The organism is Nocardia aurea, assembly GCF_003123685.1.
Taxonomy (GTDB): Bacteria; Actinomycetota; Actinomycetes; order Mycobacteriales; family Mycobacteriaceae; genus Nocardia; species Nocardia aurea.
In genome coordinates this window covers 227,505-285,175 of sequence record NZ_QCYJ01000172.1, presented here as the reverse complement: position 1 = coordinate 285,175, position 57,671 = coordinate 227,505, and the positions used below count along the sequence as shown (strand labels likewise).

The 57,671-nt window shown below is 68.8% G+C and carries 47 protein-coding genes (1 of these 47 only partly in view); 26 read left to right on the top strand and 21 right to left on the bottom strand.

Going from position 1 to position 57,671, the window contains the following annotated elements; genetic code table 11:
- The first annotated feature begins 109 nt into the window (after positions 1-109).
- Positions 110-817, top strand: a complete 708-nt coding sequence (locus DAT37_RS42480) for a DUF4333 domain-containing protein (protein ID WP_109530601.1) — start codon at positions 110-112, stop codon at positions 815-817.
- 99 nt (positions 818-916) lie between these two features.
- Here the strand turns inward: DAT37_RS42480 and DAT37_RS42475 are convergent, their stop codons facing one another.
- Positions 917-1,888, bottom strand: a complete 972-nt coding sequence (locus DAT37_RS42475; RefSeq protein ID WP_109530600.1) for a 5'-3' exonuclease — start codon at positions 1,886-1,888, stop codon at positions 917-919.
- Positions 1,889-2,021: 133 nt separating this feature from the next.
- Here DAT37_RS42475 and DAT37_RS42470 point away from each other — a divergent pair, with 133 nt between their 5' ends.
- On the top strand, positions 2,022-3,149 hold the full coding sequence (locus DAT37_RS42470) for a M24 family metallopeptidase (RefSeq protein ID WP_109530599.1): 1,128 nt from the start codon (positions 2,022-2,024) through the stop codon (positions 3,147-3,149).
- 15 nt (positions 3,150-3,164) lie between these two features.
- Here the strand turns inward: DAT37_RS42470 and DAT37_RS42465 are convergent, their stop codons facing one another.
- Positions 3,165-3,563: a PPOX class F420-dependent oxidoreductase gene (locus DAT37_RS42465; RefSeq protein WP_109530659.1), complete on the bottom strand. Its 399-nt coding sequence runs from the start codon at positions 3,561-3,563 to the stop codon at positions 3,165-3,167.
- 88 nt (positions 3,564-3,651) lie between these two features.
- Between DAT37_RS42465 and DAT37_RS42460 the strand changes: the two genes are divergently transcribed.
- The 4 genes from DAT37_RS42460 to DAT37_RS42450 all read left to right on the top strand — a co-directional run bounded on the left by DAT37_RS42460 (position 3,652) and on the right by DAT37_RS42450 (position 7,265).
- Positions 3,652-4,416, top strand: a complete 765-nt coding sequence (locus tag DAT37_RS42460; RefSeq protein WP_109530598.1) for an SDR family NAD(P)-dependent oxidoreductase — start codon at positions 3,652-3,654, stop codon at positions 4,414-4,416.
- Between the two features lie 148 nt (positions 4,417-4,564).
- A complete protein-coding gene (gene cbiE, locus DAT37_RS42455) occupies positions 4,565-5,806 on the top strand; it encodes a precorrin-6y C5,15-methyltransferase (decarboxylating) subunit CbiE (RefSeq protein ID WP_198654714.1) in 1,242 nt (413 codons plus the stop codon).
- A 107-nt stretch (positions 5,807-5,913) separates the two neighbouring features.
- Positions 5,914-6,504, top strand: a complete 591-nt coding sequence (locus DAT37_RS45985) for a hypothetical protein (protein ID WP_232840334.1) — start codon at positions 5,914-5,916, stop codon at positions 6,502-6,504.
- Positions 6,501-7,265 carry a cobalt-precorrin-6A reductase gene (locus tag DAT37_RS42450; RefSeq protein ID WP_232840339.1) on the top strand — a complete coding sequence of 255 codons (765 nt, stop codon included), beginning with the start codon at positions 6,501-6,503 and terminating at the stop codon, positions 7,263-7,265. The genes DAT37_RS45985 and DAT37_RS42450 overlap by 4 nt, the downstream gene beginning before the upstream one ends.
- Here the strand turns inward: DAT37_RS42450 and DAT37_RS42445 are convergent.
- The 4 genes from DAT37_RS42445 to DAT37_RS42430 are packed head-to-tail and all read right to left on the bottom strand — an operon-like array spanning position 7,247 to position 10,553.
- A complete protein-coding gene (locus DAT37_RS42445) occupies positions 7,247-7,816 on the bottom strand; it encodes a PadR family transcriptional regulator (protein ID WP_109530596.1) in 570 nt (189 codons plus the stop codon). The two genes, DAT37_RS42450 and DAT37_RS42445, sit on opposite strands and share 19 nt — an antisense overlap.
- 44 nt (positions 7,817-7,860) lie before the next feature.
- Positions 7,861-9,432, bottom strand: coding sequence for a precorrin-2 C(20)-methyltransferase (locus tag DAT37_RS42440; RefSeq protein WP_109530595.1), 1,572 nt, complete (start codon positions 9,430-9,432; stop codon positions 7,861-7,863).
- On the bottom strand, positions 9,429-10,064 hold the full coding sequence (locus tag DAT37_RS42435; protein ID WP_109530594.1) for a precorrin-8X methylmutase: 636 nt from the start codon (positions 10,062-10,064) through the stop codon (positions 9,429-9,431). The genes DAT37_RS42440 and DAT37_RS42435 overlap by 4 nt, the downstream gene beginning before the upstream one ends.
- Positions 10,065-10,115: 51 nt before the next feature.
- Positions 10,116-10,553 (bottom strand): Lrp/AsnC family transcriptional regulator, encoded by a 438-nt coding sequence (locus DAT37_RS42430; protein WP_109530593.1) that lies wholly within the window; start codon positions 10,551-10,553, stop codon positions 10,116-10,118.
- A gap of 154 nt (positions 10,554-10,707) precedes the next feature.
- On the opposite strand from DAT37_RS42430, the gene ddaH reads away from it, so the two are divergent.
- Entirely contained in the window at positions 10,708-11,538 is an 831-nt protein-coding gene (gene ddaH, locus DAT37_RS42425) for a dimethylargininase (RefSeq protein ID WP_198654723.1), read from the top strand.
- Positions 11,539-11,544: 6 nt separating this feature from the next.
- On the opposite strand, the gene cobG is transcribed toward ddaH, so the two are convergent.
- The gene (cobG, locus tag DAT37_RS42420) at positions 11,545-12,726 is read right to left on the bottom strand and encodes a precorrin-3B synthase (protein ID WP_109530592.1); all 1,182 of its coding nucleotides are present in this window, start codon (positions 12,724-12,726) and stop codon (positions 11,545-11,547) included.
- 96 nt (positions 12,727-12,822) lie between these two features.
- Here cobG and DAT37_RS42415 point away from each other — a divergent pair, with 96 nt between their 5' ends.
- Positions 12,823-13,263 (top strand): nuclear transport factor 2 family protein, encoded by a 441-nt coding sequence (locus DAT37_RS42415; RefSeq protein WP_109530591.1) that lies wholly within the window; start codon positions 12,823-12,825, stop codon positions 13,261-13,263.
- An 8-nt stretch (positions 13,264-13,271) separates the two neighbouring features.
- Here the strand turns inward: DAT37_RS42415 and DAT37_RS42410 are convergent, their stop codons facing one another.
- Positions 13,272-14,276, bottom strand: coding sequence for a helix-turn-helix transcriptional regulator (locus DAT37_RS42410; RefSeq protein WP_109530656.1), 1,005 nt, complete (start codon positions 14,274-14,276; stop codon positions 13,272-13,274).
- 63 nt (positions 14,277-14,339) lie between these two features.
- On the opposite strand from DAT37_RS42410, the gene DAT37_RS42405 reads away from it, so the two are divergent.
- On the top strand, positions 14,340-15,482 hold the full coding sequence (locus DAT37_RS42405) for an epoxide hydrolase family protein (protein WP_109530655.1): 1,143 nt from the start codon (positions 14,340-14,342) through the stop codon (positions 15,480-15,482).
- Between the two features lie 154 nt (positions 15,483-15,636).
- On the opposite strand, the gene DAT37_RS42400 is transcribed toward DAT37_RS42405, so the two are convergent.
- A complete protein-coding gene (locus tag DAT37_RS42400; protein WP_109530590.1) occupies positions 15,637-17,229 on the bottom strand; it encodes an MFS transporter in 1,593 nt (530 codons plus the stop codon).
- A gap of 109 nt (positions 17,230-17,338) precedes the next feature.
- Here DAT37_RS42400 and DAT37_RS42395 point away from each other — a divergent pair, with 109 nt between their 5' ends.
- The 3 genes from DAT37_RS42395 (at position 17,339) to DAT37_RS42385 (ending at position 22,638) form a co-directional block, all read left to right on the top strand.
- Entirely contained in the window at positions 17,339-17,947 is a 609-nt protein-coding gene (locus tag DAT37_RS42395) for a TetR/AcrR family transcriptional regulator (protein ID WP_109530589.1), read from the top strand.
- Positions 17,948-18,125: 178 nt separating this feature from the next.
- The gene (gene cobN, locus DAT37_RS42390) at positions 18,126-21,761 is read left to right on the top strand and encodes a cobaltochelatase subunit CobN (protein WP_109530588.1); all 3,636 of its coding nucleotides are present in this window, start codon (positions 18,126-18,128) and stop codon (positions 21,759-21,761) included.
- Positions 21,762-22,119: 358 nt separating this feature from the next.
- Positions 22,120-22,638, top strand: a complete 519-nt coding sequence (locus DAT37_RS42385) for a hypothetical protein (protein WP_109530654.1) — start codon at positions 22,120-22,122, stop codon at positions 22,636-22,638.
- 151 nt (positions 22,639-22,789) lie between these two features.
- Here the strand turns inward: DAT37_RS42385 and DAT37_RS45980 are convergent, their stop codons facing one another.
- Positions 22,790-23,530 (bottom strand): TetR/AcrR family transcriptional regulator, encoded by a 741-nt coding sequence (locus tag DAT37_RS45980; RefSeq protein WP_109530653.1) that lies wholly within the window; start codon positions 23,528-23,530, stop codon positions 22,790-22,792.
- A gap of 55 nt (positions 23,531-23,585) precedes the next feature.
- On the opposite strand from DAT37_RS45980, the gene DAT37_RS42375 reads away from it, so the two are divergent.
- Positions 23,586-25,052 (top strand): MFS transporter, encoded by a 1,467-nt coding sequence (locus DAT37_RS42375; RefSeq protein ID WP_109530587.1) that lies wholly within the window; start codon positions 23,586-23,588, stop codon positions 25,050-25,052.
- Positions 25,053-25,062: 10 nt separating this feature from the next.
- On the opposite strand, the gene DAT37_RS42370 is transcribed toward DAT37_RS42375, so the two are convergent.
- On the bottom strand, positions 25,063-26,049 hold the full coding sequence (locus tag DAT37_RS42370) for an MHYT domain-containing protein (RefSeq protein WP_109530586.1): 987 nt from the start codon (positions 26,047-26,049) through the stop codon (positions 25,063-25,065).
- Positions 26,050-26,917: 868 nt separating this feature from the next.
- Positions 26,918-28,294, bottom strand: coding sequence for an FAD-binding oxidoreductase (locus DAT37_RS42365; RefSeq protein WP_232840331.1), 1,377 nt, complete (start codon positions 28,292-28,294; stop codon positions 26,918-26,920).
- A 137-nt stretch (positions 28,295-28,431) separates the two neighbouring features.
- On the opposite strand from DAT37_RS42365, the gene DAT37_RS42360 reads away from it, so the two are divergent.
- Positions 28,432-29,592 (top strand): helix-turn-helix domain-containing protein, encoded by a 1,161-nt coding sequence (locus DAT37_RS42360; RefSeq protein ID WP_109530585.1) that lies wholly within the window; start codon positions 28,432-28,434, stop codon positions 29,590-29,592.
- A 152-nt stretch (positions 29,593-29,744) separates the two neighbouring features.
- On the opposite strand, the gene DAT37_RS42355 is transcribed toward DAT37_RS42360, so the two are convergent.
- Positions 29,745-30,281 carry a TetR/AcrR family transcriptional regulator gene (locus tag DAT37_RS42355; RefSeq protein ID WP_109530584.1) on the bottom strand — a complete coding sequence of 179 codons (537 nt, stop codon included), beginning with the start codon at positions 30,279-30,281 and terminating at the stop codon, positions 29,745-29,747.
- A 152-nt stretch (positions 30,282-30,433) separates the two neighbouring features.
- Here DAT37_RS42355 and DAT37_RS42350 point away from each other — a divergent pair, with 152 nt between their 5' ends.
- Entirely contained in the window at positions 30,434-31,225 is a 792-nt protein-coding gene (locus DAT37_RS42350) for an SDR family NAD(P)-dependent oxidoreductase (RefSeq protein WP_109530583.1), read from the top strand.
- Here the strand turns inward: DAT37_RS42350 and ileS are convergent.
- Together ileS and DAT37_RS42340 are read right to left on the bottom strand one after the other, a co-directional pair.
- On the bottom strand, positions 31,212-34,382 hold the full coding sequence (gene ileS, locus DAT37_RS42345; protein WP_109530582.1) for an isoleucine--tRNA ligase: 3,171 nt from the start codon (positions 34,380-34,382) through the stop codon (positions 31,212-31,214). The two genes, DAT37_RS42350 and ileS, sit on opposite strands and share 14 nt — an antisense overlap.
- 350 nt (positions 34,383-34,732) lie before the next feature.
- Positions 34,733-34,996, bottom strand: a complete 264-nt coding sequence (locus DAT37_RS42340; protein WP_109530581.1) for a helix-turn-helix transcriptional regulator — start codon at positions 34,994-34,996, stop codon at positions 34,733-34,735.
- A 74-nt stretch (positions 34,997-35,070) separates the two neighbouring features.
- On the opposite strand from DAT37_RS42340, the gene map reads away from it, so the two are divergent.
- Positions 35,071-35,838, top strand: a complete 768-nt coding sequence (map, locus tag DAT37_RS42335) for a type I methionyl aminopeptidase (RefSeq protein WP_109530580.1) — start codon at positions 35,071-35,073, stop codon at positions 35,836-35,838.
- Here the strand turns inward: map and DAT37_RS42330 are convergent.
- On the bottom strand, positions 35,835-36,554 hold the full coding sequence (locus DAT37_RS42330; RefSeq protein WP_109530579.1) for a VOC family protein: 720 nt from the start codon (positions 36,552-36,554) through the stop codon (positions 35,835-35,837). The genes map and DAT37_RS42330 overlap by 4 nt on opposite strands.
- 121 nt (positions 36,555-36,675) lie before the next feature.
- Here DAT37_RS42330 and DAT37_RS42325 point away from each other — a divergent pair, with 121 nt between their 5' ends.
- From DAT37_RS42325 to DAT37_RS42315, 3 genes are all read left to right on the top strand, one after another.
- Positions 36,676-37,248, top strand: a complete 573-nt coding sequence (locus tag DAT37_RS42325) for a PadR family transcriptional regulator (RefSeq protein WP_109530651.1) — start codon at positions 36,676-36,678, stop codon at positions 37,246-37,248.
- Positions 37,249-37,257: 9 nt separating this feature from the next.
- The gene (locus DAT37_RS42320) at positions 37,258-37,653 is read left to right on the top strand and encodes a PPOX class F420-dependent oxidoreductase (protein ID WP_109530578.1); all 396 of its coding nucleotides are present in this window, start codon (positions 37,258-37,260) and stop codon (positions 37,651-37,653) included.
- Positions 37,654-37,805: 152 nt separating this feature from the next.
- Positions 37,806-38,339, top strand: a complete 534-nt coding sequence (locus DAT37_RS42315; RefSeq protein ID WP_109530577.1) for a DUF4333 domain-containing protein — start codon at positions 37,806-37,808, stop codon at positions 38,337-38,339.
- 20 nt (positions 38,340-38,359) lie between these two features.
- Here the strand turns inward: DAT37_RS42315 and DAT37_RS42310 are convergent, their stop codons facing one another.
- On the bottom strand, positions 38,360-39,676 hold the full coding sequence (locus DAT37_RS42310; protein WP_198654722.1) for a metallopeptidase TldD-related protein: 1,317 nt from the start codon (positions 39,674-39,676) through the stop codon (positions 38,360-38,362).
- 65 nt (positions 39,677-39,741) lie between these two features.
- Entirely contained in the window at positions 39,742-41,289 is a 1,548-nt protein-coding gene (locus DAT37_RS42305; RefSeq protein WP_232840330.1) for a TldD/PmbA family protein, read from the bottom strand.
- A 151-nt stretch (positions 41,290-41,440) separates the two neighbouring features.
- Here DAT37_RS42305 and DAT37_RS42300 point away from each other — a divergent pair, with 151 nt between their 5' ends.
- Positions 41,441-42,097, top strand: a complete 657-nt coding sequence (locus DAT37_RS42300) for a TetR/AcrR family transcriptional regulator (protein ID WP_232840329.1) — start codon at positions 41,441-41,443, stop codon at positions 42,095-42,097.
- A 10-nt stretch (positions 42,098-42,107) separates the two neighbouring features.
- On the opposite strand, the gene DAT37_RS42295 is transcribed toward DAT37_RS42300, so the two are convergent.
- Positions 42,108-42,875 (bottom strand): sulfite exporter TauE/SafE family protein, encoded by a 768-nt coding sequence (locus tag DAT37_RS42295; protein ID WP_109530648.1) that lies wholly within the window; start codon positions 42,873-42,875, stop codon positions 42,108-42,110.
- A 111-nt stretch (positions 42,876-42,986) separates the two neighbouring features.
- Between DAT37_RS42295 and DAT37_RS42290 the strand changes: the two genes are divergently transcribed.
- Positions 42,987-44,162 carry a sensor histidine kinase gene (locus DAT37_RS42290; protein WP_109530575.1) on the top strand — a complete coding sequence of 392 codons (1,176 nt, stop codon included), beginning with the start codon at positions 42,987-42,989 and terminating at the stop codon, positions 44,160-44,162.
- Positions 44,163-44,177: 15 nt separating this feature from the next.
- Here DAT37_RS42290 and DAT37_RS42285 read toward each other — a convergent pair whose 3' ends face one another.
- A complete protein-coding gene (locus tag DAT37_RS42285) occupies positions 44,178-46,649 on the bottom strand; it encodes a DUF4132 domain-containing protein (protein WP_109530574.1) in 2,472 nt (823 codons plus the stop codon).
- 250 nt (positions 46,650-46,899) lie between these two features.
- Here DAT37_RS42285 and DAT37_RS42280 point away from each other — a divergent pair, with 250 nt between their 5' ends.
- From DAT37_RS42280 to lnt, 4 genes are all read left to right on the top strand, one after another.
- On the top strand, positions 46,900-47,559 hold the full coding sequence (locus DAT37_RS42280; RefSeq protein WP_109530573.1) for a response regulator: 660 nt from the start codon (positions 46,900-46,902) through the stop codon (positions 47,557-47,559).
- Between the two features lie 94 nt (positions 47,560-47,653).
- Positions 47,654-48,136: an FxsA family protein gene (locus DAT37_RS42275; protein ID WP_109530572.1), complete on the top strand. Its 483-nt coding sequence runs from the start codon at positions 47,654-47,656 to the stop codon at positions 48,134-48,136.
- Between the two features lie 64 nt (positions 48,137-48,200).
- The gene (locus tag DAT37_RS42270; protein ID WP_109530571.1) at positions 48,201-49,799 is read left to right on the top strand and encodes an amidohydrolase; all 1,599 of its coding nucleotides are present in this window, start codon (positions 48,201-48,203) and stop codon (positions 49,797-49,799) included.
- Positions 49,789-51,417, top strand: coding sequence for an apolipoprotein N-acyltransferase (lnt, locus tag DAT37_RS42265; RefSeq protein ID WP_109530570.1), 1,629 nt, complete (start codon positions 49,789-49,791; stop codon positions 51,415-51,417). Before DAT37_RS42270 ends, lnt begins: the two co-directional genes overlap by 11 nt.
- A 128-nt stretch (positions 51,418-51,545) precedes the next feature.
- On the opposite strand, the gene DAT37_RS44680 is transcribed toward lnt, so the two are convergent.
- Positions 51,546-51,797, bottom strand: a complete 252-nt coding sequence (locus tag DAT37_RS44680) for a hypothetical protein (protein WP_157978983.1) — start codon at positions 51,795-51,797, stop codon at positions 51,546-51,548.
- A gap of 238 nt (positions 51,798-52,035) precedes the next feature.
- On the opposite strand from DAT37_RS44680, the gene DAT37_RS42260 reads away from it, so the two are divergent.
- Positions 52,036-57,671, top strand: the 5' end (the start) of a protein-coding gene (locus DAT37_RS42260) for a non-ribosomal peptide synthetase (protein ID WP_232840328.1). Its footprint extends 8,008 nt past the window's final position; 5,636 of the gene's 13,644 nt are visible here — the first part of the coding sequence; the start codon lies at positions 52,036-52,038; its stop codon lies off the right edge, out of view.

Genomic DNA, 57,671 nt, shown 5'->3' with positions numbered 1-57,671 from the left:
TTGTGATTTGATTTCTTCGCGTACCGACCGTGGCCGAGGAGTTGTGCTATGCGACTACTCGCCGTCGGGGGGCTACCGTATGTATACCGATGCGAGTGGAGGCAAGCAGATGAGCGGCCCGTACGGACCGAACGACCCCGGGGAGGGACGTAACGATCCCACCCAAGTGTGGGGTGCACAGCAGCCGCAGGGCGGGGCCGCGCCGACCCAGCACTGGGGTGGTCAGAATCCGGAGCAGGCGCAGCCGACCCAGCAGTGGGGCCAGCAGCAGCCGCCGCAGACCGGTGCTCAGCCGCAGCAGCAGTGGGGGCAGTCGCAACCGCAGTGGGGGCAGCAGCCGCCGCAGACGGGTGCTCAGCCGCAGCAGCAGTGGGGGCAGTCGCAGCCGCAGTGGGGTCAGCAGCAGCCGCCGCAGGACTGGAACCAGCAGCCGCAGCAGCAGTGGGGTCAGCAGCAGCCGCCGCAGCAGCAGTGGCATCCCGGCCCGCCGCCGCCCTCCAGCGGTGGCAAGGGCAAGGGGCTGTTCATCGGCCTCGGCATCCTCGGTGTGCTGGTCGTCGGCGCGATCGTCGCGCTGGTGGTCGTGCTGACCTCGAAGGACAAGTTGGACCAGGCCGCCGTGCAGGAGGGGGTGAAGAAGGTGCTCACCGATTCCTACGGCATCCAGGACGTCGACGGCGTCTCCTGCCCGTCCGGCCAGGAGGTCAAGGTCGACGCCACCTTCGAATGCACCCTCCAGGTGAGCGGTGAGCAGAAGAAGGTCAACGTCAAGATCACCAACGAGAACGGGACCTACGAGGTCGGTCGCCCGAGCTGAGGTAGCCGATCGCCGACAGGCGCGCGGGTTTCCGCCGAGCCCGGCCGTTCGTGGATTCCGCTGGGGGCGGGGGAATCCACTCGGCCGGGCTTCGTCGTGTCAGTGCGATCTCGGTGCGCCGAGCGCGGTGATCAGGCGGGTGACGGGACTTTCCGCGTTGTACTTCGTGGCCAGTTCGCGCAGCCGATCCGGGTCGGCGGGCGCGGCGGGCAGGGTGTCGGCGCGGGAGAGTTCGACCTCGGCGTCGCGCACCACGCGCACGACGGGGGCGGCGGCCTTCAGATAGTCGTCCGCGGCGCGCAGTTTGGCGCGGACACCCGCGGCGAGTTCGGATTCCGGGTCCTCGACCGCGGCGATCAGGGCTTCCAGCGATCCGAAGCGGGTGATCAAGGTCGACGCCGATTTCTCGCCGATTCCGGCGACGCCGGGCAGCCCGTCGGAGGCGTCACCGCGCAGGGTGGCCAGGTCGGCGTAGGCCGGACCCGCGTTCGGCACGGGCACACCGTATTTCGCGGCGACCTCGGCCGGGCCGAACAGTTCGGCCTTGGCCAGGCCGCGACCGGCGTAGAGCACTCGCACCGGCGGCGCCGGATCGTCGCGGACCAGTTGCAACAGGTCGCGATCACCGCTGACGACCACCACCGGATCGGTGCGTTCCCGCGAGGCGAGGGTACCGAGTACGTCGTCGGCCTCCAGTCCCTCCGCGCCACCGGTGGCGATTCCCGCCGCGGCGAGCACCTCCAGGATCATGTCGACCTGCGGGGTCAGTTTGTCGGGCACTTCCTCCGCGCCGTCGGCCGAGCCCGCCGTCGTATCGAGGCGGTGCGCCTTGTAGGAGGGCACCAGATCGACGCGGAAGCCCGGGCGCCAGTCCAGGTCGAGGCACACCACCAACCGGCTCGGCGAGTGTTTGGTGATCAGCGAGGCGACCATATCGGTGAAACCGCGCAGCGCGTTCACCGAACGACCGTCGGGGGCGGTGATCTTGTCCGGGATGGCGTAGAACGCCCGGAACCACAGGCTGGCCCCGTCGAGGAGCAGCAGGGGCGCACCGGAAGTCGCAGAGGTCACGCGCAGAGGCTACCTTTCCGCGCCGACAAGTCGCCGGACTTCGCCGTCGGCGCACCCGCGTCGCCGGGCGGAAACCGCACCTCACCTTTGTTCGGGTTCGCGCGACCGCGGTCGGCGGGTAACGTCGGATGCTATGAGTTCGCACACGGAGTCCAGGTTCGCGGCGGATGTGTACGGGGAGCGGCTGGAGCGGGCGGTGGAGTTGATGCGGGTCGCGCATCTGGACGCCCTGCTCATCACCCCCGGCCCCGATCTGCGGTATCTGATCGGGTCGGCGGCCGAATCCTTCGAACGGCTGACCTGCCTGGTGATCCCGGCCGACGGTGCGACACCGTCGGTGGTGATCCCGAAATTGGAGTTGGCCTCGCTGTCCGGTTCGGCGGCGGGTGAACTCGGCCTACAGATACTCGACTGGGTCGACGGCGTGGACCCCTATCAGCTGGTGAAATCCACCCTGCACGCCGGATCGCGGGTCGCGGTCGCCGACGCGATGCCCGCCCTGCATCTGATCCCGCTGGCCCAGTCCGTCAGCGGCCTGCCCGCATCGGCCACCCCGGTCCTGCGCGAACTGCGCATGATCAAGGGGGCCGCGGAAATCGACGCGCTGCGCCGGGCGGGCGCCGCCATCGACAGGGTGCACGCGCGGATGGGGGAGTTCCTCGCCGCGGGGCGCACCGAAGCCGAGGTCGGCGCCGCGATCGAACGGGCGATCGTCGAGGAAGGCCATCTCGAGGCGGCGTTCGTCATCGTCGGCAGCGGCCCGCACGGAGCCGATCCGCACCACCACGTCTCCGAACGTCGGATCGAACGCGGCGACGTGGTGGTCATCGATATCGGCGGCCCCGTGGAACCGGGCTATTTCTCCGATTCGACCCGGACCTATGTCCTCGGTGAACCCGCGTCCGAGGTGGCCGCGAAATTCGACGTTCTCGAACAGGCCCAGGCCGCCGCCGTCGCCGCGGCACGTCCGGGCGTCACCGCGGCCTCGGTGGACGCGGCGGCACGAGAGGTGCTGACCGAGGCCGGTTTCGGCGCGGCGTTCGTGCACCGCACCGGCCACGGCATCGGGCTGTCGGTGCACGAGGAGCCCTACATCGTCGCGGGTAACGACCTGGTGCTGCGGCCGGGTATGGCCTTCAGTATCGAACCCGGCATCTACTTCCGCGGCGAATGGGGCGCGCGGATCGAGGACATCGTCATCGTCACCGAGGACGGTTGCGAGTCGATGAACCACCGCCCGCACGGACTGACGGTGCTGTAGCGAACCGCGTCGGAATCAGCGCAGGGTGCTGCTGGACAGCACGCGGGCGACCCGGATCGCGAGGACGACGCGGGTCGGGTTCTCCCGGGGAACCCGGTAGCGGCCCGCGTAACGCGCCACCGCGTCGGCGACCTCGGCCGGATCGTCCAGAACGGTGGCGGGCCCTTCCAGGGTGAGCCACCGGATCCCGTCCACCTGGCTCACCGCCGCGTACCCGGAGCGGCGTGTGTTGCGCACTTTCACCGAACCGTCGTTGGTGATCACGCGCGCGATCCCGGCCTCGGGATCCCAGGTGAATCCGACCGCGACGACGTGCGGGGTGCCGTCGGCGCGCAGGGTGGTCAGGGTGGCGAGATGCCGTTCGGTCACGAATTCGAGGGCGGTCGGCGTCAGTCGCGCGGTGGTTGTCGGCATCCCCCGACCGTAGCCGCCGAGGTCCGCGCAGGTCACGAGGGGACCGGTGGCGGGCCGGGCGCGCGGACGGGAATGACAGACTGTCCGCATGGGATTGCGAGGTGGGCGTGGAATCGCCGACGGGCCCGTGCTGGTGCTCGGCGGGCGTAGCGAGATGGGTATCCAGGTGGCGCGGCGGTTGGCGCCCGGCCGGGCGGTGATCCTGGCCGCGCGTCGCCACGGTGATCTCGACGGCGAGATCGCGACACTGCGGGCCGCGGGGGCCACGGATGTGCACACCGTCGAATTCGACGCCGACGACACCGCGAGCCATCCCGCGCTGCTGGAGAAGATCGACGCCGAGCACGGTGGGATCGGCGTCGCGGTGCTCGCCTTCGGCATACTCGGCGATCAGGCACGCGCGGAACAGGATCCGGCGCACGCGCTGGCGGTGGTGCACACCGATTACCTGGCCCAGATCAGCGTGCTGACCACCCTGGCGAACCTCATGCGGGCCCGTGGCTCGGGGCAACTGGTGGTCTTCAGTTCGGTGGCGGGCGCGCGGGTGCGCCGCGCCAACTACGTCTACGGATCGGCCAAGGCCGGACTCGACGGATTCGCGACGGGATTGTCGGATGCCCTGCGCGGCAGCGGCGTTCGGCTGCTGCTGATGCGTCCCGGTTTCGTCATCGGGCGCATGACCGAGGGCATGGACCCCGCCCCGCTGTCGAGTACCGTCGACCAGGTCGCCGACGCGGTGGTTCGTGGTCTGCGCCGGGGTTCCGCTCGGGTGTGGGTGCCTCGGATCTTCCAGCCGATCTACGCCGTCGTCCGTTTCGTCCCGCAATCGGTCTGGCGTCGGATGCCGCGGTGAGCCGGGGATTTCGAGGCGGTCCGGCCGCCTGTGCCCCGTCGATCGGCCAGCGAGATCTCACGGGTGCCATGGTGGACCGCGCCATCCTCGTGACCGTGGCGGTCGCACGGCGCGGACGTACTTCACCGGCGGGGCGGGGTAGACCACTGTGACGAAGGTGTGGCCGGGCCCGCCGATCGCCGTCGTCGGGATCGGCGCCGACGGCTGGGACGGACTCGGGGCGACGGCGCGGCGCGAGGTCGCGGCATGCGAGGTGCTGTTCGGCTCGCCGCGCCAGCTGGCGCTGCTTCCCGATGACATCACCGGCGAGCGGGTGCGGTGGCCCTCGCCGCTGGTACCCGCACTGCCCGGTCTGCTGGAGACCACAGCGGGCGCGCGGATAGGCGTGCTGGCCAGCGGTGATCCGATGTACTACGGCATCGGTGTCACGCTGGCCCGACTCGTCGGCGCGCACGCGCTGCGGGTGTTCCCGCAGCCGTCGTCGGTATCGCTGGCCTGTGCGCGGCTGGGCTGGCCGCTGGCCGATGTCCCGGTGGTGAGCGTGGTCGGCAGACCCCTGGCGACGGTACTGCCCGAACTCGGCGACGGACGCCGGATCCTTGTCCTCAGCGCCGATCAGCACACCCCGGCCGCGCTCGCCGAACTCCTGCGGGACAACGGTTTCGGCGCGTCGAACCTGACGGTGCTGGAACAGCTCGGTGGCCCCGACGAGTGCCTGGTCGCGGGTGTCGCGGCCGAATGGCGGAGGGACGAGGGCGATCCGCTGAATATCGTCGCGATCGAGTGCGTGGGCGACCCGGCCCGCGCGCGGGCCACGCGGATGCCCGGCCTGCCCGACGAGATGTACAGCGGCGACGGACAACTCACCAAATCCGAGGTGCGCGCGCTGACACTGGCCGCGCTCGCGCCCGCGCCCGGCGAACTGCTGTGGGATATCGGCGGCGGGTCAGGGACCATCGCGATCGAATGGTGCCGGACGCATCCGGCGTGCCGGGCGGTGACGTTCGAACAGCACGAGGCGCGGCGGCGGCAGATCGCGGTGAATGCCGCCGCGCTGGGCGTGCCACAGGTCGTCGTCCGCGGCGCGGCCCCCGAGGAATTGGCGGTCGCGACCGCCGAATCCGGATCGCCCGACGTGATTTTCCTCGGCGGCGGGCTCACCCAGGATGGCCTGCTCGAGACATGTTGGTCGCATCTGCGACACGGCGGCAGGTTGGTGGCGAACGCGGTTACCGCCGAATCGGAATCGCTGCTGCTGACCTGGGCCGACAGCCACGGAGGTGAGTTGCGGAAGTTTCAGATCTATCGGGCCGAACCGCTCGGCGGCTTCACGGCGTGGCGCCCACAGTTACCGGTAACTCAGTGGTCGGTACGAAAAATACTGTCGTAGCAGACCGGAAATACCGGAACTGCACGTGAAACAGCGGGAGCCGGGCGGTAGGGTCGGTGGCCGAGATCCGATAGTTATCGGACTTCAGGTTTCTCATGGGGAGATTTATGAAGTACAAGAAGTTCGCCGCCACCGCGATCCTCGCGGTCGCCGCCACCGGTATCGCCTCGGGCACCTCGGGCGCCGCACCCTCCGCACCGGCCCCGGCCGTGCAGAACCAGGCCGCGCCCGGCGTGCAGGGCCAGGATCAGGGCGTCGGCTACACGGTGCAGGCGCTCGACAAGTCGATCGTCGCCGCGGTCACCGGTGGCTCGTTCGCCTTCGACGCCGACAAGAAGTACGTCACGGTCACGAACGCCGACGGTGCGGTCGTCACCTCCATCCCGCTGCAGGCGAAGGTCGGTGAGGAGCTCATCTCCATCGCCGCCACCATCGATCCGACCGCGCAGCAGCTGACGCTGACCCCGGACGCCAAGCCCACCGCCGACGCGGTGGCCAGGCACGCCGAGGCCATCGGTTCGCAGGAATGGTTCTTCAGCGAGTTGCAGCGCGCGTCCCTGGGCGCCGTTATCGGAGGGATCATCGGATTCTTCTTCTTCGGCATCGGCCTGCCGGTGGGTGCGCTGATCGGCCTGCTGATCGCGGGTGGTCCGAACCTGATCAACGCGGGCATCGCCTACTTCAGCGGGCAGCCCTGAGGGTTCTGATTCTGGGCGGTTCCCAGGAAGCCAGGGAACTCGCCGCAGCGACGTCCGGTGAGCGGGGATTGGAGATCGTCTCCTCGCTCGCCGGTCGCGTGCGCGATCCGCATCTGCCCGAGGGGCAGGTGCGGATCGGCGGTTTCGGCGGCACCGAGAAACTTCGCGACTGGCTGGCGGCCGAGGATATCGGCGCCGTCGTCAACGCGACCCATCCCTTCGCCGCGAGAATCGGCGCGAACACCGCGGTGGCCACCGCGGCGCTGGGCATCCCGCTGTTGCGGATACTGCGGCCCGCGTGGAGCGAACAACCGGGTGACCGCTGGACCAGGGTCGCCGACCTCGACGCCGCCGCTCGAGCCCTGACCGAATTCGGCGACCGGGTCTTCCTGACCATCGGCCGCCAGGGCGTCGGCGCGTTCGGGGGTCTGACCCGGCAGTGGTTCTTGATCCGCGCCATCGACCCGCCGGACGGCGCGCTGCCGCCGAAGCACGAATTACTGCTGACCCGTGGACCTTTCGCGGTGGACGACGAGATCGCGCTGCTGTCGGACCGACGGATCGACGTACTGGTGACCAAGGACAGCGGCGGCGATCAGACCGAGGCGAAACTCGTGGCGGCCCGCGCAGCCGGACTGCCCGTCGTCGTCGTCGACCGGCCCGCGCTGCCCGAGGGCGTCACCGCGGTGGAAACCGCCGAGCAGGCGCGGGAATGGTTGCTGCGTACGGCGATTCGGTCCGATCAGGATTCCGCCCGCTGAACGCCGAGCAGGTCGGGAAGTCGCTCGAACCATTCGAGTACGGCGGTCTCGTAACCGATGCCGAATTCCAGGGTGGCCCGCTGGTGCGGGGTGAGGTCGGCGGGTTCTTGGTCCCGGTATCGATCCAGCCGCGTGTGGTGGATGGTGCGATTGGCGGTGATGATCCGGTCGAGATGGTGCGGATTGAGATGTTCGCCGAAGGACAGCGTCAGCAGCAGCGGCACCCGGATGGTCTCGCTGCCGGGGTCGCGGCCGATCCATTCGCGGAAGGCCGCGCGGCCCGCGTCGGTGATCCGGTAGGGCGTTCGGTCACGCGCACCCGCCTGTCCCTTCTCGACCAGGCCCTCGCCGTCCATCGCGGCCAGTTCGCGGTAGACCTGGCTCTGGGTGATGGTCCAGAAATCGCCGATGCGCTCCTGGGCGATCGTCACCAGATCCCAGCCCGACATCGGACCCTCGTGCAGGAACCCGAGCAGCGACGCCGCCGTGGAATTCAGGGATTTGCGGCGCTCGGTCGACCGGGTCTCGTTCGCTACATCCTCACGTTCCATAGTGGAATGTTAGCCGATCGGCCCCGCGAGACGAAGCGAGCCCGTCAGCGCGTGTATCGGCGCGACGTGTAGACCCGCGGCCCGGCGTCGGTGTCGAAGGACGCGGTGGTCGAGGAACCGATGATCAGCAACGTCCGCATGTCCACCTCGGCGGGATCGAGTTCGTCGAGGGTGACGACCCGCACCGATTCGGTCGGTCCGCCGACATCGCGTCCGAGCACCACCGGGGTATCCGGTTTGCGATGTTCGAGCAGCAATTCGCGCATGGCGGCGACCTGCCAGGTGCGCTGCGACGAGGCCGGATTGTAGATCGCGATCGCCATATCCGCCGCGGCGACGGCCGAAAGGCGCTGGGCGACAACCTCCCACGGCTTGAGCCGGTCCGAGAGCGAGATCATGGCGTAGTCGTGTCCCAGCGGCGCGCCGACCCGGCTGGCGACCGCGTTCGCGGCGGTGAGGCCGGGCAGGACGCGCACCGCGACCCCTTCCCACTGCGGGTCGGCCGATTCCTCCAACACGGCGGCGGCCATCGCGAAAACCCCGGGATCGCCCGAGGAGACCACCGCGACGCGCGCACCCTTGCGGGCGAGATCCAGTGCCATGGCGGCTCTTTCGGATTCCACGCGATTGTCGCTGGCGTGCCTGCGCTGGCCGGGGCGCACCGGCACCCGGTCGATATAGGTGGTGTAGCCGACGAGATCGGTGGCCTCGTCGAGCGCGTGCCGCACCTCGGGGGTCGTCCACTCCGCCGAACCCGGACCGAGCCCGACGACGACGACCTCACCCGTGGCGCTCGGCGTCACGGAGTCGTCGGCGGTCGATGGTGACTCGACGACCGCGTGCTGGGTCGCGGCCCGCGCGATCGCGCGCGGCAGCGGGGTGGTGGGCCGGGGGCCGGGGACCAGGGTGATGGAGAAGTACGGGACATCGGCGTCGTCCACGTCGGCGGCACGCAATACGCGCTGACGGGTGCTGCTCGCGCGCTCCACGTAGTAGGCGTCGTCGAGCCGTCCCGAATCCGCGAGCGCCTTGCGCACACCGGGGTAGGTGCGGCCGAGTTTCATGATGGCGGCGGCCTCGGTGTCGCGGAGCCTGCGGGTCAGTTCGTCGGTCGGCATGGTCCCCGGCAGCACCGTGAGCACCTGCTCGCCTTCCACCAGCGGGGTGCCCAGCGCCGCCGACGCCGCGCTCACCGAAGTGATACCGGGGATGATCTCGGCCTCGAAGCGGTCGGCGAGCCTGCGATGCATATGCATGTACGAGCTGTAGAACAGCGGATCACCGGCGGCGAGCAGCGCGACGGAACGACCGGCGGCCAGATGCGCCGCGAGGCGCTCGGCGGCCTGTTCGTAGAACTCGTCGATCGCGCCCTGGTACCCGCCGGGGTGATCGGTGGTCTCGGTGGTCACCGGGTAGACCAGATGTTCCTCGAGCTGGCCCGCGCGCATGTACGGCGCGGCGATACCGCGGGAGATGCTGCGGCCGTGCTTGGCGCTGTGGAAGGCGATCACATCGGCGGATTCGATCACCCTGGCGGCCTTGACGGTCACCAGTTCCGGATCGCCGGGGCCGAGCCCGACACCCCACAGCTTGCCGGGTGCGCTGATCTCGGTCATTCTTGTTCGCTCGCAATCGCATTCAGCGCCGACGCGGTGATGGCGCTGCCGCCACGCCTGCCCCGGACGGTCAGATACTCGATACCGCCGAAATCGATCAGCGCGTCCTTGGATTCGGCCGCGCCGATGAACCCGACCGGGATGCCGAGCACGGCGGCCGGTCGCGGGGCGCCCGCGTCGAGCATGTCGAGCAGGTGGAACAGCGCCGTCGGCGCGTTGCCGATGGCGACGACCGCGCCGCCGAGCCGCTCGCCCCAGAGTTCGAGCGCCGCCGCCGAGCGGGTGTTGGCCATATTCGCGGCGAGTTCGGGCACCCGGGGATCGGCGAGGGTGCAGATGACCTCGTTGTCGGCGGGCAGACGTTTACGGGTGACGCCGGAGGCAACCATATTGGCGTCGCACAGGATCGGCGCCCCGGCGCGCAGCGCGGCCCGCGCCGCGGCGACGACACCGGGGGAGAAGGCGATGTCATCGGCCAGATCGACCTGTCCGCACCCGTGGATCATCCGCACCACGACCTGCGACACATCCGAGGGAAAGCGCGCCAGATCGGCCTCGTCGCGGATCGTCGCGAACGAGCGCCGATAGATCTCGGCCCCGTCGGTGAGGTAATCGGCACGCACGTCGGACATGGGCACCACATTAGGAGGACTGTGCGAGCACGATCACGCCCGGGTACCGCTTCACGTGCGCGGACGTTCCAGGATGCGCGACATCACCAGGGAACTGCGGGTGCGACCGACCCGGGTGTTCTCACGGATCCGCTCGACGGTCGATTCGATTTCGGCCATATCGGTGGCCATCACGTGCACCAGGGCGTCGGCCTCGCCCGCGATCGTCCAGACGCCGACCACCTGCGGGATCGGTTCCAGACTGCGGCGCAGTTCGGCCGGGGTGATGTTGTCGCGGTAGTAGACCTCGACGTAGGCCTCGGTGGTCCAGCCGAGCGCGGCGGGATTGACCAGCGCGGTGAATCCGGTGATCTGCCCGCTCGAGACCATGCGATCCACCCGGCGCTTCACCGCGGGAGCCGACAATCCGACGCCGGAACCGATCTCCTGGTACGAGGCGCGCGCCGAACGCAGCAGGTGACCCAGAATCCGGCGATCGATGTCGTCCATGTCACATTCTCCTCGCGCCACGCAATGATTCGCTGTAATTACCGTCGACTGCGCAATGAATTGCTATTTCTGGCGCAATGATAGGCGAATTATCGTCGTGGCAGTGGAACGATTCGCGACTACCTCGGGAGCCACGTTGACCTCTGTAGCCACCATGCCCACGTCGGAGTCCGATCCGGTCCGGCGGCAGTCGACACCGCGACGGTTCGTGATGTGCCGCCCCGATCATTTCGGGGTTTCGTATTCGATCAACCCCTGGATGGATCCGGCCCGACCGGTCGATCGATCGCTCGCGCTGTCCCAGTGGGAGGCGTTACGCGTGGCATTCGAGCGCCACGGCCACCGCATCGAGGTCGTGCCGGGTGTGCCGGGCCTGCCGGATATGGTCTTCGCCGCCAACAGCGGTGTGGTCATCGGCGGGCGGGCCATGTCGGCGCGCTTCACCCATCCCGAACGCGCGGCGGAGGGCCCCGCCTACCACGAGTGGTTCGCCCGGCGCGGATTCCGCGAGCTCGTCGCGGCCACCGAGGTGAACGAGGGCGAGGGAGATTTCCTCCGAGTCGGCCGTCGCATCCTGGCCGCCACCGGATTCCGCAGTTCGCCCGCCGCCCACCGCGAGGTGGAGCGCTATTTCGGTCGCCCGGTGGTCTCGCTCGAACTGGTCGACCCGCGCTTCTATCATCTCGACACCGCCCTGATGGTGCTGGACGAGGACAATGTCGCCTACTTCCCCGAGGCGTTCAGCGCCGACAGTCGCGACATCCTGGCCGCGCTGTATCCCGATGCCGTCCTCGCCGACGACGATGACGCGATGGTGCTCGGGCTGAACGGGGTGTCGGACGGATTCAACGTGTTCATCGCCGCCCGCGCGCACGGTCTCGGTGAGGCGTTACGCGCGCAGGGCTACAACCCGGTCGGCATCGATATGTCGGAACTGCTCAAAGCGGGCGGCGGCGTGAAATGCTGCACCCTGGAACTGCATTAGCGTCGCTCAGTCGACCCGGTAGCCGTCCGGCATCGCGGTGATCTCGGTGACCGCGCCCGGCGGCCGTCCGCACCGACGTTCGCAGCCCGACCAGTGCTGGCGTCCGCCCGCCACGACCATCGCGGCCTGCACCGGATCGGCCGGTGGCGTGCCCGCGTCGGCGCGGGTGGGCAGTACCCGTCCGGATTCGACGGCCGCGGCCGCGTCGGCGCGCACATCGGTGCGCGATTTCGCGCACCCCGGTTGCCCGGCGCAGGCGCTCACGCGCAGCCAGGGCGAGTCCGCGTCGAAGATCAGCCCCATCGGCGCGAGCACCCGCACGACCTGCTCGGCGGCCCACTCCTCCAGATCGACCACGACCAGACTGCGCCACGGCGTGACGTAGATCGGGCGCTGTACCGCGGCGAGGAATTCAGCGACCCGCGCGGGCAGCGTCCCCAACCGCACACCGGCGCCGAGTGCCACCGCGCCGTCGTCCTGATCCAGCCAGCCGATCGGAATATCCTGGGACGCGACGAATTCCAGGCGTTCGTCGCCGGGTGTGAGGCCCAGGTGCTCGATGACGCGGGCCGCGCCGTCCTCGATGTCGCGCAGCCGCCACTGCCCCGAATCCAGGTCGAGGAATCCCTCGGCCGCCGCGAGCACGAGATCGACGGCATGCGTCGCGCCGACCCGGATACCGCTGTCGGCCCCGGCGAGGACCAGCGCGAATTCCTCGGCGCCCACCGCGTGCACGCCGATATCGCCCGCCAGTCCGCTCACATCGCCGCGTCCGTCGTCGAGGGTGAACAGCACCCGTCCGGGCAGATCGGCCAGCCGCGCCGTCGCGCGCAGACCTTCGTCGAGCGCGATCGCTCGATCGCGCACGTCGGCCAGTCCGCCGAGCCGACCCGACAACGGGGACGCGACGATATTGCGTACCCGCTCGTGGGAGCGGCTCGGCAGCAGTCCGGCGGCGGCGAGCCGATCGGTCAGCGCGACCGCGTCACCCACCTGCCGTAATTGCAGATTGCCGCGCGAGGTCAGTTCGATATTCCCGTCGGCGAGATCGACGCTGATCGCGGCCAGATCGGCCAACTGGTCCGGCTCCAGCCTGCCGCCCGGCAGCCTTATCCGGGCGAGGGGTCCGTCGGCGGCCTGATGTAACCGCAGGACACCGGGGCAGGAATCGGGAGCACGTCGAGTCATAGCACTGCCAGCCTACGACCGGCTCCCGCGCCTCGCCCGGCGCCCAGCGGGAAAAAGCGCGTGCGCGGCGGCGGGAGCGGTGAGTAGGGTCGACGCATGTCCGAAACCTCCTACCTCGCAGATCGTTTCGCGATCATCGAGGTCGTCACCCGTATGTTCGTCTACACCGATCAGAAGCGCTGGGACGAACTCCTCACCGAGGTGTTCACCGCGACCGTGGATTTCGACGGCGGCTTCGGTGGCGATGTCGCCGTCCGCCCCGCCGCCGATATCGTCGGCGACTGGCGCACCGGTTTGAGCGATCTGGACGAAGTCCACCACCAGGCCGGGAACTATCTGGTCGACCTGGACGGCGACACAGCCGCGGTCCACGCCGACGCCATCGCGGTCCACGTCAAGAACGACGCGGCCAACGGTGCGACCCGCACTTTCGTCGGTAGCTACGTCATCGGCGCGGAACGTACCGCCGCCGGTTGGCGCGTCGACCGCTTCCACTACCACCTCAAGATCATCGACGGGAACGCCGATCTGACCTGATTCCACTGTCACGCGGTGGCGCCGTCGGGTCTGTGGGAACGTGCCCGCTGCGTGACCGACGGCCGAGCACCGGCCGCGCGGCGGAACCTCGTGGCGAGGCGATCGAACGCCGCCGCGAGTTCGTCTCCGTCGATCACCTCGATGTCGACGTCGAGTTGTGCCATCCACAGCGCGAGCCGGTCCGGGTCGTCGGACCCCAGCTCGACGCGGCACGTGGCCTCGTCGACCTCCTCGATACGGACCGGGATGTGGATCTTCGCGGCGACCCGGGCGGCGGGAGCGTGGACGAGTACGCGGGCGCGGTACTTCCAGGCCGCCTTGCTGACGCGTCCGACGACGTACCCGACGGCATCGTCCTCCGGGATCGCGCGCGGCGGGAACCGCGCACCCGTCGGTGCGTGCGCGACCATGCGGTCGACACGAAAGATCCGCCAGTCGTCACGGTCGAGATCCCACGCGAGCAGGTACCAGAGCGCCCCCCAGGTGACCAGCCGTTGCGGTTCGGTGTGGCAGGCCCGTTCGGCGCCCCCGTACTTGGTGTAGCCGAACCGCAGCCGTTCGTGGCCGCGGATCGCGGCGGCGACCGCGCCGAGGACCGAGAGATCCAGCGGCGGCTCAGCCCCCGGAACGGCGCTGGTCGCCTCGCGTACCGCCTCGACGCGCCGACGCAGGCGTGAGGGCAGCACCTGCTCCAGTTTCGCGAGCGCGGTGAGCGATGTCTCTTCCACGCCGAGCCTTCGGGTCGCGACCGCGCCCAGTCCGACCGCGACGGCGACCGCCTCGTCGTCATCGAGCAGCAGCGGGGGCATCGCCGCCCCGGCGGCCAGCCGGTACCCGCCGGCGACGCCGGGGCGCGCGTCCACGGGATAGCCGAGCGACCGCAGCTTGCCGATGTCGCTGCGCACGGTCCTCGTGCTCACCTCGAGCCGGTCCGCGAGCTCGGAGCTGGTCCAGTCGCGCCTGAGCTGGAGTAACGACAGCAGTGCGAGCAGGCGGGCCGAGGTCTCCAACATGTTCTCGATCATTTCAGCAATCGCGGAAGCTGATCTGCCGCATTACCCGGGAACGTGGACGCCATGACCGAGAACAACGCGCTCACACCCTTCCGCATCGACATCTCGCAGGCCGACGTCGACGACCTGCGCGCGCGGCTGGTACGCACCCGCTGGCCGATTCTCGTGCCGGGCCGAGACGACCGCACCGACTTCAGCCGGGGCATCCCGCCGGTGTACCTGAAGGAACTCGCCGAATACTGGCGCGACGGCTTCGACTGGCGTGTGCAGGAGGCCAAGCTCAACGAGTACGACCAGTGCACGACGGTCGTCGACGGCCAGACCTTCCACGTCGTGCACGCGCGATCGGCGAATCCGGAAGCGACCCCGCTGATGCTGAACCACGGTTGGCCGGGCTCGTTCGTGGAGTACCAGCGACTCGTCCCGCTACTGAACGACGAGTTCCACGTGGTCATCCCGTCGCTGCCCGGCTTCGGGTTCTCCACCCCACTCTCGGGAACCGGCTGGGAATTGGCGCGGACGACGGAGGCCTACGCCGAGATCATGACGCGTCTGGGCTACGCGCGGTTCGGGGCCCACGGCACCGATATCGGTTCGGGCATCACCGGGCGCCTCGCGGCGCTCTATCCGGAGCGCGTCATCGGCACGCATATCGGCACAGACTCCCGGTGTCTCGGGTTCGTCGGCGACAAGCTCCCCTGCCCCGACGATCTGTCCGATGACGAGATGGCCCAGCTCGCGGCCGCGCGCACCGCGGACGCGGCCGATCGCGGGTATCTCGAGATGCAGAACCACCGTCCCGACACGATCGGCGCGGCGCTCACCGACTCGCCGGTCGGTCAGCTCGCGTGGATCGCAGAGAAGTTCAAGACCAAGACCGGCGGCGACAACCGGACGCCGGACGAGACGGTCGACCGCGACCAACTCCTCACCAACATCAGCCTGTACTGGTTCACCCGCAGCGCCGCGTCGAGCGCGCAGTTCTACTACGAGGGCGAGCACGCCGGACTCGACTGGGTCGTGGCCTCCGACGTGCCGTCGGGGTGGGCCGTGTTCGACACCCATCCGCTCGTGCGCCGCACGATGGACCCGTGGAAGGCGATCGGCCACTGGAGCGAATTCACCGAGGGCGGTCACTTCCCCGCGATGGAGGCGGCGGACCTGCTCGCGGACGATATCCGCGCCTTCTTCCGCGGCATTTCCTGACCCCGCGTCGGGTCGGGAAGGCCACGTAGATCCACTCCAGGCCCGGCCGGTTCGGCGTATCCGGGACCGCGTCGCCCCCCGTGGCGCCACCGGCCGCGGGCGGTCCCGCGCAGCGGTGCGCACACCGAACGGCGGGTGCGTGGTCGGCTCCCGATTACTCCGATGTCGCCGATGTCGCCGCGGTCTGCGTTTCGGTCACCGTCGTCTTCGGTTCGGTGGGTACCACGTCGGCGGGCACGGTGGCGCGTCGTCGGCCGGGGGTCCAGAAGGCGATGAGTACGGCTGCGGCGATGGTGAGGAAGCCCAGGGTCGTGGCGGATTGGTGTAGGCCGTGGATGAAGGCGGATTTGGCGAATTCGGCGAGCGGTTGCGCCGCGGAGCCCGCGCGTTCGGCGACTTGCAGTGCGGCCGCGAGTGAGTCGCCGACGGGTTCGCGGGCGGCTTCGGGCAGGTTGGGTAGGGCTGGTGCGATGCGTTCGCTGTAGCCGGCCGCGAGGACGCTGCCGCCGATCGCGATGCCGATCGCCGCTCCGACTTCGCGTGCGGCGTCGTTGACCGCCGCCGCGACACCGTGCTTCTCCACCGGTGTGCCCTCGATGATCGCGGCCGTAGCGGGTGCGGTGCACAATCCGACGCCCGCGCTCATCAGCAGCAACGGGGTCAGTAGGTCGACGTAGGTCCCGTCGACGTCGATGCGGGCGATCATCAGCAGCGCGCCGCCGATCGCGAGCAGCCCCGCGAAGGTCGGGATGCGAAGGCCGACCCGTTGCGCCAGCCAGGGCGAGATCGCCGAGATCACCACCATGGGCACGATCATCGGCGCGAGCGCCACCGCCGAAATCAGCGGCCGGTATCCGAGGATCAGCTGGAAGTACTGCACGAGCAGCATGAACATGCCGAAGGTGACCAGGAATTGTACGGTGACGATCGCGGTGCCGCTGCCGAAGCCTCGGTCGGCGAAGAGTTTGATATCGATCAGTGGATGCGCGACTCGTTTCTCGACGAGCACGAACGCGACGGCCGCGGTGACGCCGACGGCGGCCGCGAGGAGTACCAGTGGGTCGAGCCAGCCGCGGGCGGGTACCTCGATCGCGGCGATCACGATCGCGCCGACCGCGAGGGCGCCGGTGATCGCGCCGAGCGGGTCCATTTCGGGTCGGGACTTGTCCACCGATTCGGCCACGGTGAACGCCGCGATCGACAGGACGACGCCCGCGACGGTCATACCGACGAAGATGGAGAGCCAGGACCAGTATTCGATGAGGATGCCCGAGCCGAGGATGCCCAGGATCGCGCCCGCGCCCGCGACGCCTGCCCACAGCCCGATCGCGCTGCCGCGTCTTTCTTCGGGGAATCCGGCGGTCAGCAGTGACAGTGTGGAGGGCATGACCAGTGCCGCGCCGACTCCGGCGAGGCCGCGGGCGGCGATCAGCCAGGTGGGGCTGTCCAGTACCAGCGGGATCGCCGAGGCCAGCGAGAAGATGATCAGGCCGACGATGAGGACCGCGCGTCTGCCGTATCGGTCGCCCAACGCGCCCGCGGGCAGCACGAGGCAGGCCAGTGCGAGGGTGTAACCGTCGACGATCCAGGTGAGTTCGGCCTGGCTGGCTCCGGTCGCGGCCGCGATTTCGGGCAACGCTGTATACAAGGCCGCCATCGAGGCGATGACGAGGACCACCGCGAGACACGACAGTGTCAGCAGCCAGCGTTGGGCGGCGGACAGTCCGGCGCGTTCGGTGGATTCCATCGGACCTCCGCAACTATGGGTATCGCTACGCTACTATGAGTAGCATAAGTCGCTCGGTCCCCGGTAGACCGGGTGAGGTAGCCCACGAAGCGAAGGAATACTGGGCGATATGAGCGGAACCGACGACGTCGATATCGACCCGCGCAAGGTGCGTTCTCGTGCCCGCTTGCTCGACGCCGCGACCGCCCTGCTGAAGGACGGCGGGTTGGAGGCGGTGACCGTCGAAGGCGTCACCAAGCTGTCGAAGGTCGCCAAGACCACGCTCTACCGGCATTTCGACAACGCGATGCAGCTGCGGGCCGCCACCATCGAACGCCTGCTGCCGCCCGTGCTGGAGACACCGGCCGAAGGTCCGCTGCGCGAACGCCTGATCACCCTGCTGGAACGGCAGGCCGATGCCATCCGCGACATGCCGTTGCAGGTGGGGACGCTCGCCTGGCTGGCGACCGGATCCGATCGTGTCGCCGAGGACGCGACCATCACCTCGCTCAGCCAGCGCCTCATCGATCAATACCGGGTGCCGTTCGACCGGGTGCTCGACACCCCCGAGGCCCGCGCCCAACTCGGCGAATTCGACACCTTCTTCGTGCTCTCGCAGCTGGTGGGGCCGCTCGTGTTCGCCAAGCTGATCGGATTGCGCGCCTCCACACCGCAGGACTGCGCGCGCATCGTCGACGATTTCCTGGCCGCGCGCGCGGTCGCCCATCCGGTGTCCTGATCGTCGCGCGCCGATGCCGGGTCGGGACGCGATCGGCGGGCAGGTAGCATCCTGCATGCTCGGCGGGCGTCGAGGAAACCGGTGCGATTCCGGTGCGGTCGCGCCACTGTGAACAGCCAGACCCTCCCCGGCGAGCACCGAATATCCCGATGGGCGCGTCACCCGAGGAAGGTCACCCGTGATCCTGCTGCTGTCCACGTCCGACACCGATCTGCTGAGCGCGCGCGCCAGCGGCGCCGACTACCGCTGGGGTAACCCGGCGCGGCTGCTCGTGGACGATCTGCCCGCCCTGCTCGACGGCGCCGACCTGGTGATCGTGCGGATCCTCGGCGGCAAGCGGGCCTGGGAAGAGGGCCTGGACGCGGTACGCGCGAGCGGTGTTCCGATGGTGGCGCTCGGCGGCGAACTCGCGCCCGACGCCGAACTGATGGAATGTTCGACCGTCCCCGGCGGCGTCGCCGCCGACGCCCACAACTACTTGGCCGCGGGCGGTGCGGAGAATCTGCGCCAACTGCACGCCTTCCTCTCCGACACGGTGCTGCTCACCGGTCACGGCTTCGACCCGCCGGTGCAACTACCGAGCTGGGGCGAACTCGAGCGCTCGGCGCGCGAACTCGACGCCGAGGCGCCCACCGTCGCGGTGATCTACTACCGCGCGCAGCATCTCGCGGGTAATACCGGCTATATCGACGCGCTCTGCACCGCCATCGAGGACGCGGGCGCCCGGCCGCTCCCGCTGTACTGCGCGTCGCTGCGTACCGCCGAACCCGAACTGCTCGACACCCTGCGCCGGGCCGACGCGCTGGTCGTCACCGTGCTCGCCGCGGGCGGCTCCAAACCCGCGACCGCCTCGGCGGGCGGCGACGACGAGGCCTGGGACGTGGCGGCGCTCGCCGAACTCGACGTGCCGATCCTGCAGGGCCTGTGCCTGACCAGCGGACGCGCCCAGTGGGAGGCCAACGACGACGGCCTGTCCCCGCTCGATGTCGCCACCCAGGTCGCGGTGCCGGAATTCGACGGTCGCATCATCACGGTGCCGTTCTCGTTCAAGGAATTCGACGCCGACGGCCTGTCCACCTACATGCCCGACGCCGAGCGCGCGGCGCGGGTCGCGGGGATCGCCGTTCGCTACGCCCGGCTGCGTCACATTCCCGCTGCGGACAAGCGGATCGCGATCATGCTGTCGGCCTACCCGACCAAACACGCGCGCATCGGCAACGCGGTCGGTCTCGACACCCCGGCCAGCGCCATCCGCCTGCTCACCGAATTGCGTTCGGCCGGATACGATCTCGGTGCGCCGGGGGAGGTGCCCGGTCTCGAGGAACGCGACGGCGACGCGCTGATCCACGCCCTCATCGCGGCCGGTGGCCAGGACCCGGACTGGCTCACCGCCGAACAGTTGGAGGGCAACCCGATCCGGATCGGCGCCGCCACCTACACCGCCTGGTTCGACACGCTGCCGCAGGATCTGCGCGACGCCGTCGTCGAGGCCTGGGGTCCGCCGCCGGGCGAGCTGTACGTGGACCGCTCCTCCGACCCGAACGGTGAAATCGTCATCGCGGCACTGCGTTTCGGCAATGTCGCGCTCATGGTGCAGCCGCCGCGCGGCTTCGGTGAGAATCCCGTCGCCATATACCACGATCCGGATCTGCCGCCGAGTCACCACTACCTCGCCGCCTACCGCTGGCTGCGCGCCGACGAGGGTTTCGCCGCCGACGCCATGATCCACCTCGGCAAGCACGGCAACCTGGAATGGCTGCCGGGCAAGACGCTCGGCATGTCCGCGTCCTGCGGCACCGACGCCGCGCTCGGCGATCTGCCGCTGATCTACCCGTTCCTCGTCAACGATCCCGGCGAGGGCACCCAGGCCAAGCGCCGGGCGCACGCGACGCTGGTCGATCACCTGATCCCGCCGATGGCGCGCGCCGAGAGTTACGGCGATATCTCGCGTCTGGAGCAGTTGCTCGACGAGCACGCCAACATCTCCACCCTCGACCCGGCCAAACTGCCCGCCATCCGGCAGCAGATCTGGACGCTGATGCGCGCGGCCGAGATGGATCACGATCTCGGACTGGCCGAACGCCCGGACGAGGATTCGTTCGACGATATGCTCCTGCACGTCGACGGCTGGCTGTGCGAGATCAAGGACGTACAGATCAGGGACGGTCTGCACATTCTCGGCCAGGCGCCCGTGGGCGAGATGGAACTCGACCTGGTGCTCGCGATGCTGCGCGCGCGCCAATTGTGGGGCGGCGAGCGCAATGTGCCCGGCCTGCGCGAGGCACTGGGCCTCGACGAATCCGGCACCGAGACCCGCAATCGCGTGGATGTGGTCGAGCGCAAGGCCAGGGAATTGGTCGAGGCGTTGCAGGCCACCGATTGGTCGGTGGACGCGGTGGACGGCATCGTCGCCGAATTCGCGCCCGCTATCGTGGAATCCGCACCGGGCGAGCGGGATTCGACGCAGCGTCTGGACGCGGTGCGCACCGTACTGCGCTTCGCCGCCGCCGAGGTCGCTCCGCGCCTGCGCCAGACCGGCATCGAGATCGAGCGGGTGCTGCACGCGCTCGACGGCGGTTTCATCCCTGCCGGTCCGAGCGGTTCGCCGCTGCGGGGACTGATCAACGTCCTGCCCACCGGTCGCAACTTCTACTCGGTGGACCCGAAGGCCGTCCCGTCGCGCCTGGCCTGGGAAACCGGTCAGGCCATGGCCGAATCGCTGCTGGAGCGATACCGCACCGACCACGGCGAGTACCCGCGCTCGGTCGGCCTGTCGGTATGGGGTACTTCGGCGATGCGCACGTCGGGCGACGATATCGCCGAAGTGCTCGCGCTGCTCGGTGTCCGGCCGGTCTGGGACGAGGCCAGCCGTCGCGTGACCACCCTCGAGGTGATATCGCTCGAGGAACTCGGACGACCCCGCGTCGACGTCACGGTACGAATCAGCGGATTCTTCCGCGACGCCTTCCCGCACGTGCTGGCGCTGCTCGACGACGCGGTACGCCTGGTCGCCGATCTCGATGAACCGGCCGAATCGAATTACGTGCGCGCGCACAGTGAATCGGATCTGGCCCAGCACGGCGACCGGCGTCGCGCCACGACCAGGATCTTCGGGTCCAAGCCCGGCACCTACGGCGCCGGCCTGCTCCAGCTGATCGACTCCAAGAGCTGGCGCACCGACGACGATCTGGCGCAGGTGTACACCGCGTGGGGCGGCTTCGCCTACGGCCGCGACCTGGACGGCGCGCCCGCCGCCGAGGACATGCGCACCGCCTACCGGCGAATCGCGGTGGCGGCCAAGAACACCGACACCCGCGAACACGATATCGCCGATTCCGACGACTACTTCCAGTACCACGGCGGCATGGTCGCCACCGTGCGCGCGCTGACCGGCAAGAATCCGGAAGCCTACATCGGCGACAGCACCCGCCCGGACGCGGTGCGGACCCGGACCCTGTCCGAGGAGACCGCGCGGGTGTTCCGTGCCAGGGTGGTCAACCCGCGCTGGCTCGAGGCGATGCGCAGGCACGGCTACAAGGGCGCGTTCGAAATGGCCGCCACCGTCGACTACCTCTTCGGCTACGACGCCACCACCGATGTGGTCGCCGACTGGATGTACGAGAAGCTCACCGAGAGTTACGTTTTCGACGACGTGAATCGCAAATTCATGGAGCAGTCGAATCCGTGGGCACTGCACGGTATCGCCGAACGGTTGCTCGAGGCGGCCGAGCGCGGCATGTGGTCGGCTCCCGAACAGGAGACGCTCGACCGTCTGCGTCAGGTGTACCTGGAGTCCGAGGGCGAACTCGAGTAGCGCGGTTCGGGCGGCGGGCGAGGTCCGCCGCCCGAGCCGTGGCTCCGACACCTCTCGCGCCCGTGTTCGCCGCTGCCGGAGCGCGTTCCGCGTCCTCGTTGATCAATATGTGATCGAATAGCGACACGTCGGTTTGCTACGTAAGCCGTAGCGAATGTGATCGACAGTCCGTGACGGGCGAAGATTTACCGGAGCGCATGATCGCAAGACCCGAAAAATCGGGCCGATCAGACGTTCCGCCAACCTGATTCGAATTCTCCGATTCGCGCCCGCGAATGATGTCGAACGCGCATCATTATTGGTGTCCCAAGTCCGTTTCTCGGGGAACATCAATCGATTCGGCTGGATTGGAATGCACATGAAGATCAGAAAATTGGTAGCGGCAACGGTTCTGACGGTCGCCGCCACCGGCGTCACCGCGGCCACCGCGTACGGTTCGCCCTCGGTCGCCGCCCCGGTGCTCGCGGGCAACGACCGCGGCGTCGAATACACGGCCGCGGTGGCTCCCGATCACTCCGCGGCCACCGTGACCTTGGCCTCGGGCCGGTTCGTGGTGACCCCGGATGCCGGGATCGCCGTGGTCGCGCCGGACGGCGCCGTGGTGGCCACGGTGCCGACCACCCTGCACACGGTCGCGGGCCAGCAGGTGGAGGTGGCGCCCGAAGTCGACGCCGCCGCAACCACATTGACACTCACCCCGGTCGGCGGAGTCCCGGCGCAGGCGGATTTCATCGGTGACGCGGGAACAACGGTCGCGGGGGCGTTGATCGGATGCGTGATCGGCGCGTTGATCGGGTTCTTGTTCTTCGTCGCCGGATTCCTGCCAGGCTGCCTCATCGGCGGTCTCATCGGCGGCGTGATCGGCGCCAACCAGTAACCATGCCGGAGTAGGGCATTCGGAAAGATCGAATATTCCCCGGTCGCTCTCGCCAGACAATTGCCGAGGGCGGCCGGGTAATTCGCGTGCCCGAATTATTGCACCGGATATACCATTTCCGACGGCGCGGAATACGTTCGGCGCGGTCGGATCAGGGGAGCGCGGACTCCGTCGGACTGTCGTGCGTCCGGTCCCGCTGACGCAGCCGTGCGTGCAGGCCGTCGAGTACGCAGCACAATCCGAAATCGAAGGCCATCGCGCGAGCCGCGGCGGGCGTGATCCGCGTCGTGGTCCGGAACTCCTCGATCATCTCCGGATAGTCCGCGGCCACCGCGACGATGTCGTCGATCATCGCCTCCCGGTCGGGTTCGGCATCGCCGAAAGCGTTGGTCCAGGCCAGTTCCGGGATGACCTGGCCGAGGACGAAGGAGATCACCGAGCCGCTGGCCAGGTAGATGTCGGTGCCGGTGAATCCGGCCTCGATGAATGCGCGGCGCAGTCGATCGGTCAGTCGCAGGGCATTCGGGCCGATGCTGGGCAGCTGGCCCACCAGGGACGCGGCCCACGGGTGCGCCCGCAGGGTCTCGCGGAAACTGTAGGCGAAGGTGGTGATCACCTCGCGCCACGGCGCCTGCCCGGGTTCGGCGCTGTCGAGCATGCCCCACACCTCGTCGAGGACCAATTCGAGCAGTTCGTCCTTGTTGGTGACGTACCAGTAGAGACTCGTCGCGCCCGCGTCGAGTCTGGAACCCAGTTTGCGCATACTCAACGCGGCCAACCCCTCGGCGTCGAGTATCTCGAGTGCGGCGGTCACGATCTGGTCGCGGGTGAGCCCCGATGCCTTGGGGCGGCGGGTTTCGCGGGTCCATACCGAGGAGAACTGCTTGGTCACACCCGTGATTCTATATTCACTCGCACATCGTTCGAGTTTGTCGTACGGTGTGCGAGTGGAATCGAACACTGTGCGAGACCCCCGTCGTTGGTGGATCCTCGGAGTTCTCTGTCTCTCGCTACTGGTGCTGATGATCGACGGCACCGTGCTCAACCTCGCGATCCCGTCCCTCATCCGGGAACTGGGCGCGACCCCCGCCGATATCCAGTGGATCCTCGACGCCTACGTCCTGGTCTTCGCGGGACTGCTCCTGACCGCGGGCATCCTCTCCGACCGATTCGGCAGGCGGCGGATGCTGATCATCGGCCTGGCGGTGTTCGGCGCGGCGTCGCTGGCCGCGGTCCTGGCCACCGAACCCTGGCAGCTCGTCGGCGCGCGCGCCGCGATGGGAGTCGGCGGCGCGCTGCTGATGCCGTCGACACTGTCCATCCTGATGACGACATTCGAGGAGGACGAACGGCGCACCGCCATGGCCGCTTGGGCGACGGTGTCGGTCGTCGGCATCGTCGCGGGTCCGACGCTCGGCGGCACCTTGCTCGAACATTTCTGGTGGGGCTCGGTCTTCCTGCTGAACATCCCGGTGGCGGTCGCGGCGATCGTCGCCGCGCTGGTGCTCATGCCGGAAACCGTCGGTGATCAGCGTCCGGTCGATCCGGTCGGTGTGCTGCTGTCCATCGTCGCCCTGGGGGCGGCGATCTACGTCGTCATCGAACGTGAGCTCAATGTCGGCATGATCGCCCTCGCGGTGGCCGCCGCGGTCGGTTTCGTGGTGTGGGAGGCGCGGTCGGACCATCCGATGTTGCCGCTCGGCGTATTCCGCAACAGGGATTTCACCGGCACGGCGCTGACCTTGCTGCTCATGGTGTTCGGCATGGGCGCGCTCATGCTGATGCTGACGCAGTACCTACAGTTCGTCCTCGGCTACGGCCCGATGAAAGCCGGTCTGGCCTTGCTGCCGTACGCGGTGGCGGCCGCCGTCTGCAACGGACTGGGCGCCACCCTGGGCAAAGCGGTGAGCAACAAGACGCTGATCGTGTCGGGCCTGCTCGTCATGTCGGCGGCCTTCGTGATCCTCGCCATCGGCCAGGGGTATCTGTGGGTGCTGGTCAGCATGCTCGTCATGGGGATGGGCGGTGGTCTCGCCGGTCCGGCCGCCTACGCCGCCATCATGAACGCCATCCCGCTCGAACACGCGGGCGTCGGCTCGGCGATGAACGACACGCTGCAACAGGTCGGTATGGCGATCAGCATCGCCGTTCTCGGCAGCGTGCTTGCGGGTGTCTTCACCTCGCGGATGCCGGATGACGCTCCCGAGGCCGCGCGTGAATCCATCGGCGCCGCATTCGAACTCGGGTACACCGAACCCGCCAAGGAGGCGTTCACCGCGGCCATGTCGGCGGGCGCGTGGATCAGCGCGGGCTTCAGCGCCGCGGCGGCTCTGCTCGGGCTGGTGCTGCTGCGCGCGCGACCGCCCGTCGCCGCCACCGAGGGCGAGGAACCGGAACAGGCGAAGGTGGCCTAGAGACCCCGTATCACGTGTTGTCGTGGCGCCCGTACCGCGGCTGTCGTGGCGCTCGCTCGTCGACGGCGCGCAGACGTGCCGTTTCGGGGGCGTGCCCCGACGAATTCGGCGGTCTGCTCGGCCAGTACTGGTTGGTGGGGACGGCGCCGGTGCGCGGTGTCTCGGTTCGATCCTCCCACCAGTTGATGCGGTCGGGCGGAAGGGAATCCGAGCGCCTGGGCGGTGCGAGTCCGACGCCCGTGTGCGGGGCGGTCGCGTCCGGGGGAGTGCGCCTGACGGGGGTGCGTTCGATGGAGGTCAGACCCACGCTGATGAGCAGGAGCATGGTCACGATACTGATCCCCGCGATCAGCGGACCGAGCAATTGCAGCGCTTCCGCTCCGGCGGGTGTGCTGTGGTGGGCACCCGCGTGGGCGTGCATCGAGGCCATGCCGGTGTAGTGCATTCCGGAAACCGCGACACCCATGATCAATGCCGCGCCGATGGTGGCGAACGCGCCGTTGATATGCAGTGTGAACCACAGCGCCGCCGTGGCCGCGACGACCGCGATCAATACGGACAATCCGACCAAACCGGCGTTGTAGGTCACGGCCGCATCGGATTTCATCGCGTACATACCCGTGTAATGCATGCCCGCGACGCCGAGCCCGGTGATGGTGCCGCCCGCGAGTAGTCCGGGCAGCGTCGGCTCCGGTTTCACCACCAGAGTCAATCCGATCCACACCACCACGATGGCGGTGACGGCACTGAAGAGCGTGATAGGCACGTTATAGCGGATCTGCGCGTCCTCGATCGAGAAGCCGAGCATCGCGATGAAATGCATCACCCAGATACCGGTGCCGCCGATCGCCAAGGCGGACAGGCCGAGCCACGACGTCCGACTCTCCTGTCGTGCGCGTGCGGCGCACTGCAATCCGAGTAGACAGCCGATGAACGACATGATGTAGGACAGCAGTGGCGTCAGCCAGCCGTGACTGAAGTGGTAAATGTCTAGCACCTTGAAAACCCCACTGCCGACGGTACTGCCGAGATCACGAAATGATGTAGCGGAACAGACGATACGGCAGGTAACAGGTCGACCGTAGGTCGAAAATTATGGCGTTCGTCACGTTTTGGTTTAACGGAAGGTCTTCCGGGAAACGGGCTACTCCCGCTCGGTGGCTATGTCCGAGCTATTTATCGGCAATATTGTCGGAACTCGAGATCGGTGACCGGATTGCGGTGTGCCCGGGACGCGTCGAGGGTGACGTTTCGGTGTGCCGGAAAAGGTGACCTCCCGGTTCTCGCGTCTCATATGAGACACGTGTCGGAAAAATAGTGCGGTTCAGCGGAATCCGATGTCGCAACCGCCGTAGTGCGTGTCCGGGCCTCCCGGTTCGATGTGGCCGTGTCCGGATCGTGAACTGCGTGCGATCGGCTCGATATCCTTTACCGCATATACGTTTACGACCCGGATGATTTCGACAACACTACATACCGGACCGACTCGGATACCGGGGTATCCGCCGAAAGACGCGGCGTGACCGGATATGCGGCGAGGTCCGACCCGTATCGGAAATGCTGTCTGCGGGGTTGCTGATATCGCTGTCGCCCTGCCGAATCGGTGAATTCGACGGCACATGTGGAACATGCACATGTCGGATAACGCGGGGTCGTCGCGGACAAGTGTGGAATTCCGGTCGTGCGGCCGACGACGACGCCACCGCGCGCCCCGGCGGTAGCCCGCGGCAGCACCCCTCGTCGGCGCGCGGTGACCGGTGATCTCGCGATGGCGTTCGACCACGGGATCGGAACCGTCCGTGGCCGTGCGGATTCCGTGATCGGAGCGGCGGAGTCGGTGTCCCCGCCGACGCCGCCGCCGCACGCTAGAGCGCGTGATTCGCCACGAAGACCGCGCCCGGAGCCAGTTCGTCGCGGACCGTGCACAGGCGGGCCCAGTCCTCGCCGTCGTACATGCGGCCCGAATCCGCGCGGTTCTCGGTGAAGGTCGGAATCAGGTTCGGCAGCGACCAACTCGACATCGCGCGAACGACGGAGAACGCCGCCGCCCTGCCCGCCACGGCGGCCTGCGGCGTCGGAGCCACAGCGACACAGAGCAATCCGTAGACGCCGGGGATGTGGGAGAGCGCGCCGCCGGTATCGGACGGGCGTCCGATGGCGCCGCCGAGGTGACGCAATTCGGTGAACATCAGACCGGGGGCGGTGCCGTCGCCGATATGGGCGAGCAGCGCGGTGATCGCGGCGTCGTCGAGATCGCCGAGGACGCTGTGGTCACCGACGGTCGGCGTCGGTGCGGGCGGGTCCATGTGGACGAGAAGCAGGTCGGCCGAGGGGATTCGGGCGAAGGTGTTCAGTTCCGGGCGCAGCGCCCGCAGCGGTTCGATGATCGTCGCGGCGGTGTCGTCGTCGGCCAGGATCGCACCGTCGATGACGACGAGGTCGCGGCCGGACAGGAACGGCGGCAGTTCGGGCAGCGGCGGGAAGCTCATGACCCGAAGCGAGGTGGTCACCGATTCGGGGGCGGTCCTGCTCCAGCGCGCCCAGGCCGGAATCACGTCGGCGGCGCGCTCGCGGTCCCAGAGCAGCATGCCGGCGAAAACATCGGCGTAGGGCAGCAATTCGAGTTCGATCGACACCACGACCCCGAGATTGCCGCCACCGCCGCGCACCGCCCAGAAGAGGTCGGGGTTCTCCCCGGCGTCGGCGTGGACCAGGGCGCCATCGTGCCGCACCACGTCCACCGAGCGCACGGCGTTCGCGGCGAGGCCGTGTTCGCGGCCGTAGAACGACAGCCCGCCGCCGAGGACGTACCCCGCCACCGCGACATCGGGCGCGCTGCCGTGTGACGCCGTCAATCCGTGCGCGGAGGCGGCGGCGATCACGTCCTGCCACAGGGTGCCGCCGACCACCGTTGCGGTCCGCGCGACCGGATCGATCGTGACCCCGGTCAGCGCCGACAGACGCAGCAGCACGACGTCGTCGAGCGCGCGTTCGGCGAGCGGTCCCGCGCCGTGGCCGGTGCTCTGCGGGGCGACCCGCAGACCCGCCGCGGTGGCGGCGCGCACCACCGCGGCGACCTCGGCGACGCTGCGGGGGATCGCGACCGCGGCGGGACGCTGGTCGACCGCCACGTTCCACGGGGTGCGAGCCGCGTCGTAACCGTCGTCGCCGGGCAGGTGTATTTCGCAGTGGTCGCGCAGTGCCTCCATGGCGGGGGAGGCGGTGATGTCGAAAGAAGTCATGGCGACAACATTCGGTCCGCGCCGATCGCCACACCATCCCGCGACGCCGGGGAATCGCGGCCCGTCGGATCTGGTGGTCCGCGGTACCCAGACTTCTGGGATGGTGGGAATCCGCCGGCGGGCGCACACTGATCGTCATGGCTCGAGGACTCACCGCGGCACGTGTGCGACAGGATATGGATATCGTCGCGCGCGCCGGACTCGACCTCGACACCTTCCTCGAGGAAGCGGTCGCCTCGGTATCGCGCGCGGTGCCGTGGGTGAGCGCGTGTATCGCCACCCAGGATCCCGTCACCCATATGCTGACCTCCGCGCGCAAATACGGTGACCTGCGCGATCGCAACAGTCACGACCACGAATTCGGGCTGGTCGAATACGGCACCGTCGAACCGACCGCGTTCACCGAACTCGCGCGCGCCGAGGTGCCCGCCGCGGGCGTGCACCTCATGACCAGCGGTGACGTCGAGCGTTCCGGGCGGATGAGCACCTTCATGAAACCGCGTTTCGGATTCGCCGACGAGGCCCGTCTGGCCTTCCGCGACGGCCACGAGACCTGGGGTGCGATGGCGCTGTTCCGCGGTACGGGCGACGCGCCGTTCGACGCCGCCGAAATCGATTTCCTCGCCTCCCTCGCGGCGCCTTTCGCGCACGGGGTCCGCACCGGCATGCTGGCCCGGCTGGTCGAGGCCGCGCCGCCCGCCTCGATCACCGGTCCCGCCGTGCTGATCGTCGGCACCGACGATCAGATCGTGCAGATGAGTCTCGGCGCCGAGCAGCGCCTCGCCGAACTCGACTGGGGGGTGGGCGGTGGTGATCCGCTCGGTCCCGTCGGCGCCCTGGTCGGCGCGGCCAGGCGATTCGGACGCGGAGAGACGGCCGTCCCGCCGCGCTGCCGGATGCGCACCACCGGCGGTATGTGGCTGGTGCTGCACGCGGGCCCGCTCACCGCACGCGGCGGCAGGCAGGGCGACGTGGTGATCACCATCGAGGAAGCCCGTCCGCCGGAGATCGTCGCGATCGTCGTCGCCGCCTACGGACTCTCACCGCGCGAACGCGACGTCGTCCAACTGGTGCTCCAGGGCATCGACACCAAGGAGATCGCGGCGACACTGCACCTGTCCACCTACACCGTCCAGGACCATCTGAAATCGGTCTTCGACAAGGCGAACGTCCGCTCCCGACGCGAACTGATCTCCCGCGTCTACTTCGACCAGTACGTTCCGCGCATGGGCGCCGAACTCACCCCGACGGGCTGGTTCGTCGCCCGCGAGCCGGAATCCGGCCGGGTCGGAGCCTGACCCCGCGCCGCACCGGAGTCGACCGGCGGGTAGCGAGTCGAGCCCCGGCGCCGACAGGTGCGGTACCCCGTATCGGTCGGTGCGGTCGTCGTCGGGTACGGCTGCCTCCCGAAGGTGGATCTCGGCCGGCGCGAGGGTGCGAATCGTTCGTCTCAGCAGAGACTCTTCTGCAACGTCTCGCAGATGGCGCGTTTCTCGGACTCGTCGTGGGGGTGCGTCAGCAGGCCTTCGATGGTGAAGACGCACAGGCGCACGGCCGCGTCCAGTTCGGTCGGCGTCAGGCCGGGGCGGTGGATCTCGGCGCGCAGCATCGCCTCGCCCGTGGTGTGGAAACGGTGGTGCCAGGCGTCGATGGATTCGGACACGGTGGTGCGGGCGTGGACGGTGCTGACCAGTGTGCTCACGTTCGACAGTCGGTCGATCAGCCACAGCAGGCGGCCCGCGAGTCCGGTGGGGGCGTTCGGCAAATCCAGGAGTGCTTCCTCGACCAGGGTGTCGAGCACCGCGATCAGGACATCGTCCTTGTCGGCGAAGTACCAGTAGACGGTGTTGGCCGCGACCCCGGCCTCGGCGGCGAGGCGGCTCATGCTCGTGGCGTCGTAGCCCGCGTCGACGTAGAGGCGTCGCGCGGCGGTGACGATCTCGTCGCGCTTCTCCTGTCGGTCCCTGGGGCGTTTGTTGGCCGGCATGGGTTCCTGTCGCTCGTCGGCAAGGCCACGATCCTATCTTGAACGGTAATCAAGGATCGGCTACGCTCGCCGAAGTTCTTGATTGCCATTCAAGAAACCCGGCCGTGTACCCGCGCGATCGTCGGGTTTCGCCCGTCGAGCCGAGGAATCGAATGCCCACCAGAACCGCCCTCGTCACCGGGGCCTCCGCCGGAATCGGCGCGAGTTTCGCCCGTCACCTCGCGAGTCAGGGCTACGACCTGCTGCTCGTCGCCCGTCGCGCGGAACGGCTGGAAGCCCTCGCCGCGCAACTGCGCGCCGAATACGACGTGCGCTGCGCGGTTTTCGCGGCCGACCTGAGCGACCCCGCCGCGCCCGCCGCCATCACCGACCACGCCGCGGCCGAGGGCATCGACATCGACATCCTCGTCAACAACGCCGGACTGTCGGGGAAGACCGCTTTCGCCGAGACGCCGTGGGACACGCTCGCCGCCGAGATCCAGCTGATGGTGACCGCGGTGACCGAGCTGTCACACCGGGTCGTTCCCGGCATGAAGCAGCGCGGGTGGGGCCGGATCGTCAATCTCTCGTCGCTGGCCGCGTTCTCCCCACCCGGCGCGAGCCTGCTCTACACGGGCGTCAAGAGCTACGTTCTCAACATCTCGCAGTCCCTGGACATGGAGCTGAAACCACACGGCATCCACGTCACCGCCCTGTGTCCCGGCTTCACCCACAGCGAGTTCCACGATGTGATGGGTACCCGCGACGAGGCGAACAACCTGCCCGGCCTGCTGTGGCAGCAGCCCGACGACGTGGTGCGCGAAGGCTGGCAGGCCGTGATGAACGGCAAACCGGTCTGCGTGCCCGGCACCGTCAACAAGGTCGTGGCCGCGGCGATGCGCCCGATTCCGACCCGCGTCGGCTACTACCTCGGTGGCAGACTGAATCCCTTCAAGGACGCGTGAATTCGCTGGGCGTCTGCACGACACGAACGCTGATCTCGGCCGCGTCGCCGACGGTTCCGGTGAAACCGTCGGTCACCGCGTTCACCAGTGTCGTCGAGGTGGCGAGAGTTTCGGCGGCGATGAAGGTCTCGTGCGATTTCACCGTCGCCAGGATGTCGTCGGATCCGGCGACGGTGAGCTCGATCCGGTCCGTGATCGCCAATCCCGCGTCACGGCGGGCATTCTGGATCACCCGAACGACATCGCGGGCGACACCCTCGGCCGCGAGTTCGGCGGTGATCTCGATATCGAGGGCGATGGTCGCGCCGCGCTGGGTTACGACCACCCAGCCGGTGCGCGGCAGTTCCGAGACGATGACCTCGTCCGGCCCGAGAGTGACGGTGGCGCCGTCGAATTCGATCGTCGCCGCCCCGGACTCGCGTAATTGATCGACCACACGCGCGGCGTCGGCGGCGTGCAGCACATCGGCGACGGCCTGCGTCTTCTTACCGAAACGCTTTCCGAGCGCCCGGAAGTTCGCCTTGACGCCGATATCGATGACGGCCGCCGCCGATCGCAGCGTCTCCAGTCGTTTGACGTTCAATTCGTCGGCCACCTCGTCGAGCAGATCCTGCGCCAGCGTGACACCGGGCGGCAATCCGACGAACGCCCGCGCCAGCGGCTGACGCACCCGGACCTTGCTCGCCTTGCGGGCGGCACGACCGGCCTCGGCCAACGCCTGTGCCGTCGCGACCTCCTCGGACAGCGCGCGATCGATCAGTGTCGGGTCGGGCACCGGCCACTCCGACAGATGTACCGATTCGGCACCGGCCCCGCCCCGGCGCAGCACGTCCTGCCACACCTGTTCGGTGAGGAACGGGATGAACGGCGCGAGCAGGCGGGTGAGCACATCGAGGCATTCGAACAGGGTCGACAGCGCGTCCTGGTCGCCGTCCCAGAATCGATGGCGCGACCGTCGCACGTACCAATTCGACAGCGCGTCCACGAATTCCGCGAGCAGTCTGCCCGCACCGGTCGTGTCGTAGTTCTCCAGACGCGTGTCCACCGCGTCGGTCAGCGTGTGCGATTCGCCGATGATCCAGCGGTCGAGCACGGGTCGCCGCGCGGGCGGATGCGCCGCGGACGGATTCCATTCGGCGTTGCTCGCGTACAGCGCGAAGAACGACGCGGTGTTCCAGTAGGTCATCAGCAGGCGTCGCGAGATCTCGTCCAGCGGACCGGGACCCACCCGGCGGGCCGACCACGGCGACCCCGAACACGCCATGAACCAGCGCAGCGCGTCGGCGCCGTGGGTGTCCATGAGCGGGATCGGCGCGAGGACATTGCCGAGATGTTTGCTCATCTTGCGGCCGTCCTCGGCGAGGATATGACCGAGGCAGACCACGTTCTCGTAGGACGAACGATCGAAGACCAGGGTGCCGACCGCCATCAAGGTGTAGAACCAGCCGCGGGTCTGGTCGATGGCCTCGCAGATGTACTGCGCCGGGTAGTCGCGTTCGAAGGCCTCGACGCTGCCCTCCACGTGCGGATAGCCCAGCGCGGCGAACGGCATCGAACCCGAGTCGTACCAGGCGTCGACGACTTCCGGCACCCGTGTCGCGGTGGTGGCGCAGTCGGGGCAGTCGAAGGTGACGGCGTCGATATAGGGCCGGTGCGGATCGATATCGGCCACGGCGTCGTCGCCGGCGAGCCTGCCGAGTTCGGCGCGTGAACCGACGGTGGTGACGTGGTTGTTCTCGCAGCGCCACAACGGAAGTGGTGTGCCCCAGTACCGGCTGCGCGATACCGCCCAATCGATATTGTTGTCGAGCCAATTGCCGAAACGGCCGTGTTTGATGGTCTCGGGGAACCAGTTCGTCCGCTCGTTCTCCCGGTGCAGTCGCTCGCGGACCGCCGTGGTGCGGATGTACCAGGACGGCTGCGCGTAGTACATCAGCCGCGTGTGGCATCGCCAGCAGTGTGGGTAGCTGTGCTCGAAATCGGTGCGGCGGAACAGCAGTCCGCGTCGGTCGAGTTCCTCGATCAACACCGGGTCGGCGTCGTGGAAGAACATGCCGCCGATCAGCGGGAGGTCGGGGGTGAAACGGCCGTCGGATTCGATCGGATTGACCAGGGGCAGTCCGTTGGCCTGGCAGACCGCGAGGTCGTCGGCGCCGAACGCCGGAGCCTGATGGACCAGGCCGGTGCCGTCGGCGGTGGTGACGTAGTCGGCCGTGACGATCCGGTGCGCGTCCGGGATGTCGACCAGGTCGAAGGCCCGTCGATATCGCAAGCCGGCGAGGTCGGCGCCGAGCACGGTCGCCGCGCGTTCGGATTCCGCGCCGAGCACCGTCTCGACCAGCGGTTCGGCGACCAGGAATGTCCCGGCCTCGGTGCGCGCGACGACATAGGTCACCGTGGGATTGACCGCGACCGCGGTATTGGCGGGCAGGGTCCAGGGTGTGGTGGTCCAGATCAGCAGATCGACGTCGTCGATCCCCGCGACCGGTTCGGCCATGGGCAGCCGGACGTACACCGACGCGTCGATGACCGTCTCGTAGCCCTGGGCGAGTTCGTGATCCGACAGCGTCGTGCCGCAGCGCGGGCAATAGGGCGCCACCCGGAAATCCTCGGTCAGCAGACCGCGGTCGAAGATTCGCGCGAGCGACCACCACACGCTGTCGATGTATTCCGGCGACATAGTCGTGTACGGATGGTCGAGGTCGATCCAGTACCCCATGCGCTCGGTGAGCCGCTCGAACTCCCCGACGTGGCGCATGACGGATTCGCGGCAGCGGGCGTTGAATTCGGCCACCCCGAATTCCTCGATCGCGGGTTTGCCCTCCAGTCCGAGTTCCTTCTCCACCGCGAGCTCGACCGGCAGGCCGTGGCAGTCCCAACCCGCCTGCCGCGCAACCGAATACCCCTTCATGGTCTTGAAGCGGGGGAAGACGTCCTTGAACACGCGAGCCTCGACGTGATGGACACCCGGCGAGCCGTTGGCGGTGGGCGGCCCTTCGTAGAACCCCCACCTCGGCCCCGTCGCGGTGCGCTCGAGACTGCGGGCGAAGATGTCGCGCTCGCGCCACCATTCGATAATCGCCGACTCGGTCGCGGGGAGGTCGATGCGCGCCGCGAGGGCGACGAAGGGTGACGTGGGTCGATCGTCATGGACCATATTCCGACTGCTCCCGTTTGTTCCGTGCTCGCACAGGTAGGTGAACTCGCCCGTGCGGGGACGAAACACCCGATCGACGAGGATCGGGAGCCCGCGGTACCACCCCGCTTGCACACGAAACTCCGCGTGCCGCTCATTGGTCGCTGTGACGTGCGACGGACGTCCGGTTCTACTGGGAGACTCCACGGAGTCCCTGTTCTTCCGAAGGCTTCCCGGTGATAGCCGGATCAACGCCGTTGCTTCGAAGTTAGCAGGTCGGCGCGCGGTACCGAAAACACGGCGAGGTGTCCGCGCGGATCGGTGGGGCGATCACCGCGCGTCGAATCGGTTCGCGACCGGACGCCGCTGCCTCAGGCGGATTCGGCGAGGCCGGCTGAACGCCAGGTGTCGGCGAGTTCCTGGAGGGGGAGGTCGAGGGCCTGGCTCAGGGCGACGACGGTGCCGAAGGCGGGGGAGGGGAGTCGGCCGGTTTCGATCTTGCGCAGGGTTTCGGGGGAGATTCCCGCCTCGGCGGCGACCTCGGAGAGTTCGCGGTCGGCGCGGGCCGCGCGCAACCGTCCGCCGAGGCGGCGTCCTGCCTCGATCTGGGCGGGGGTGAGCGGGAGTCGGACCATGCGACCAGGGTACGAGTGGTATTAAAATACCGCAAGCCGCTACGCTGGTATTAAAATACCGAGTGGAGGTTGTGATGGTGGAGTTGAAGTCGCCCGCGGAAATCGATCGCATGGGGGTGACCGGGCGGTTCGTCGCGGGGGTGCTGGCCGAGGTGCGGGCGCTCGCGCGGGTCGGGGTGAACCTGCTCGAGCTGGAAGCGCATGTGCGCGAACGTATCCGGGAGGCCGGTGCGCAATCCTGTTACTGGGACTACGCGCCCTCGTTCGGGCGCGGACCGTTCCGCAACACGGTCTGCCTCTCGGTGAACGACGCCGTGCTGCACGGACTTCCGTTCGACTACCGGTTGCGCGACGGTGATGTGCTCAGTATCGATCTCGCCGTCGGCATCGACGGGTGGGTGGCCGATTCCGCGACCACGGTCATCGTCGGCACCGCCGATTCGGAAGATCTGCGACTGGTCCGCGCGACCGAGGAGGCGCTGGCCGCCGCCATCGAGGCCGCCCAGCCCGGTAATCGGATCGGTGACATCTCCGCCGCCATCGCCGGGGTCGCCCGCTCCCACGGCTACCCGGTGAACACCGAATTCGGCGGCCACGGTCTCGGGCGGACCATGCACGAGGATCCGCACATCCCCAACGCGGGCAGGCCGGGCCGCGGCTACACGCTGCGGCCCGGCCTGACCATCGCCATCGAACCCTGGTTCGCGCGCACCACCGACCGGATCTACACCGACCCCGACGGCTGGACCATCCGGTCCGCCGACGGTTCCCGCACCGCCCATTCCGAACATACGGTCGCGATCACCGCCGACGGTCCGCGAGTGCTCACCGTCGCGGGTTAGCCGTCACCGTCGAGCCAGTGCTCCAGATCGGTGCCCGCGCGCAGTTCTTCGGTGACGGCGGCGCGGTCCTCGGCGGACAATTCCAGCGCGCGGATATCGGCGCGAAATTTCTCGGCGCGCCGCGGTTCGTCCATGGCCACCGCCAATTCGGCGAGCATCGCCATGGCGCGGGCGCGTTCGAGCGGGGTCGCGACCGTGGCGAACCGGCCAAGGCCGACCTCGAGCACCCGCGTTGCGGCTTTGTCGTCGTTCTTGAAATCGCGCAGGATGCGGGCATTGTCGAGCACGCGCGCGAGATCCTCCAGTTCGGTCGAACCCCCGTATTCGACATCCTCGGGTTCGTCGCGCTGGATGAATACGAGGGTGTTGCCGTCGGGGTCGACGAGGCTGAATCGACTCTGGCCGGGACGGAATCGGGTGATGCGCGGACGCCCTTTGACGGGAATCTTCCCGAAGTGGGCCCGCAGGGCGGTGCTGAATTCGCGGTGCACATCGGCCACGTTGTCGACCATCACCAGGCAGCCGACATGTTCGATGATCGATTCCGCTGTCTCCGGCGCCCCGGTGAAGTGGATCGGGCAGTCGTTGCGTTCGAAGGCGAGATAGACGTAGGGGCGGGTCTGCTCGTGGGTCACGGTGTAGCCGAGTGTTCGGTAGAAATCCAGGGTCGCGGCCGGTGCTGCGGTCCAGAGCACGGGAACCGGGGTGTCGCCCATCGGGATGTTCCTCCACGTTATCGAAGCTAGTCAAATTTGACTACTCCAGCCTAAGGCGCGTTTCGGGGAAGTCAAGCTCGAGTAGCATGTGCGGTCGACGGCGAAGGAAAGGATGGTCGACATGTCCTCGGTGCGACTGCTCGTGCTCGGGGTGATCCGCAGGCAGGGGCGCGCCCACGGGTACGCCGTGCGCGCCGAACTGCTGTCGTGGCGCGCGGACACGTGGACCAATGTGAAGCCGGGCTCGATCTATCACGCCCTGAAACAGCTCGGCGCGGAAGGAAAGTTGAGCGCCTCCGATACCGAGAGCAGCGAGAAGGGGCCGGGACGAACCCTGTTCACGCTCACCGAGGCCGGGGAAACGGAATTCCGCGCGCTGATGGACGCGGCGTTGGTGAGCATCGATATGGAGGAGTTGGGCGCGGCCATCGCCTTCATGGACGCACTGCCCCGCGCGCACGTCATCGAGAAATTGCGCGAGCAGCGCCGCAACAGCGACACGGTGCGCGCGGAACTGCTCGCGATGATTCCCGATTTCCCCGGCCGCTACGAAGCGCCGCACGCCACCGATCTTCTCGAATTGTGGAGCGGTGTCTTCGGCAATCTCTCGACCTGGACCGGTGGCATTCTCGCCAGGCTGGAGGCGGGCGAATACGACATGCAGGACCGAGCGGACCCCGTTCCCGATGATTAGGCTGCGGTCATGACCAATACCCTGGGGGCCCTCGGCGCCGCGGACTACGTTCTCCTGACGACGTTCCGGAAGGACGGCACCCCCGTCGGGACGCCCCTGTGGGCGGTGGCCGACGGCGACAAACTGTTCATCTGGACCGTCACCGACAGTTGGAAGGTGAAACGGCTGCGCAAGAATCCCGCGGTCACCGTGCAGCCCTGCGACGTACGCGGCAAGCCACGCGGCGAGGTGGTCGAAGGCACCGGCCGGATCCTGGACGCCGAGGGCACCGCGCGGGTGCGCAAACTGCTGATGCGCAAGTACTTCATCCTCGGTCCGCTGACCATCATCGGAAGCAATCTGCGTCGCGGGAAATCCGGGACCATCGGGATCGAGATCACGACGACGCCCCCACCTGCGCCGTAACCATACGGTGATACGCAATCCGCAAGTCCGGTAGGGCGATTCGGGGGAGTGCGGGGCGAAGGACCCACCGACTCGGTTATCCTTGCGCGCGCACCGGGGTAGTTCACTGGCAGACCTCATTTTTCGGCCCTGCCCCGGGGGGAGGGAACGTGATGACGGTACCGACGCGACAGCCGAATACCTCTCGCCCTTACCCGATCGCCGATCACTCGGCGTCGGGGCAGGCACCCCGGTCCACCGCGAACGGCTGGGTGCCGGTGATCATCGCCGGCGTCGTCGCCGCTTTCGTCATCGCGATCGCGGGGGTGATCAGCGGTCTGATCGTGGTCGGCATCCGGGAGTCATCGATGCCCGACACCGCGCCGAAACCGGCGGCGTCGTCGCCCCAGGCCAGTGTGCCGGTGATACCGCCCGCCGCGGCGGTGCCCTCGACGATCGCGGCGCGCACCAGCGTCGCGAGCGCGCCGGAGAATCTGGATCCGCTGGTCGTCCAGCGCGGCGTGGTACAGGTGCTGGGCGAGTCCTACGGCCAGGAAGACGTCCGCGAGGTGAAATGCCCCGCCGGTCAGCCGGTGGAGGTGGGCACGGTGTTCGACTGCACGGCCAAGGTGGACGGGATCAAGAAGAGCGTGACGATCACCGTCACCGATCTCGACGGCACCTACGAGGTCAGCCGCCCGCACTAGCAGCGGGGCACGCCGTCGGCTCAGGTCGCCTGACTCACCGACGACATGTGGAAGTCGGGAATGCGCAACGGCGGCATGGCGGTTCGGGTGAACCAGTCCTTCCACTCGCGCGGCAGCGTCGTCTCGGTCGCGCCCGCCTCGGTCGCGCGCCGCAGCAGATCCAGCGGGCTCTCGTTGAAGCGGAAGTTGTTGACCGCGCCGACCACCTCGCCGTTCTCGATCAGGTAGACCCCGTCACGGGTGAGCCCGGTGAGCAACAGGGTCGCCGGATCGACGACGCGGATGTACCAGAGCGTGGTCAGCAGCAGACCGCGTTCGGTGCGCGCGATCATCTCGTCCAGGGTGGCCTCGGAGCCGCCGGTCAGCAGCAGGTTGTCGCCGGGGACGGTCGCGGGAGCGTCGTATTCGGCGGCGGTGGCGCGCGGATAGATCAGCGATTCGATCACGCCGTCGCGCAGCCAGTCGACCCGTCGCGCGGACAACCCGTTGTCGAAGACCGACATCGCCTCCGACGACGCGCGGGTCGCGACGAACGGCTGGTACTCGAGTCCGCTCGCCTCCGGATCGGAGTACAGCGTCAGCGGAATCTCGCTGAGTCGCTCGCCGACCCGGGTGCCGCCCGCGCGCGCGAACGCCGAATGTCCTTCGTGCGCGCCTCGGCCCTCCATCGACCAGGACATATAGATCATCATGTCCGCGACGGTGGACGGCGGCATCAGCGTCTCGTAGCGCCCGGCGGGCAGATCGATCCTGGTGCCCGCCCAATCCAGCCTGCGTGACAGGTCGGCGAGCATCCCGGCGATATCGACATCGGTGAAGTCGGTGGTCCCGACCCCGACCCAGGCGCTGGCCAGATCCGCGCCCTCGCCGCGCTTCCCGTTGATCTCCACCGACCCCGTCGGCTGGGTGAAACGGCGACGGACCCCGGTCGACGTGCCGAGCCAGGTGGTGACGACCCGGTGTTCGGCGTACCCGTAGAGACGGTCCGTACCGTCGAATCCGACCGCGAGATCGCGCGCGAGTTCGGTGAACACCTCGATGCCGGTGCGTGCGGGCGGCGCGGACCAGTCCTCGGCGTCGGCTCGCGGTTCCAGCAGCGGCATGGCGTCTTTCGCGGGTTCGGCGCTACCGGCCGCCGCCTCGCTGGCCCGCACCACCGCCTCGATCTCGTCCGGATCGACGCTGGTGGAGCTGATACTGCCGACGCGTGCGGTCTGCGGTCCCTCGCGGAAGACGGAGACGACCGCCCAGTCCCGCGCGGTCGTCGAACCGTTGGTCGTCATCGAATTACCGGCCCAGCGCAACGTCGCCTCGGACGCGTCGGAGACGATGACCATCACCTCGTCGGCCTTCGAGAGCGCCAGTACCCGCTCGACCACCTCGCCCGCGTGCGGCAACTCCGTCACTGCCCTGCCTCCGTCCGCGTGTTGAGAATATTGATGCCGCGCACCAGGATCGACGGGCAGCCGTGGCTGACCGGGGCCGCCTGACCGGGCTGAGCCTTTCCGCAGTTGAACGCACCGCCGAGCTGCCAGGTGGACGGACCGCCGACCGCTTCCATCGACCCCCAGAAATCGGTGGTCGTCGCCTGATAGGCGACATCGCGCAACTGCCCGCCGAGTTTGCCGTCACGGATACGGAAGAAGCGCTGTCCGGTGAACTGGAAGTTGTAGCGCTGCATATCGATCGACCACGACCGGTCGCCGACGATGTAGATGCCGTCCTCGACCCGCGAGATCAGTTCCTCGGTGCTGGTGTCCGCCTCGGGGTCGGGTTGCAACGAGACATTGGCCATGCGCTGGATCGGCACGTGATGCGGGGAATCGGCGTAGGAGCAGCCGTTGGAACGTTCGAGGCCCAGACGCGGGGCGAAGACCCGGTCGAGTTGGTAGCCGACCAGGGTTCCGTCACGGACCAGATCCCAGCGCTGTCCGGCCACGCCCTCGTCGTCGTAACCGACGCTGGCCAGTCCGTGTCGTTCGGTACGGTCACCGGTGACGTGCATGATCGGCGTGCCGTACCGCAGGGTCCCGAGTTTGTCCGGGGTGGCGAAGGAGGTGCCCGCGTACGCGGATTCGTAGCCGATCGCGCGGTCGTACTCGGTGGCGTGCCCGATGGATTCGTGGATGGTGAGCCACAGATTGGTCGGGTCGATCACCAGGTCGGTCGGCCCCGGCGCCACACCGGGTGCTTTCACCTTCTCGGCGAGCCAGGCCGGGATCTGGGCGAGTTCGTCGTCCCAATCCCAGACCCCGTCGGCTCCGGTGACGTACTCCCAGCCCCGGCCCGCGGGCGCCGCGAGTGTCCGCATACTCTCGAAAACGCCCGCCGACGAATCGACGGTGACCGCTTCCAGGGCGGGATGCAGGCGAATCCGCTGCTGGGTGATCGAGGAGCCCGCGGTGTCGGCGTAGTAGGTCTGCTCCTTGACCTGGAGTACCAACGCGGTCACGTGGTCGACGCCGTCGGCGCCGGACAGACGTTCCGAATAGTCCTGGAGCAGTGCGACCTTCTCCGTCGTCGGCACCGAGAACGGATCGATGTCGTAGGCCGAGGACCAGCGCGCGTCACGGTAGACCGGTTCGTCGGCGAGTTCGACGCGTTCCCTGTTGAGCGCGCGCAACGTCGTGGCGACCGTGACCGCGCGCCGCGCCACCTCGGCGGCGGTCTGCGGGGTCAGTGCCGGATGCGACGCGAAACCCCAGGTGCCGTCGACGATCACGCGGACGGCGAATCCGAGATCGGTCGCGTTCGTGATCGCCTCGACATCACCGTCGCGCAGCCGAATCGATTGGGTCACCAGTCGGTGCACACGCAGGTCGGCGTATTCGGCGCCCGCGGATCTCGCCGCGCCGAGCGCGGCGTCGGTCAGCGCGGCCAGTGGTAGCGCGAGGAATTCGGCGTCGATGGCCGCAGTTCCCGACGAATCCTCGGAATTCGCGATGCTCACCCCGGCTACGCTACCGGGTCCACCCGTGACCGGGTGTCCCGGCGCACAACCCGGTCCAACCGGACGAATTGCCCAGCGCCGCACGACCAACGGCGCGCTCGAAACCCCCTGGTTACCGCAAGGACGGCAGTCGATGTCGTACTGTGCCCGCGTGCCGCCATCTGCCCTGCGCGACCGTAAACGGGAACGTACCCGCCGTGCTCTGCTCGAGGCCGCTGTCGAGCTGTTCGAGAACAGAGGCTACGAGGAGACGACCGTGGCCGATATCGCCGCCACGGCCGATGTCGGCACCCGCACGTTCTTCAATTACTTTGCCAGCAAGGAAGAACTGCTGTTCCCCGAACCGGACGAGCGGGTACGCGCCGCCGTCGCCGCGATCGGCGGGCGCAGGCCGGGCGAACGTCCGGTCGAGGTGCTGCTGCGCGCGCTACGTGCGGCGGGGGACAACCCCGGTGACCATCTGATCGACGACCTCAACGCCAGGATCGCCGCGGTGCGCGCGCGGGTCTCGCGCACCGTGCCCGCGGTGAGCGGTCGGGCCGCACACGCCCAACTGCTCGCCCAGCGCGAGATCGGCAGGCAGTTGCACGCCGCGTTCCCCGAGGAATTCGACGAAGTCGGGGCCGCGGCACTGGTGGGCGCGGTGGTCGGGGCGGTCTCCGGAGCGCTGACGGTCCTTTTCCAGCAACCGCATTCGAGCCAGGAGGACGGCGAGCGACTGCATCGCCGGATCCACGAGACCACCTCGCGGGTCCTGCAACCGTGGCTGTCCGCGCCGCACCCGACCCGCGTCGAAACCGTCGGCTGAGGTCGTCCGATCAGGCGAATTGCTGCCAGCCCAGTCTGATCACCATCCCGATCACCACGACCAGCAGCACCACGCGGACGAATTCGGCGCCCTTGCGCAGGGCCATCCGCGAACCGGCCACGGCCCCCGCGACATTGCCCACCGCCATGGCCGCGCCGAGCGCGAAGAGGATATGTCCGGTGGCGCCGAAGTAGATCAGCGCGCCCACATTGGATCCGCAGTTGATCACCTTCGCCATCGCGGCCGCCCGGACGAATTCGGTGCCGAGCACGGTCGCGAAGGTGATGATCAGGAAGGTGCCGGTGCCGGGACCGATCAGTCCGTCGTAGAAACCGATCAGTCCGGCGGCCAGTCCGACGACGAGGATCACCTTGCGCCGCGTCGGCGGGTGCGTCGCCATGGTGATGCCGATCGACGGGCGCAGCGTGACGAAGATCGCGACCCCGACCAGCACGACCATCACGATCGGGATGAACAGTTCGCGGTCGATCAGTGACACCGCCGCCGCCCCGACCCCGGCTGCCACCGCGGCGATCACGGCGGCGGGCACCAGGATCCGCCACCGCACGGGCACCTTGCGGGCGAAGGTGATCGCGGAGGCCGACGTGCCGGCGACCGCCGCCATCTTGTTGGTGCCGAGTGCCGTCTGCGGCGCGATACCGGGCGCCACCAGGAACAGCGTCGGCAGCACGATCAACCCGCCGCCGCCGACCACCGCGTCGACCCAGCCCGCGGCGGTCGCGGCGACGAGCAGGGCCGTCCAGTCCGCGAAATCCACCCCGTCAGCCAACCAGACGTCCCATGATTCGACGCGGGTGGCGTCCGCCGGGGTATCGGCACGCCGCGCGATCGGGGTCCGCCGCCGCGTCACCGCCCTAGGCTGAGGTTCGTGCGTCGGTTCAGTCTGTGGCTTCGCGGCAAGCCGCTCGTTGCGGATTCCATCCTCGCGTTCGGACTGCTGCTGCTGGATCTGACCGGACTCGGTGAAAGCCGGGAGAAGGTCGTCTACCTGGTGATCGGCGGATTGCTGCCGATTCCGGTGGCGTTCCGTCGCGCCTATCCACGGGCCATGTCGGCACTCATGCTGCTGCTCGCGCTGAGCACCTCGGCGGTGAACTATCTGCTCGACGATCACGCCAGTCATCCGGCGCTGCTCGCGCTCGGCATCATGCTCTACACCCTCGTCGCGTACGTGGGCAGGCGCGAGGGGTTGCTGCTGCTGGTCGGCCTCGCGGTCGAGAGCACCGTCTCGGTACTGCTGCTGGATCAGCCGGTGCCGTCCACGGTCGCGTTCATCTCGCTGTTCTACGCGCTGTGCTGGACGCTGGCCGAATTCAACGGCGCGCGCCACGCCTACGATTCGGAGGTCGCGGCCCGGCTCGCCGTCGCCGACTACGACCGGGAACGGCGCACGCACGAAGCGGTGGCCATGGAACGCACCAGGATCGCCAGGGAACTGCACGATGTGGTCGCGCACGCGGTGAGCGTCATGATCGTGCAATCCGACGGCGCCCGCTACGCGCTGCGCCGCGATCCCGACGTCGCCGAACAGGCGATGGCCACCGTCGCGGCCACCGGGCGCGAGGCATTGCGTGAATTGCGCCGCACCGTCGCGCTGTTGCGCACCGATCACGCGCCCGACAGCCTGCCCCAACACGGCACCGCGGGACTGGCCGAACTGGTGGAGATGATGCGCGGCACCGGACTGGCCGTCGACACCGAACTCACGGGCGGACTCGACGGGATCGCTCCGGAAGTCAGCCTCGGCGTGCACCGCATCGTCCAGGAATCGCTGACCAACACCCTGCGGCACGCCGGACCGCATCCCAAGGCCTGGGTCCGCGTGCGACGCCGCGACGCCGACGTCCTCGTCGAGGTCACCGACAGCGGCGGGGTACCGGTGCACGGTCCGCCCGGGAGTCCGATCGAGGGCAGCGGCATGGGCCTGGTCGGTATGCGCGAGCGGATCGCCGTCCTCGGCGGGACGCTGGAGACCGGCCGGATGCCGGACGGTGCCTGGCTGGTGCGCGCCACCATCCCGCTCGAACCCGGCCCGTCCGACTGAGACCGGTCCGGGCGGTCAGACGACGAGAATCTCCAGGTCGCGCAGGATCTCACTGGCGGTGATCGGGTCCAGGACCTCGAATCTGGTGTCGCCGCACCGGTGCCACCAGTGACGGGGCGGCCCGGCCGCGAGTTCGACCGAGGCGATTCCCTGCTCCGGGATCGACAGGGGATCACCGGCATCGATACCGTCGTCGAGCACGATGAGCACCTGGAGGTCCGCGCCGACCGGGCGGAACAGGTAATCCTGGACTCCGCCGTCGGCCGGTGCGCTGCGTCGCCAGCCGGAATCCTCCAGTCGCAGCAGCGCGCTGGTCGCCACCATCCGATCCGCGAAACGCGCCAGCGAGGTGGCCGCCGCTTCCTCGGTCGAGAGCCGGTGCACGGTCCGGTCGAGTTGCGGGAACGGCTGCCGGATCCGGTCGTCGGCGAATCTGGCCGCCCAGTACGGAAGCTGTTCGCCCAGATGCAGCGGATGCGCGATGGCGACCTTCTCGGCCCGCAGTCGCAACGGCCGGTCGGCGTGGTCGCGCAGCGTGCCGTCGGCCGCGAGACGGAAGGAGTTCGTCGGGCGCGCGTCGTCGTCGAGGACCACCCAGACCAGTTGCCGCGCGAGATGACGTAACAGCGGGTGCTCGAGGAACGCCGTACGATGTTCGGCGGCATGCCAGGTGCGTCCGCGTACCATCGCGGCCTCGAGTCGCCGCGCCTGCTGGGCGGCGACCGCTTCGACCGCCCTTTCGAGGTCGGTGAAACGTTCGGCCGTCGGCCGGGCGAGGGTCTCGCGCAACAGTGAGCCGACACCGGGTTCGGGCTGCGCGACGAATCCGACGAGCGAGATGCGGGTACCGTCAGCGAGCACCAGGGTTCCGTCGGATTCCAGGCCGCAGGTGGGGACCTGGCGGTCGGCCAGTTGATCGGCGCTCAGGCCGATCCGATCGGCGACCGTGGACACCCCGCGTCTGGCCTCCGCGTGCAATTCGTCGGGCGGCAGGATCAGCGTGAGGCGGATCAGCTGGGTGAGCGCGGCCTCGGTGCCGATCGCCGTCAATACCCGGATGGCGGTGACGGCCCTGCTGTGCCCGGCCGGTCCGTCCCAGGTGACGAGCAGTTCCGCGAGGGTGCGCGCGGTGGTGTCGTCACCGGTTCGCGCCAGTCCCGTCAGCACCCAGTCGTCGGAGGGCGGATAGCCCGCGGCGCGCCACCGCTCGAACAGCGCGATACCGAACGCGGCGCGATCGGCGGGATCGAGTTCGGCGATCAGCGCGTCCACGTAATCGTGTTCGGGTCCGGCGAGCAGGGTGCACAGCCGCATCGCGTCCGCGGGCGCCAGCGCGGGCAGCGTGGTGAGATCCAGCCACGGCCGGAAGTCGAGCGGTCCGTCGACCGGCGCGCCGAGCTGCTCGCCCAACAGCGCCGCGCACGCGACGCCGCTGTCGTCGCCGCGGCGGGCCGCGATCGCGAGCAGTCGGCGCGCCCGTTCGGGAAACGCCGTGACCGCGCCGCGCAGCGCGGTGTGCGCGCGACGGTCGGGCAGCAGGTCGATCAGCAGGTCGAAGGCCTCGTCGGTGGGGAAGTCGGCCAGGATCTGGACCGCCCGGTGGTACATGTCGTCGTTGGCCTGCGTGACGCAGGCGGCGATCGACGCGGCGGCGGCGGGCCCGAGATGGGCGGCCACGCTGTAGAGCACGTGCGGGTCCCGGGCGAGCACGGTGTGACCGGCGACCGCGGCGACGCGTTCGGCCTGCGCGGGGGTGGCGGCCGCGCTGAACAGGGCGGCCACCGTCCAGTGCCGATCGCCGCCGTCTCCCAGTTCCGCGACGGCCTCGTCGACCCACTCGGCTTCGCTCGGCGCCAGATAGGCCAGCAATCGACGCGCGTAAGCGTCACCGCGCACGGCGGTGAGCGCCGCGATGGCGCGCGAATACGATTCCTCGGGCGCGACGGCGAGGAAGGCGCGCAGCCGCCGTGCCATCGGCCGGGTCGCGGTGGCGGCCGCGTCCGTGTTCATCCGGACGGCCGTACCGGTCAGACGCGCGCCGACGCCGTCGTCCGCGCTCGCGTCTCCCGCGCTGTCGGGGCGGACCAGCCGGACCCGGCTCACGTGGACGAGCGCCTCGGCCGCGAATTCGAGGCCGTACCACTCCACCAGCAGGTCGGCGACGTCACCGCGATCGGGTGGCGGCAGCATCCGCAGCAGCAGCGCGCTGATCACACCGGAACCGACCGGTTCGCCGACGCCCGATTCCAGTACCGCGAGTCCGCGGGCCGCGATGACGGGATCCGAAGCGGGGTGGGCGAGCACGGCGCGCAGTGCGTCCACCGAGTCGTAGAGCAGTTCGCGAACCCGTTGCGCGGCCGCCGAATCCACCGTGACCCGACACTGTCCGCGTCCGCGCCACGGCTCGGTGCGACGCCACCAGCGCGCGGGGACGATCCATGTCCGCTCGTCGGAGCGCAGCCGTGCGAGTGATTTCCTGTCGGACACCTCGTCCCCCCGGGTTTATGTCTGGTCGAACCGAAAAGGATATCGCGCAATACCGACAGGAACGAACTCGAACGGCTCGCGCGCGCATCGCCGCCGGAATTCTTTCAGCAACCGCCCGGATTTCGAAATCGGCGCGCACGCAACCGAACCGGATCGCCGTGATGGCGTGAATGGTACAGATCCCGCCGGGTCGGGGCGTCCCTCGCGACGCCGCGGGCACGCGCGCGGGCACAGGTCCTAGATTGGAGATGTGCCGATCACCGTTCTCGTCGTCGACGACCAGGAACTCATGCGCATGGGCCTGAAGATGGTGCTGGGCGCGCAGCCGGATCTCGAAGTGATCGGCGAGGCCGAGAACGGCGCGGCCGCGGTCGCGCGCGCCAAGGAGTTGCGGCCGGATGTGGTGCTGATGGATGTGCGTATGCCGGTGGTCGACGGTGTCACCGCTACCGGACGCATCATCGAGGCGGGCGACGGCTGCAAGGTACTGGTGATGACCACCTTCGACCTCGACGAGCACGCGCTCGGTGCGTTGCGGGCCGGCGCGAGCGGATTCCTGCTCAAGGACACCCCGCCGGAGGACTTGATCTCGGCCATCCGCAGTGTCGCCGCCGGTGACGCGGTCGTCTCGCCGAAGGTCACCAAACGGCTGCTCGACCGGCTCATCGCCGACGATTCCGGCGGTATGCGCGATCCCGGCGTGCTCGCGGTGCTGACCGCGCGCGAACGCGAGGTGCTCGAACATATCGCGGCGGGGCGATCCAACGCCGAGATCGCCCGGCAGCTGTACCTGTCGGAGGCGACCGTCAAAACCCACGTGGGGCGGGTCCTGACGAAACTGGGTCTGCGTGATCGGGTGCAGGCCGTGGTCCTCGCCTACGAAACCGGTCTGGTCCGCCCCGGCGGCTGACGCGCCGGGGATCTCAGCGAGCTATCAGGCGCGACCGGGAGAAAAACCGGGCACTCCGACGTTGCAATGGGTAGATCCTTCGAAAGGAACGCCGATGCCCGCCCTGATCTTCGCGCTGTACGTCGTCACCGAGATCGCCGCGCTCTTCGCCGTCGGTCATTTCCTCGGCGTCGTACCCGCGATTCTGTTGCTGATCGCCGTATCGGCCGCGGGCATGTTGCTCCTCGGTTCGCAGGGCCGCCGGGTCATCGAACAGTTCCGCCGCGTCGGTCGCGGCGACCTCGACCCCGGTACCGCCGTCGCGGACGGCGCGCTCGTCGCGGTGGGCGGCGTGCTCATGTTCGTGCCCGGCCTGGTGACCGGATCGATCGGCCTGCTGTTCCTGCTCCCGCCCACCCGCTTCCTCGTGCGTCCCGTCGTCACCGCGGTCGCCGCCAGGCGGATCGGGAAATTCGCCGCGGCCCGGCCGTATCGCGGTGTGGTCATCGACGGCGACGACGTCATCGACGGCACCGTCGTGCAGCAGTGGTACGACGACGGACAGGGCAACGCCCGCCGCGCGGTCGGCCCCGCCTGATCCCGGCGTCCACGCGCACTCCGGCGAGCGGCCCCCTCTAGCGGATGCGGCAGACTGATCACCCGTGAGTACCCAGTTGCTGCTCGGCGGTCGTATCTACAGTTCCAGTGCTCCCGACGCGACCGCGATGGCGGTCACCGACGGGATGGTGGTGTGGCTGGGAGCCGAGAAGCCGGGCCGGGCCTTGCACCCGGACGCCGAGATCATCGACGTCGACGGCGCGTTCGTCGCGCCCGCGTTCGTCGACCCGCACGTGCACGTGACCGCGCTCGGACTGCAACTGACCGGACTCGACCTGTCCGGCGCCGGGTCCCTCGGCGCGTGCCTGGACCTGGTACGCGCCTACGCGGCAGCGCATCCGCTGGGCGCGATTCTCGGCGACGGATGGGACGAGACCCGCTGGCCCGAGGGCAGGCCGCCGACGGTCGAGGAGATCGACGCGGCCGCGGGCCCCGGCAGGCAGGCCTATCTCGCCCGCGTGGACGCGCATTCGGCGGTGGCGTCGACTGCCCTGCTCGACGCGGTTCCCGAAGTGCGCTCGGCGCTCGGATTCACCCGCGGTGAGCCGGTGCGGGCCGCGGCCCACCACCTGGTGCGCGCGACCGTGCTCGCGGGTCTGGATCGCACGCGACGCGACGACGCGCGCCGCGCCGCGCTCGACGCCGCGGCGGCACACGGCGTCGCCGCCGTGCACGAATGCGCAGGGCCCGAGATCGCCGGTCGCACCGATCTGCGCGAACTGCTCGAATTCGAGCACGGGGTCGAGGTACGGGCATACTGGGGTGAGGCGGTGCGCACCGCCGAGCAGGCCCGAGAGCTGATCGCTGACCTCGGCGCACACGGTCTGGCCGGTGACCTCTTCGTCGACGGTTCGCTCGGTTCGCATACCGCGTGGCTGCGCGAACCCTATGCCGACCACGCCACGTCCGGACTCGGATATCTCGACGCCGACGCGATCGAGGCGCATGTGCGCGCCTGCACAGAAGCGGGTATCCAGGCCGGATTCCATGTCATCGGCGACGGGGCGATGGCCGCGGTCGTCGCCGGATTCGAGCGGGTGGTCGACGCGCTCGGCGGTCCGGCCGTCGCGGCCCGCGGACACCGTCTCGAACACACCGAGATGCTCGACGCCGAGCAGATCGCGAAACTCGCGGCGTGGGGTGTCATCGCCAGCGTGCAGCCCGGATTCGACGCGGCGTGGGGCGGCGAGGCGGGCATGTACGCCGCGCGACTGGGCGCCGAGCGCGCCGCCGCCATGAATCCCTTCGCCGCCATGGCCGCCGCCGGTATCGCCCTCGCCATCGGATCGGACGCCCCGGTCACCGCGTTGAATCCGTGGGCCGCCGTGCGCGCGGCGGTCAACCATCGCACCGCGGGTAACGGCATCTCCCCCCGCGCGGCCTTCTCGGCCGCCACCCGGGGCGCGTGGCGGGCGGGCGGGGTCCGCGACGGTCTCGCGGGCACGCTGGTTCCCGGCGCGCCGGCTTCCTACGCGATCTGGGAGGCCGACGAACTCGTGGTCGCCGCGGCCGCCGACAGCGTGCAGCGCTGGTCGACCGATCCGCGCTCCCGGGTGCCGGGGCTCCCTCCGTTGGACGCGGACGTCCCGCTGCCCCGCTGCCTGCGCACCGTCCATCGCGGAGCCACCATCCATGAAGCCTGATCCCGTCGCCGCTGACCCGAAGACCGATACGGTGTCGCGGCGGCGGTCCGTTCCCGACGTCCTCGGCCGTTACCCGGTCCCGGCACGGGCGCTGGCCGCCGTGGTGGCCGGAGTGCTGCTGTTCGGCAGTTTCCCGCCGCGCCCGTACTGGTTCCTCGCCCCGGTCGGCCTCGCCGTGCTGGTTCTCGTGCTGCGCGCGCCCGGCGGGCTGCGCGGCGGGTTCGGATACGGGATGCTGGCCGGACTCGGCTTCTTCCTCCCGCTGCTGCCGTGGACCGGGATCTACGTCGGCCCGGTGCCGTGGCTGGCCCTGTCGACGGTATGCGCGGTCTTCCTCGGCGGTTTCGGGGTGCTCGCCCGTCTGCTGGGCAGATTGCCGGGGTGGCCGCTCTGGCTGGCACTGGCCTGGACCACGGGGGAGTGGGCGCGGTCGAGTTTCCCCTTCGGCGGGTTCCCCTGGGGGCGTGTGGCTTTCGGCCAGGCCGATGGCTGGTATCTGCCGCTGGCGATGATCGGCGGCGCGCCACTGATCGGATTCGCGGTCGCGCTCACCGGTACCGCCGCCGCGGCGCTGGCCGAACGCCTGTGGTCGCTGCGAACACCGGGGTCCGCCTCGAACGAGACCGCGCCGGTTCGCGCGTCACGGCGCGGAATCGTCACCGCCGCGGTCACTCTCGCGATCCTGCCGCTGGCGGGCTTGCTGCTCCGCTCCGCGCTGCCGGGCCCGCAGGACGGCGAGCGGATGATCACCGTCGCCGCCATCCAGGGCAGCGTGCCCCGGCTCGGCCTCGATTTCAACGCGCAGCGACGAGCCGTACTGGACAACCATGTCCGGCGAACGGAGGAATTGGCGCGCGAGGTCGCCTCGGGACAGGTGACCCAGCCGGACGTGGTGATCTGGCCGGAGAATTCCTCCGATATCGACCCGTTGCGCAACGCCGACGCCGCGGCGTTGATCACCGCCGCCTCCGAGCGGATCGGCGCGCCCATCCTCGTCGGGGCCGTCCTGGTGAACGCGGACCGAACCACCAGCAATTCGGTCATCGTCTGGAACGGCGCCGCCGGACCGGGTGAGCGCCACGACAAGAAGATCATCCAGCCCTTCGGCGAGTACCTCCCGATGCGCGGCTTCTTCCGCCTCTTCTCCGACTACGCCGATCGGGCCGGATACTTCGTGCCGGGACACGGTGACGGCGTCGTCCACGCGGCCGGGACCGATATCGGTGTCGCGACCTGCTACGAAGTGGCGTTCGACCGCGCCTTCCGCGATTCGATGCGCGCGGGCGCGCAATTGCTGACGGTGCCGACCAACAACGCGACCTTCGGCGACAGCGAGATGACCTATCAGCAACTCGCGATGTCGCGGGTGCGGGCGGTCGAACACGGTCGGGCCCTCGTCGTCGCGGCCACGTCCGGGGTCAGCGCGATCATCACCGCCGACGGCGACGTTCGGGCCCAGACGCCGCTGTTCGTGCCGTCCGCGCTGGTAGCGGACCTACCGCTGCGAAACGAAAAGACAATCGCCACGCGAATCGGGCCCGCGCCCGAACTTCTCTCGGTTATCCTGACCAGTGCCGCGGTGGTGTTTGTGCTCTACCGGCGTCGAAGGCGCGCGTGAGCGCCTCGACCGATCCGGGACCGGATGCTTCGTCGATCGGGACGCGATGCCCGATCCGCCCCTGATCCGGGGGCGGTAGGGGGCTTCTCTCGCGACCGACCAGCTTCTCCACCAACCGAACATCTCTATCAACCGAACAATCGTTCTGTTTCGGGCCCGGCCTGTCTGTTTACCGCCGGTTCCGAACGTTCCATGCTGTTCGCCAGTCTGTTGCTGATGTCGCCGAGATCGCCATCCAAGATCAGCGCCGGTAACCGTGCTACCACCGGTGATCGCTCGATGAACGGCCGTGAGAACACCCGGTTAGCGGGAATATAGCCAGCGAAAATCGCCGTCCTACACCGGCGTTCGATGCGAAACAAATCAAGCACACCGGCCATCCGCCGGATGTGGTGCTCCGAATCATAGGGCGTGGATCAGGCTCTACGGCTGGCGCATGCGCGCGGGTCGTGGTGGTGCTCGGGGAGTTGCGTCAACTGCGGCAGAACGGAGTGATTGATGAGTTCATTGGCCACCGATCGCGTAGACCAATGCTCTTCCGGCGAATACTCGCCACAGCCATTCGCACTCTCTCCCGCACAGACAGCTCTGTGGTACGCCCAGCGCATCCGTCCGGATGTGCCGCTGACGATCGCCCAGTACGTCGAATTCCGCGGTGACCTCGATATCGGCCGCCTGCTGTACGCCACCGAGCGCTACGGCGCCGAGTCGCAGGCGGGCTATGTCCGGTTGACCGAGATCGACGGTGTCCCGCACCAGTACATCGACCTGAACTGGCGTCCCGGCTGGGGCCGGATGGATCTGCGCGACCAGGAGGATCCCAGAGCCGCCGCCCTGCGGTGGATGCACGAACACGCGGGCTCCCCGATCGACGTCGAGCACGACCCGCTCAGCACGAACGTGATTCTGCGGGTCGGCGACGCCGAGTATTTCTGGTACGCGCGCGCCCATCACATCGTCATCGACGGCTACGGCTCCATGACCGCGATGACCAGGGTCGCCGAGATCTACACCTCCCTCGAGGAGCACACCGAACCCACGGTGTCGCGCGCCACCGATCTCGCCGCGATCTACGCGGGCGAGTCGACCTATCGCGCGTCCAAGCGGTTCGGCACCGACCGCGACTACTGGATGGAACAACTCGCGGGCGTCGGCGCGCCCAAGAGCCTGTCCAGCGTGAACACGTCCAGTTCGGTAACCGCCGCCGGGCGCTGGCTGGCCGGTGACGTGCTCGACGACCGGGCCGACGCCGCCCTCGCCGCGGTCACCGCGGCCAACGGCGCGCACCCGTCGACCGTCTTCGTCGCGGCCCTCGCCTGCTACGTGCGCTCGGTGACCGACGATTCCGAAGTGGTGCTGAGCCTGCCCGTCTCCGCGCGCACCACCGTCACGCTGCGGCGCTCGGCCGGTGTCGTGTCGAATGTCGTGCCGCTGCGCATCCATTTCGACGACGACACCACGATCGCCGATGTCGTGCGCCGCGCGGAACTGCAGATCACCGGCGCGCTGCGGCATCAGCGCTACCGGCACGACGATATCCGGCGTGACTGCGGCTATTCCCGCGACGCCCGCGGGTTCTTCGGGCCGATGGTCAACATCATGCTGTTCCACAACGAGCTGAAATTCGGCAGTCTCATCGGTTCGTTGCACGTGCTCGCCACCGGCCCCGTCGAAGATCTGTCGATCAATCTGTACAACGGTGAGGGCGGCCGCATCCACATCGACTTCGAGGCCAATCCGGGGCTGTACTCGGAGAACGAGGTCACCGGGCATCAAGAGCGTTTCTTCGATTTCCTCGGCAGATTCCTCGAGGCCGACACCGACACTCCGGCCCTCGAGCTCGCCGCCATCACCGAGCCCGAGCGCGCCAGAGTGCTACACACCTGGAATTCCACCGATCAGCCCGTTCGACAGGGCACTCTCGCGGGGCTGTTCGCCGAGCGCGTGGCGGACAGCCCCGATTCGGTGGCGGTGGAATACGACGGTGAGACGCTGACCTATCGGGAACTCGACCAGCGCGCCAACCGGCTGGCCCGTCGGCTGATCGTGCGCGGTGCGGGACCGGACCGGACGGTGGCGCTGTGCCTGCGGCGCAGCGTCGAACTCGTCGTCGGCATGTACGCGATCATCAAATCCGGCGCGGCCTATCTGCCGCTCGATCCCGACCATCCGGTCGAGCGGATCGACGGCATCCTCGAGCAGGCGCGGCCGGTCTGCGTGCTGACCGCCGCCCGCGACGCGCTCACCCTGCCACACAGCGCGGCGACGATCGCGCTCGACCTGCTCGACCTGCGCGAGATCGACGCGAGTCCGGTCACCGACGACGACCGCCGCGCGCCCCTGCGCGGTGACGACCTGGCGTATGTCATCTTCACCTCCGGTTCCACCGGAAGGCCCAAGGGCGTCGGGGTGTCCCACGCCGCCATCGTGAACCGGTTGCGCTGGATGCAGCACGAGTATCCGCTCGACGCCACCGACGCGGTATTGCAGAAGACCCCGGCCACATTCGACGTGTCGGTCTGGGAGTTCTTCTGGCCGTTGCAGATCGGCGCCCGGCTGGTGGTCGCCGACCACGACGGCCATCGCGATCCCGCCTACCTGGCCGCGATCATCGCCGAGAAGAACATCACCACGGCGCATTTCGTGCCCTCCATGCTGTCGGTGTTCGTCACCGACGCCGATATCCGCGGCTGCACCGGCCTGCGCCGGGTCTTCTGCAGCGGCGAGGCGCTGCCGTCGGCGACCGTGCGCGGTTTCCACGCGGCGCTGCGCGGTACCGAACTGCACAACCTGTACGGCCCGACCGAGGCCGCGGTCGACGTCACCTACTGGCCGTGCCCGCCGAATCCGGATTCCGTGCCCATCGGCTCCCCGGTCTGGAACACCAGGACCTACGTGCTGGACGCGCACCTGCAGCCGGTGCCGCCCGGCGCGGTCGGCGAGCTGTACCTGGCGGGTGTGCAGCTGGCACGCGGGTATGTCGGCCAGCCGAGGCTCACGGCCGATCGGTTCGTCGCGAACCCGTTCACCCCCGGTGCGCGGATGTATCGCACCGGCGACCTGGCGCGCTGGCAGGTCGGGTCCGATTCCGAGCGCGGCGTGCTCGAATACCTGGGCCGCACCGATTTCCAGGTCAAGATCCGCGGTTTGCGCATCGAACTGGGCGAGATCGAATCGGCGCTGCTCGCCGAGCCCGGCATCGCCCGCGCGGTCTGCGTCGCGCACGCCGGTCGCACGGGTGACGAACTCGTCGCCTACGTGGTCGCCGCACCGGGGGAATCGGGGCGATCGAAGGAAACCGGCGCCATCGACACGGCCGCCGTCGTCGCCGCCCTGCGCCAGACCCTGCCCGGCTACATGGTGCCGTCGGTGGTGATGGAACTCGACGAACTGCCGCTCAGCGCGAACGGCAAGATCGATCGCAAGGCACTGCCCGCGCCCGTGGTCACCGTCCGCTCGCATACGGTCGCCGAACAGCCCGCCACCGAACTGGAGCGCTCCCTGGCGGCGATCTTCGCCGAGGTGCTCGATCTGGACGAGGACGCGATCGGCACCGGTGACAGCTTCTTCGACCTCGGCGGCAACTCGCTCGTCGCGGCGCGTGCGGTGTCGCGGATCAACGCGACCCACGCCACCGGAATCACCATCCGCGATCTGTTCGAGGCCGCGACCATCGCGGGACTGGCCGAACTGCTCGCCACCCACACCTTCGACACTGTCTCACCGCGCCTCGTCCCGATGAACAGACCCGAGCGGGTGCCGTTGTCGCTGGCCCAGCAGCGGCTCTGGATCCTCAACCGTTTCGCCGAACACGCGGCCGCCTACAACATGCCGCTCGCGGTGCGCCTGGAAGGGCCCGTCGATATCGAGGCGTTGCGCGCCGGGTTGACCGATGTGATCGAACGGCACGAGAGCCTGCGCACGACGTTCCCCGAATCGGCCGATGGCCCCTACCAATTGGTCCACCCGACCGCGGAGATCCCGCTCTCCCTCGAACCGGTCGATGCCGACGGCGCCGACGCCGTGGCGCTCGCGACCGAATTCGCCGGATTCGGTTTCGATCTGCGCGGACAGGCGCCGATCCGGGTCGCGCTGTGGGCGACGGGGCCGAATCAGTACGTATTCCTCGTGGTGCTGCACCACATCGCGGGCGACGGCTGGTCGATCGCCCCGCTGGCCCGCGACTTGATGGTCGCGGTCGCCGCGCGCGCCCGCGACGCCGCACCGCGGTGGAGCCCGCTTCCGGTGCAGTACGCCGATTTCGCGCTGTGGCAGCGGGAACTGCTCGGCGACGAAAACGATCCGTCGAGTGCGCTGAGCAGGCAGCTCGCGTACTGGCGCACCGAACTGGCCGGGCTGCCCGATCAGCTCGATCTGCCACTCGACCGTCCGCGTCCGCTGCGCAGGACGACGGGGGGCGGCACGGTCGGATTCACCATCTCCGCCGAAACACGCAGGGCCGCGGGTGAACTGGCCGCCGCACGCGGTGTCAGCATGTTCATGGTGCTGCACGCGGCACTCGTGACCCTGCTGTCGCGGCTGTGCGCGTCGACCGATATCGCGATCGGCACCCCGATCGCGGGCCGCTCCGATCCGGCGCTGGACGAGCTGGTCGGCATGTTCGTCAACACCCTGGTGCTGCGCACCGAGGTCGAGTCGGCCCGTGGCTTCGACCGGATGCTCGACGTGGTCCGCGAAACCGACCTGAACGCCTTCGCCAACGCCGATGTGCCCTTCGACCGGCTGGTCGAGGTCGTCAACCCGGAACGCTCCACCGCGCGCCATCCGCTGTTCCAGGTGATGCTGTCCTACGACCGGACACCGGAGATGCGCGTCGACCTGCCCGGTGTGCGCACCGAGGTGCTCGAGCTGGATTCGGCGATCGCCAAATTCGATCTCCAGCTCGAAGTGCGCGAGGACGCGACCGACGGCCCGATGCACGCCGAATTCGGCTATGCCACCGATGTTTTCGACGAGGAGACGGTCGCGTCCTTCGCGCGCCGATTCGTCGCCGTCCTCGATGCCGCGGTCGCGGCGCCGCAGGTTCCCGTGGGCGACATCGATCTCCTCGACCGCCGCGAGCGCGCCAAGCTGGTACCCATCGCCGGTGGTCCCGGCGAGCCGCCGGTCACCCTGGCCCGCATGCTGTCGGAAACGGCCGAGCGCATGCCCGAGCGGGTGGGCGTGCGCTACCAGGGGCGCGACACCACCTACGGCGAGCTGGACGCCATGTCCAACCGGCTGGCACGCGTGCTCATCGATCACGGCGCGGGCCCCGAGGTCGTCGTCGCCGTCGCACTGCCGCGCAGCCTCGACTCGATCCTCGCGATCTGGGCGGTCGCCAAGACGGGAGCGGCCTACGTCCCGATCGATCCGAGCTATCCCGCCGAACGGATCGGCCACATGATCGCCGACTCCGGCGCCATGCTCGGTCTGACCGTCGCCGATTCGCTGATGGCCATGCCCGCCTTCCCCGACACCCACGGCAAACACCGCAACACCTCCCTGGACTGGCTGGTGCTCGGCTCGAACGCGCTGGCGGGCGAACTGGCCGAATACACGACGGCGCCGGTCACCGACGCCGAGCGGCACTACCCGCTGCGCATCGGCCATCCCGCCTACCTCATCTACACCTCGGGGTCGACCGGCAAGCCCAAGGCCGTAGTGGTGACCCACGGGGGTATCGCCTCACTCGCGCGCGAGCAGATGTACCTGTTCGGCGTCACGGAATCAGCACGCACACTGCACTTCTCGTCGCCCAGCTTCGACGCCTCCGTACTGGAGATGCTGCTCGGTTTCGCGGCGGGCGCCACGATGGTGGTCGTTCCTTCCGGTATCTACGGCGGTTCCGAACTCGCGGACGTGCTGCGCCGCGAGCGGATCAGCCACGCGTTCATCACCCCCGCCGCACTCAACACGGTGCCCGACGACGATCTCGATGATCTCCAGGTCGTCATCGTCGGCGGCGAGGCCTGCTCGGCCGAACTCGTGCAGACCTGGTCGGCGCGCCACCGCATCCACAATATGTACGGCCCCTCCGAGGCCACGGTCGCCGCGACCGCGTCGCGAGCGATGGTGCCGGGCCTGCCGGTGCCGCTCGGCCTGCCGGTGCGCGGCATGCGATTGTTCGTACTCGACGCGAGGCTGCGGCCGGTGCCGCCGGGAACACCCGGCGAGCTCTACCTGTCCGGGTCCGGCCTGGCGCGCGGCTATCTGGGCCGCAACGGGCTGACCGCACAACGCTTTCCGGCGAA

Excerpts from the sequence above, each read along its gene's own strand:
- cobG (WP_109530592.1), bottom strand. The coding sequence starts at position 12,726 with ATGACTCGACGTGCTCCCGATTCCTGCCCCGGTGTCCTGCGGTTACAT.
- DAT37_RS42480 (WP_109530601.1), top strand. The coding sequence starts at position 110 with ATGAGCGGCCCGTACGGACCGAACGACCCCGGGGAGGGACGTAACGAT.
- map (WP_109530580.1), top strand. The coding sequence starts at position 35,071 with ATGGTGGAGTTGAAGTCGCCCGCGGAAATCGATCGCATGGGGGTGACC.
- DAT37_RS42330 (WP_109530579.1), bottom strand. The coding sequence starts at position 36,554 with ATGGGCGACACCCCGGTTCCCGTGCTCTGGACCGCAGCACCGGCCGCG.
- DAT37_RS42430 (WP_109530593.1), bottom strand. The coding sequence starts at position 10,553 with ATGGACGACATCGATCGCCGGATTCTGGGTCACCTGCTGCGTTCGGCG.
- DAT37_RS42435 (WP_109530594.1), bottom strand. The coding sequence starts at position 10,064 with ATGTCCGACGTGCGTGCCGATTACCTCACCGACGGGGCCGAGATCTAT.
- DAT37_RS42460 (WP_109530598.1), top strand. The coding sequence starts at position 3,652 with ATGGGATTGCGAGGTGGGCGTGGAATCGCCGACGGGCCCGTGCTGGTG.
- DAT37_RS42315 (WP_109530577.1), top strand. The coding sequence starts at position 37,806 with ATGACGGTACCGACGCGACAGCCGAATACCTCTCGCCCTTACCCGATC.
- DAT37_RS42340 (WP_109530581.1), bottom strand. The coding sequence starts at position 34,996 with ATGGTCCGACTCCCGCTCACCCCCGCCCAGATCGAGGCAGGACGCCGC.
- DAT37_RS42350 (WP_109530583.1), top strand. The coding sequence starts at position 30,434 with ATGCCCACCAGAACCGCCCTCGTCACCGGGGCCTCCGCCGGAATCGGC.
- DAT37_RS42355 (WP_109530584.1), bottom strand. The coding sequence starts at position 30,281 with ATGCCGGCCAACAAACGCCCCAGGGACCGACAGGAGAAGCGCGACGAG.
- DAT37_RS42470 (WP_109530599.1), top strand. The coding sequence starts at position 2,022 with ATGAGTTCGCACACGGAGTCCAGGTTCGCGGCGGATGTGTACGGGGAG.
- DAT37_RS45985 (WP_232840334.1), top strand. The coding sequence starts at position 5,914 with ATGAAGTACAAGAAGTTCGCCGCCACCGCGATCCTCGCGGTCGCCGCC.
- ileS (WP_109530582.1), bottom strand. The coding sequence starts at position 34,382 with ATGGTCCATGACGATCGACCCACGTCACCCTTCGTCGCCCTCGCGGCG.
- lnt (WP_109530570.1), top strand. The coding sequence starts at position 49,789 with ATGAAGCCTGATCCCGTCGCCGCTGACCCGAAGACCGATACGGTGTCG.
- ddaH (WP_198654723.1), top strand. The coding sequence starts at position 10,708 with ATGCCCACGTCGGAGTCCGATCCGGTCCGGCGGCAGTCGACACCGCGA.
- DAT37_RS44680 (WP_157978983.1), bottom strand. The coding sequence starts at position 51,797 with ATGGCCGGTGTGCTTGATTTGTTTCGCATCGAACGCCGGTGTAGGACG.
- DAT37_RS42360 (WP_109530585.1), top strand. The coding sequence starts at position 28,432 with ATGGCTCGAGGACTCACCGCGGCACGTGTGCGACAGGATATGGATATC.
- DAT37_RS42415 (WP_109530591.1), top strand. The coding sequence starts at position 12,823 with ATGTCCGAAACCTCCTACCTCGCAGATCGTTTCGCGATCATCGAGGTC.
- DAT37_RS42465 (WP_109530659.1), bottom strand. The coding sequence starts at position 3,563 with ATGCCGACAACCACCGCGCGACTGACGCCGACCGCCCTCGAATTCGTG.
- DAT37_RS42320 (WP_109530578.1), top strand. The coding sequence starts at position 37,258 with ATGACCAATACCCTGGGGGCCCTCGGCGCCGCGGACTACGTTCTCCTG.
- DAT37_RS42440 (WP_109530595.1), bottom strand. The coding sequence starts at position 9,432 with ATGACCGAGATCAGCGCACCCGGCAAGCTGTGGGGTGTCGGGCTCGGC.
- DAT37_RS42385 (WP_109530654.1), top strand. The coding sequence starts at position 22,120 with ATGAAGATCAGAAAATTGGTAGCGGCAACGGTTCTGACGGTCGCCGCC.
- DAT37_RS42275 (WP_109530572.1), top strand. The coding sequence starts at position 47,654 with ATGCCCGCCCTGATCTTCGCGCTGTACGTCGTCACCGAGATCGCCGCG.
- DAT37_RS42310 (WP_198654722.1), bottom strand. The coding sequence starts at position 39,676 with ATGGTCATCGTCTCCGACGCGTCCGAGGCGACGTTGCGCTGGGCCGGT.
- DAT37_RS42365 (WP_232840331.1), bottom strand. The coding sequence starts at position 28,294 with ATGACTTCTTTCGACATCACCGCCTCCCCCGCCATGGAGGCACTGCGC.
- DAT37_RS42400 (WP_109530590.1), bottom strand. The coding sequence starts at position 17,229 with ATGGAATCCACCGAACGCGCCGGACTGTCCGCCGCCCAACGCTGGCTG.
- DAT37_RS42445 (WP_109530596.1), bottom strand. The coding sequence starts at position 7,816 with ATGGAACGTGAGGATGTAGCGAACGAGACCCGGTCGACCGAGCGCCGC.
- DAT37_RS42410 (WP_109530656.1), bottom strand. The coding sequence starts at position 14,276 with ATGTTGGAGACCTCGGCCCGCCTGCTCGCACTGCTGTCGTTACTCCAG.
- DAT37_RS42395 (WP_109530589.1), top strand. The coding sequence starts at position 17,339 with ATGAGCGGAACCGACGACGTCGATATCGACCCGCGCAAGGTGCGTTCT.
- DAT37_RS42325 (WP_109530651.1), top strand. The coding sequence starts at position 36,676 with ATGTCCTCGGTGCGACTGCTCGTGCTCGGGGTGATCCGCAGGCAGGGG.
- DAT37_RS42405 (WP_109530655.1), top strand. The coding sequence starts at position 14,340 with ATGACCGAGAACAACGCGCTCACACCCTTCCGCATCGACATCTCGCAG.